This is a genomic window from Ruegeria sp. CDSC021 (genome assembly GCF_059610845.1).
In genome coordinates this window covers 54,642-110,423 of record NZ_JBXWOK010000010.1, presented here as the reverse complement: position 1 = coordinate 110,423, position 55,782 = coordinate 54,642, and the positions used below count along the sequence as shown (strand labels likewise).

The 55,782-nt window shown below is 57.7% G+C and carries 54 protein-coding genes and 1 pseudogene (1 of these 55 cut by a window edge); 35 read left to right on the top strand and 20 right to left on the bottom strand.

Annotation, left to right across the window (positions count from 1 at the left end):
• The 5 genes from AC2FGB_RS15520 to AC2FGB_RS15500 all read left to right on the top strand — a co-directional run.
• Window positions 1–166, top strand: the final stretch of a protein-coding gene (locus AC2FGB_RS15520; RefSeq protein WP_142638024.1) for a GNAT family N-acetyltransferase. 329 nt of this gene lie to the left of the window's left edge; the window shows 166 of its 495 coding nt (coding positions 330–495); the start codon falls outside the window, past its left edge; the stop codon is at window positions 164–166.
• A 53-nt stretch (window positions 167–219) separates the two neighbouring features.
• On the top strand, window positions 220–978 hold the full coding sequence (locus AC2FGB_RS15515; RefSeq protein WP_496694265.1) for an EcsC family protein: 759 nt from the start codon (window positions 220–222) through the stop codon (window positions 976–978).
• A gap of 96 nt (window positions 979–1,074) precedes the next feature.
• Window positions 1,075–1,533, top strand: coding sequence for an NUDIX hydrolase (locus AC2FGB_RS15510; RefSeq protein WP_496694264.1), 459 nt, complete (start codon window positions 1,075–1,077; stop codon window positions 1,531–1,533).
• A 70-nt stretch (window positions 1,534–1,603) separates the two neighbouring features.
• On the top strand, window positions 1,604–2,059 hold the full coding sequence (locus tag AC2FGB_RS15505) for a DUF1178 family protein (protein WP_271950473.1): 456 nt from the start codon (window positions 1,604–1,606) through the stop codon (window positions 2,057–2,059).
• Between the two features lie 3 nt (window positions 2,060–2,062).
• A complete protein-coding gene (locus tag AC2FGB_RS15500) occupies window positions 2,063–2,701 on the top strand; it encodes an SDR family NAD(P)-dependent oxidoreductase (RefSeq protein ID WP_271950472.1) in 639 nt (212 codons plus the stop codon).
• Here the strand turns inward: AC2FGB_RS15500 and AC2FGB_RS15495 are convergent.
• The gene (locus tag AC2FGB_RS15495) at window positions 2,695–3,051 is read right to left on the bottom strand and encodes a hypothetical protein (protein WP_496694263.1); all 357 of its coding nucleotides are present in this window, start codon (window positions 3,049–3,051) and stop codon (window positions 2,695–2,697) included. The two genes, AC2FGB_RS15500 and AC2FGB_RS15495, sit on opposite strands and share 7 nt — an antisense overlap.
• A gap of 164 nt (window positions 3,052–3,215) precedes the next feature.
• Here AC2FGB_RS15495 and AC2FGB_RS15490 point away from each other — a divergent pair, with 164 nt between their 5' ends.
• The 6 genes from AC2FGB_RS15490 (at window position 3,216) to AC2FGB_RS15465 (ending at window position 12,015) form a co-directional block, all read left to right on the top strand.
• The gene (locus AC2FGB_RS15490; protein ID WP_142638035.1) at window positions 3,216–4,454 is read left to right on the top strand and encodes an aspartate kinase; all 1,239 of its coding nucleotides are present in this window, start codon (window positions 3,216–3,218) and stop codon (window positions 4,452–4,454) included.
• A 46-nt stretch (window positions 4,455–4,500) separates the two neighbouring features.
• Window positions 4,501–6,744 (top strand): phosphoenolpyruvate--protein phosphotransferase, encoded by a 2,244-nt coding sequence (ptsP, locus tag AC2FGB_RS15485; protein ID WP_496694262.1) that lies wholly within the window; start codon window positions 4,501–4,503, stop codon window positions 6,742–6,744.
• A 138-nt stretch (window positions 6,745–6,882) separates the two neighbouring features.
• Window positions 6,883–8,328 carry a glucose-6-phosphate dehydrogenase gene (gene zwf / locus AC2FGB_RS15480; protein ID WP_281973264.1) on the top strand — a complete coding sequence of 482 codons (1,446 nt, stop codon included), beginning with the start codon at window positions 6,883–6,885 and terminating at the stop codon, window positions 8,326–8,328.
• 2 nt (window positions 8,329–8,330) lie between these two features.
• Window positions 8,331–10,136, top strand: a complete 1,806-nt coding sequence (edd, locus tag AC2FGB_RS15475; protein WP_496694261.1) for a phosphogluconate dehydratase — start codon at window positions 8,331–8,333, stop codon at window positions 10,134–10,136.
• 5 nt (window positions 10,137–10,141) lie between these two features.
• Window positions 10,142–10,774 carry a bifunctional 4-hydroxy-2-oxoglutarate aldolase/2-dehydro-3-deoxy-phosphogluconate aldolase gene (locus tag AC2FGB_RS15470; protein ID WP_496694260.1) on the top strand — a complete coding sequence of 211 codons (633 nt, stop codon included), beginning with the start codon at window positions 10,142–10,144 and terminating at the stop codon, window positions 10,772–10,774.
• A 50-nt stretch (window positions 10,775–10,824) separates the two neighbouring features.
• On the top strand, window positions 10,825–12,015 hold the full coding sequence (locus AC2FGB_RS15465; RefSeq protein ID WP_496694259.1) for a pyridoxal-phosphate-dependent aminotransferase family protein: 1,191 nt from the start codon (window positions 10,825–10,827) through the stop codon (window positions 12,013–12,015).
• 126 nt (window positions 12,016–12,141) lie between these two features.
• Here AC2FGB_RS15465 and AC2FGB_RS15460 read toward each other — a convergent pair whose 3' ends face one another.
• Window positions 12,142–13,257, bottom strand: a complete 1,116-nt coding sequence (locus AC2FGB_RS15460) for a pyridoxal phosphate-dependent aminotransferase (protein WP_282022135.1) — start codon at window positions 13,255–13,257, stop codon at window positions 12,142–12,144.
• A 93-nt stretch (window positions 13,258–13,350) separates the two neighbouring features.
• Between AC2FGB_RS15460 and AC2FGB_RS15455 the strand changes: the two genes are divergently transcribed.
• Both AC2FGB_RS15455 and AC2FGB_RS15450 read left to right on the top strand, forming a co-directional pair.
• Window positions 13,351–14,421: an SMP-30/gluconolactonase/LRE family protein gene (locus tag AC2FGB_RS15455; protein WP_496694257.1), complete on the top strand. Its 1,071-nt coding sequence runs from the start codon at window positions 13,351–13,353 to the stop codon at window positions 14,419–14,421.
• Window positions 14,422–14,487: 66 nt separating this feature from the next.
• Window positions 14,488–15,270, top strand: coding sequence for a crotonase/enoyl-CoA hydratase family protein (locus AC2FGB_RS15450; protein ID WP_496694256.1), 783 nt, complete (start codon window positions 14,488–14,490; stop codon window positions 15,268–15,270).
• Window positions 15,271–15,475: 205 nt separating this feature from the next.
• Here AC2FGB_RS15450 and AC2FGB_RS15445 read toward each other — a convergent pair whose 3' ends face one another.
• Together AC2FGB_RS15445 and AC2FGB_RS15440 are read right to left on the bottom strand one after the other, a co-directional pair.
• Window positions 15,476–16,639, bottom strand: coding sequence for a benzoate/H(+) symporter BenE family transporter (locus tag AC2FGB_RS15445; RefSeq protein WP_496694255.1), 1,164 nt, complete (start codon window positions 16,637–16,639; stop codon window positions 15,476–15,478).
• Window positions 16,640–16,782: 143 nt separating this feature from the next.
• A complete protein-coding gene (locus AC2FGB_RS15440) occupies window positions 16,783–19,935 on the bottom strand; it encodes a valine--tRNA ligase (RefSeq protein WP_496694254.1) in 3,153 nt (1,050 codons plus the stop codon).
• A 142-nt stretch (window positions 19,936–20,077) separates the two neighbouring features.
• Between AC2FGB_RS15440 and AC2FGB_RS15435 the strand changes: the two genes are divergently transcribed.
• The 3 genes from AC2FGB_RS15435 to AC2FGB_RS15425 all read left to right on the top strand — a co-directional run bounded on the left by AC2FGB_RS15435 (window position 20,078) and on the right by AC2FGB_RS15425 (window position 24,636).
• Entirely contained in the window at window positions 20,078–22,369 is a 2,292-nt protein-coding gene (locus tag AC2FGB_RS15435) for a xanthine dehydrogenase family protein molybdopterin-binding subunit (protein ID WP_496694253.1), read from the top strand.
• Window positions 22,347–23,423 carry a T6SS phospholipase effector Tle1-like catalytic domain-containing protein gene (locus AC2FGB_RS15430; protein WP_142638056.1) on the top strand — a complete coding sequence of 359 codons (1,077 nt, stop codon included), beginning with the start codon at window positions 22,347–22,349 and terminating at the stop codon, window positions 23,421–23,423. The genes AC2FGB_RS15435 and AC2FGB_RS15430 overlap by 23 nt, the downstream gene beginning before the upstream one ends.
• A 124-nt stretch (window positions 23,424–23,547) precedes the next feature.
• Window positions 23,548–24,636 (top strand): Hint domain-containing protein, encoded by a 1,089-nt coding sequence (locus AC2FGB_RS15425; RefSeq protein WP_496694252.1) that lies wholly within the window; start codon window positions 23,548–23,550, stop codon window positions 24,634–24,636.
• 101 nt (window positions 24,637–24,737) lie between these two features.
• Here AC2FGB_RS15425 and AC2FGB_RS15420 read toward each other — a convergent pair whose 3' ends face one another.
• Window positions 24,738–25,313: a GcrA family cell cycle regulator gene (locus tag AC2FGB_RS15420; RefSeq protein ID WP_142638060.1), complete on the bottom strand. Its 576-nt coding sequence runs from the start codon at window positions 25,311–25,313 to the stop codon at window positions 24,738–24,740.
• A 126-nt stretch (window positions 25,314–25,439) separates the two neighbouring features.
• Here AC2FGB_RS15420 and AC2FGB_RS15415 point away from each other — a divergent pair, with 126 nt between their 5' ends.
• Window positions 25,440–26,243 (top strand): ABC transporter permease, encoded by an 804-nt coding sequence (locus tag AC2FGB_RS15415; RefSeq protein WP_142638062.1) that lies wholly within the window; start codon window positions 25,440–25,442, stop codon window positions 26,241–26,243.
• Here the strand turns inward: AC2FGB_RS15415 and AC2FGB_RS15410 are convergent.
• Both AC2FGB_RS15410 and AC2FGB_RS15405 read right to left on the bottom strand, forming a co-directional pair.
• The gene (locus AC2FGB_RS15410; protein WP_496694251.1) at window positions 26,225–27,118 is read right to left on the bottom strand and encodes a DMT family transporter; all 894 of its coding nucleotides are present in this window, start codon (window positions 27,116–27,118) and stop codon (window positions 26,225–26,227) included. The genes AC2FGB_RS15415 and AC2FGB_RS15410 overlap by 19 nt on opposite strands.
• Before the next feature lie 47 nt (window positions 27,119–27,165).
• On the bottom strand, window positions 27,166–27,543 hold the full coding sequence (locus AC2FGB_RS15405; RefSeq protein WP_246097248.1) for a MerR family transcriptional regulator: 378 nt from the start codon (window positions 27,541–27,543) through the stop codon (window positions 27,166–27,168).
• 58 nt (window positions 27,544–27,601) lie between these two features.
• Between AC2FGB_RS15405 and AC2FGB_RS15400 the strand changes: the two genes are divergently transcribed.
• From AC2FGB_RS15400 to AC2FGB_RS15375, 6 genes are all read left to right on the top strand, one after another.
• The gene (locus AC2FGB_RS15400; RefSeq protein ID WP_496694250.1) at window positions 27,602–27,985 is read left to right on the top strand and encodes a zinc ribbon domain-containing protein; all 384 of its coding nucleotides are present in this window, start codon (window positions 27,602–27,604) and stop codon (window positions 27,983–27,985) included.
• A gap of 117 nt (window positions 27,986–28,102) precedes the next feature.
• Window positions 28,103–29,290 carry an aspartate aminotransferase family protein gene (locus AC2FGB_RS15395; protein WP_496694249.1) on the top strand — a complete coding sequence of 396 codons (1,188 nt, stop codon included), beginning with the start codon at window positions 28,103–28,105 and terminating at the stop codon, window positions 29,288–29,290.
• Window positions 29,291–29,318: 28 nt separating this feature from the next.
• Window positions 29,319–30,245: an ornithine carbamoyltransferase gene (argF, locus tag AC2FGB_RS15390; protein ID WP_271950442.1), complete on the top strand. Its 927-nt coding sequence runs from the start codon at window positions 29,319–29,321 to the stop codon at window positions 30,243–30,245.
• A 57-nt stretch (window positions 30,246–30,302) separates the two neighbouring features.
• Entirely contained in the window at window positions 30,303–30,644 is a 342-nt protein-coding gene (locus AC2FGB_RS15385) for a 5-carboxymethyl-2-hydroxymuconate Delta-isomerase (protein ID WP_496692861.1), read from the top strand.
• Window positions 30,645–30,953: 309 nt separating this feature from the next.
• A complete protein-coding gene (locus AC2FGB_RS15380; RefSeq protein ID WP_496692860.1) occupies window positions 30,954–31,916 on the top strand; it encodes a pirin family protein in 963 nt (320 codons plus the stop codon).
• Between the two features lie 67 nt (window positions 31,917–31,983).
• On the top strand, window positions 31,984–32,949 hold the full coding sequence (locus tag AC2FGB_RS15375; protein WP_496694238.1) for a 2-dehydropantoate 2-reductase: 966 nt from the start codon (window positions 31,984–31,986) through the stop codon (window positions 32,947–32,949).
• Window positions 32,950–32,953: 4 nt separating this feature from the next.
• On the opposite strand, the gene AC2FGB_RS15370 is transcribed toward AC2FGB_RS15375, so the two are convergent.
• The 3 genes from AC2FGB_RS15370 to hrpB form a co-directional block, all read right to left on the bottom strand.
• Window positions 32,954–34,432, bottom strand: a complete 1,479-nt coding sequence (locus tag AC2FGB_RS15370; protein WP_496694237.1) for an inorganic phosphate transporter — start codon at window positions 34,430–34,432, stop codon at window positions 32,954–32,956.
• 93 nt (window positions 34,433–34,525) lie between these two features.
• On the bottom strand, window positions 34,526–34,984 hold the full coding sequence (locus tag AC2FGB_RS15365; RefSeq protein WP_142638080.1) for an NUDIX hydrolase: 459 nt from the start codon (window positions 34,982–34,984) through the stop codon (window positions 34,526–34,528).
• 139 nt (window positions 34,985–35,123) lie between these two features.
• Entirely contained in the window at window positions 35,124–37,556 is a 2,433-nt protein-coding gene (gene hrpB / locus AC2FGB_RS15360) for an ATP-dependent helicase HrpB (RefSeq protein ID WP_496694236.1), read from the bottom strand.
• A gap of 153 nt (window positions 37,557–37,709) precedes the next feature.
• Here hrpB and meaB point away from each other — a divergent pair, with 153 nt between their 5' ends.
• The 5 genes from meaB (at window position 37,710) to AC2FGB_RS15335 (ending at window position 41,699) form a co-directional block, all read left to right on the top strand.
• On the top strand, window positions 37,710–38,687 hold the full coding sequence (gene meaB / locus AC2FGB_RS15355) for a methylmalonyl Co-A mutase-associated GTPase MeaB (protein WP_142638208.1): 978 nt from the start codon (window positions 37,710–37,712) through the stop codon (window positions 38,685–38,687).
• Window positions 38,688–38,836: 149 nt separating this feature from the next.
• Entirely contained in the window at window positions 38,837–39,976 is a 1,140-nt protein-coding gene (locus AC2FGB_RS15350; protein ID WP_496694235.1) for a Hint domain-containing protein, read from the top strand.
• 169 nt (window positions 39,977–40,145) lie between these two features.
• Complete coding sequence (rpmB, locus tag AC2FGB_RS15345; RefSeq protein WP_142638086.1) at window positions 40,146–40,433, top strand: 50S ribosomal protein L28; 288 nt, start codon at window positions 40,146–40,148, stop codon at window positions 40,431–40,433.
• Window positions 40,434–40,841: 408 nt separating this feature from the next.
• Window positions 40,842–41,192, top strand: coding sequence for a hypothetical protein (locus tag AC2FGB_RS15340; protein ID WP_142638088.1), 351 nt, complete (start codon window positions 40,842–40,844; stop codon window positions 41,190–41,192).
• Between the two features lie 42 nt (window positions 41,193–41,234).
• Window positions 41,235–41,699: a copper chaperone PCu(A)C gene (locus AC2FGB_RS15335; protein WP_281995789.1), complete on the top strand. Its 465-nt coding sequence runs from the start codon at window positions 41,235–41,237 to the stop codon at window positions 41,697–41,699.
• An 81-nt stretch (window positions 41,700–41,780) separates the two neighbouring features.
• On the opposite strand, the gene AC2FGB_RS15330 is transcribed toward AC2FGB_RS15335, so the two are convergent.
• Complete coding sequence (locus AC2FGB_RS15330; protein ID WP_282027764.1) at window positions 41,781–42,389, bottom strand: HdeD family acid-resistance protein; 609 nt, start codon at window positions 42,387–42,389, stop codon at window positions 41,781–41,783.
• 54 nt (window positions 42,390–42,443) lie between these two features.
• Complete coding sequence (locus tag AC2FGB_RS15325) at window positions 42,444–43,139, bottom strand: NAD-dependent deacylase (RefSeq protein ID WP_281995791.1); 696 nt, start codon at window positions 43,137–43,139, stop codon at window positions 42,444–42,446.
• Between the two features lie 28 nt (window positions 43,140–43,167).
• Here AC2FGB_RS15325 and AC2FGB_RS15320 point away from each other — a divergent pair, with 28 nt between their 5' ends.
• Complete coding sequence (locus AC2FGB_RS15320; RefSeq protein ID WP_142638096.1) at window positions 43,168–43,611, top strand: low molecular weight protein-tyrosine-phosphatase; 444 nt, start codon at window positions 43,168–43,170, stop codon at window positions 43,609–43,611.
• A gap of 67 nt (window positions 43,612–43,678) precedes the next feature.
• On the opposite strand, the gene AC2FGB_RS15315 is transcribed toward AC2FGB_RS15320, so the two are convergent.
• The 3 genes from AC2FGB_RS15315 to AC2FGB_RS15305 all read right to left on the bottom strand — a co-directional run bounded on the left by AC2FGB_RS15315 (window position 43,679) and on the right by AC2FGB_RS15305 (window position 46,084).
• Window positions 43,679–44,605 (bottom strand): DMT family transporter, encoded by a 927-nt coding sequence (locus tag AC2FGB_RS15315; RefSeq protein WP_281995792.1) that lies wholly within the window; start codon window positions 44,603–44,605, stop codon window positions 43,679–43,681.
• A gap of 159 nt (window positions 44,606–44,764) precedes the next feature.
• Complete coding sequence (locus tag AC2FGB_RS15310; RefSeq protein WP_496690181.1) at window positions 44,765–45,706, bottom strand: LysR family transcriptional regulator; 942 nt, start codon at window positions 45,704–45,706, stop codon at window positions 44,765–44,767.
• A 66-nt stretch (window positions 45,707–45,772) separates the two neighbouring features.
• Window positions 45,773–46,084, bottom strand: a complete 312-nt coding sequence (locus AC2FGB_RS15305; protein ID WP_142638101.1) for a hypothetical protein — start codon at window positions 46,082–46,084, stop codon at window positions 45,773–45,775.
• Between the two features lie 175 nt (window positions 46,085–46,259).
• Here AC2FGB_RS15305 and AC2FGB_RS15300 point away from each other — a divergent pair.
• The 5 genes and pseudogenes from AC2FGB_RS15300 (at window position 46,260) to AC2FGB_RS15280 (ending at window position 50,512) form a co-directional block, all read left to right on the top strand.
• Window positions 46,260–46,883 (top strand): annotated as a pseudogene (locus AC2FGB_RS15300) (RNA ligase family protein).
• A gap of 86 nt (window positions 46,884–46,969) precedes the next feature.
• A complete protein-coding gene (gene lepA / locus AC2FGB_RS15295) occupies window positions 46,970–48,769 on the top strand; it encodes a translation elongation factor 4 (protein WP_281973236.1) in 1,800 nt (599 codons plus the stop codon).
• Window positions 48,770–48,860: 91 nt separating this feature from the next.
• Window positions 48,861–49,568 carry a DUF4145 domain-containing protein gene (locus AC2FGB_RS15290; RefSeq protein ID WP_496694234.1) on the top strand — a complete coding sequence of 236 codons (708 nt, stop codon included), beginning with the start codon at window positions 48,861–48,863 and terminating at the stop codon, window positions 49,566–49,568.
• A gap of 353 nt (window positions 49,569–49,921) precedes the next feature.
• Complete coding sequence (locus AC2FGB_RS15285) at window positions 49,922–50,101, top strand: CTP synthetase (protein WP_142638109.1); 180 nt, start codon at window positions 49,922–49,924, stop codon at window positions 50,099–50,101.
• Window positions 50,102–50,191: 90 nt separating this feature from the next.
• Window positions 50,192–50,512, top strand: coding sequence for a hypothetical protein (locus AC2FGB_RS15280; protein WP_142638110.1), 321 nt, complete (start codon window positions 50,192–50,194; stop codon window positions 50,510–50,512).
• Between the two features lie 1,294 nt (window positions 50,513–51,806).
• On the opposite strand, the gene AC2FGB_RS15275 is transcribed toward AC2FGB_RS15280, so the two are convergent.
• The 4 genes from AC2FGB_RS15275 to AC2FGB_RS15260 form a co-directional block, all read right to left on the bottom strand.
• Entirely contained in the window at window positions 51,807–51,944 is a 138-nt protein-coding gene (locus AC2FGB_RS15275; RefSeq protein WP_142638111.1) for an entericidin A/B family lipoprotein, read from the bottom strand.
• A gap of 76 nt (window positions 51,945–52,020) precedes the next feature.
• Window positions 52,021–52,815: a metal ABC transporter permease gene (locus AC2FGB_RS15270; RefSeq protein WP_496694233.1), complete on the bottom strand. Its 795-nt coding sequence runs from the start codon at window positions 52,813–52,815 to the stop codon at window positions 52,021–52,023.
• Complete coding sequence (locus AC2FGB_RS15265) at window positions 52,815–53,564, bottom strand: metal ABC transporter ATP-binding protein (RefSeq protein WP_496690139.1); 750 nt, start codon at window positions 53,562–53,564, stop codon at window positions 52,815–52,817. Before AC2FGB_RS15265 ends, AC2FGB_RS15270 begins: the two co-directional genes overlap by 1 nt.
• The gene (locus tag AC2FGB_RS15260; protein WP_142638114.1) at window positions 53,561–54,040 is read right to left on the bottom strand and encodes a Fur family transcriptional regulator; all 480 of its coding nucleotides are present in this window, start codon (window positions 54,038–54,040) and stop codon (window positions 53,561–53,563) included. The genes AC2FGB_RS15265 and AC2FGB_RS15260 overlap by 4 nt, the downstream gene beginning before the upstream one ends.
• A gap of 93 nt (window positions 54,041–54,133) precedes the next feature.
• On the opposite strand from AC2FGB_RS15260, the gene AC2FGB_RS15255 reads away from it, so the two are divergent.
• A complete protein-coding gene (locus AC2FGB_RS15255) occupies window positions 54,134–55,144 on the top strand; it encodes a zinc ABC transporter substrate-binding protein (protein WP_496694232.1) in 1,011 nt (336 codons plus the stop codon).
• A 23-nt stretch (window positions 55,145–55,167) separates the two neighbouring features.
• On the opposite strand, the gene AC2FGB_RS15250 is transcribed toward AC2FGB_RS15255, so the two are convergent.
• Window positions 55,168–55,503, bottom strand: coding sequence for an ArsR/SmtB family transcription factor (locus AC2FGB_RS15250; protein WP_142638116.1), 336 nt, complete (start codon window positions 55,501–55,503; stop codon window positions 55,168–55,170).
• Between the last annotated feature and the right edge of the window lie 279 nt (window positions 55,504–55,782).

Sequence of the window (55,782 nt, the reverse complement as noted above, 5' to 3'; positions counted from 1 at the left end):
GGTCATGTTGGTCGGGGATGCACCCTATTATGCTCGGTTTGGATTCACCCGTCTGACCGGGGTCGAGATGCCCCCGCCAACCAACCCGGATCGGGTTCTGGGCGTGGACCTGATACCCGGCGGATGGGACGGAATAACTGGTCCGGTAACCCGCTGGAGCCGCTGAGCTATTGAAACCGTTGCGGTAAGTGCCGATGTTCTAGGGGCAGGAGGGTACTTATGCAGGACATGGTTCTTGTCGGAAAACTCAATGCCGAAGCGGAACTGGACCGTTTGGCCGGATTTTACCAATCCGCCGGAGGGCCGGGCGTTAAGCTGTTGAACAGTGTCGGTGGCTCGGCAGAGTCGTTGCTTGAACAGCTGCCGCCATCTGTGCGCGAAGCCCTAACTGGGGCGACAGAAAAGGCGCTTTGGATTGCGATGAACGCGGCTGAAGGGTCGCGTAGGGCGGTGCCCGATCAGTTGCCATGGGTCAATACGGCCCTGACGACAGCCATGGGAGCTGCAGGCGGTATCGGTGGCGTTCCGACCGCATTGATGGAGTTACCGGCAACCACGACCATGCTGCTGCGTTCAATTCAGGGCGCTGCGGCGCGCGAAGGGTTTGACCCTTCTGAGGATGGTGTCAAATTCGACTGTGTCCGGGTATTGTCAGCCGCTGGTCCGATGTCTTTCGATGACGGCGCGGATCTGGGTTTCTTTTCGGCGCGCCTGACCCTGACAGGCCCAGCTTTGCAAAAGCTGATATCTGCCGTTGCCCCGAAACTGGCCGTTGTTCTGGGACAAAAGCTGGCTGCGCAATCCGTGCCTGTGTTGGGCGCCATTGCCGGTGGCGGGACGAATTACGTCTATACCCGCTATTACCAACAGATCGCCCGCGTCCATTTTGGCCTGAGGCGGCTGTCAGTAGATGCCGATATTCCGCATGAGGTTCTGATCCGCAAACTTGAGGCGCGGATGCAAGGGATTGAAAAATAACGCTTCATATGGCATTCTTCAGGCGCAGGTCCGATAAATAAGCGCAAAAGCGCACCGGGCAGGCGGATAAAACGTTCCCTGGAGAGGCAGCAGGACGTGATCGAGCAAGGGCAACTCAACCTGCATCAAGCGGGCACTGTACGAGTCGTACGGCAATCGGCAGCTCTGTGCTATCGTGTCCAACGCGGCACGCCTCAGGTGTTGCTCATTACAACGCGTGGTTCCGGTCGTTGGATAATACCCAAGGGGAATTTGATCGAAGGCCTCTCACCCTCCGGTACAGCCAGTCAAGAAGCCTGGGAAGAGGCGGGTGTGACCGGTACTTGCACTCCAAATGCCTTTGGGCAGTTCCTGCATTACAAGCGGAGGTACAAGAAAGGATCAGCGGTTTATCTGGTCGATGTCTATCCGCTGGTGGTCAAATCCCTGGCCGCGCGATACCCTGAATGGCAAGAGCGCAAGCGCAGGTGGTTTTCGCTGGGACATGCCGCCTCTCGGGTTAATTCGCCCGATCTTGCATCATTGTTACGCAATGTAGAGCATTTGTATCACTGATGTCCCCCTCAGGGGCTTGCCATTGCAATAGTGGTTGGTATCTATTTGGCATCCGACATCTGGACAGAACATGATTCAATATGCGTTGAAATGTAATAGCGGTCACAGCTTTGACAGTTGGTTTCAATCAGCCGCCGCTTACGACAAACTTGCCGCCGCGGGCATGGTGACATGCGCTGTGTGCGGTGATCCGCAAGTTGAAAAAGCAATCATGACCCCGCGTGTCCGCCCCGGACGTACGGTCGAATCTCGTACCACGGTTCCGGCATCTCGGGATGAGGTCGTCAACATGGCAACGCCAAGCGTTGATGTCGAGAAAGCCCTTTCTGAGCTGCGGCGCAAAGTCGAGGACAACTCGGATTATGTTGGCAAGGATTTTGCCAAAGAGGCCCGTAAGATACATTTGGGCGACGCGCCGGAACGTGCGATCTATGGCGAGGCCAAGCCAGAAGAAGCCAGGGCATTGATCGATGACGGCGTTCCTGTTGCGCCGCTGCCTTTCGTACCTTCGCGCAAGACGAACTAGCCCATGCATGTTGTTATCACCGGTGCTGGGCGGGGGATCGGAAAGGTTCTGGCGGACAGGTATCGGGCGCAAGAATGCGACGTAACGGGCACGGCTCGGGATGGCAGCGCGGAGGTGGCGCTGGATGTAACAGACCCAAAACAACATAAAGCGATGGCGGAAAAACTGGCAATGCGCCCTGTTGATCTGCTGGTCTGCAATGCCGGTGTATATCTGGATAAATCCCAAACCATCGATGGCTACCCCGCCGAAATGTGGGCGCAGAGTTTCGCTGCCAATGTGACGGGGGTCTTTCTGACAGTTCAGGCCTTGTTGCCCAATCTGCGCGCGGCACAGGGAAAGATTGCGATTTTATCCTCGCAGATGGCCTCGCACACGCGGGCGCCTGGTGGCAGCTATATCTACCGCTCGTCCAAGGCGGCGGTTCTGAACCTGGGGCGCAATCTTGCTGTGGACCTGCGCGGCGACGGCATTTCAGTAGGCATTTACCATCCCGGCTGGGTTCAGACGGATATGGGTGGGACCGGGGCTGATATCACGGTTGATAAGGCTGTTCAGGGCCTGATCAACCGTTTCGATACTCTGTCACTTGAAAGTACTGGGTGCTTTGAAACCTATGAAGGCCAGTCGCACCCTTACTGACGGGCAAGAGCGACTTTAGGGATCTCATATACCTCACCGGGATCAACGAAAATCACCATAACATCGCCTCGGTTTTCATAGGTGATCTTAGCTGCCGAATTTGTCGAATCCGGGATGCCATCGGTGAAATAGATGTTGCGGACTTCGCCATTTCCTATCGCAACCGCAAGCGTAGAGCTGCCGTCGTCACGGCGCCGCATTTCGGCGTTGCAAGTGCGCATCGCCTCGCCTGGGCTGGTCGCACAGGGCACTTTCCCCAAGGCGTTTTGACCGTCGGTGCCGGTCAGCGAGGCGACTTGCGCCGCCGCAGGTGTGGAAAATAGGGCAAGGACAAGGGCAAGACGGTGCATTGAATACCTCGTAGTGAATTTGATGCGTCAGGCTTACACCGTCATACGCGGTTGTAAAGCGATGCTAGGCCCCGACTGATGCGGTATTGCACTCTTGCTCTTGCGGCCCCCCTCGCATAAGACGCACGGGATCTGAATTCCAAGGCGCGGAGACATCAGCCCCCATGCCCGTACTCGTGATGAAATTCGGCGGCACATCCGTCGCAAATCTGGACCGTATCCGCCGTGCTGCAAAGCGCATTGGCGTTGAGGTGGCCAAGGGTTATGACGTGATCGTCATCGTCTCGGCCATGTCGGGCAAGACCAACGAGCTGGTGGGCTGGGTCAACGAAACCTCGCCACTGTTTGATGCGCGCGAATATGACGCCGTGGTGTCTTCGGGGGAAAACGTCACCGCCGGCCTTATGGCGCTGACATTGCAAGAGATGGACGTACCAGCCCGCAGTTGGCAGGGCTGGCAGGTGCCGTTGCTGACCACCAGCGCCCACAGCCAGGCCCGGATCGAGGATATTCCGACCGACAACCTGAACCAGAAATTCGGCGAGGGCATGAAAGTGGCCGTTGTCGCGGGTTTCCAGGGTCTCAGCCCTGAAGGCCGTATCACGACACTTGGCCGTGGCGGGTCGGATACCACTGCGGTGGCCTTTGCTGCCGCATTCGGGGCCGAGCGCTGCGACATCTATACCGATGTAGATGGCGTTTACACGACCGACCCGCGCATCTGCCAAAAAGCGCGTAAGCTGGATCGGATCTCATTCGAAGAAATGCTGGAACTAGCCTCGCTTGGGGCTAAGGTGCTGCAAACCCGCTCGGTTGAGCTGGCGATGCGATATAAAGTGAAATTGCGCGTTCTCTCAAGTTTTGAAGAACAATCCGACGAGGCTGGTACGCTGGTCTGCGACGAGGAGGATATCATGGAATCCAATGTTGTGGCCGGTGTGGCCTATTCTCGTGACGAGGCCAAGATGACCGTCGTTTCCGTGGCGGACCGCCCCGGTATCGCCTCGATCATCTTCACGGCGCTTAGCGACGCGGGCGTGAATGTGGATATGATCGTTCAGAACATCTCGGACGAAGGGCGCACGGATATGACCTTTTCCTGCCCCACGGATCAGGTGACGCGCGCCGAAAAGGCGCTGTTGGCTGTGAAAGACCGAGGAGAGCTGAACTATGCCGACCTGGTCGCAGATAATGATGTCTGCAAGGTTTCTGTGGTCGGGATTGGAATGCGTTCGCAATCGGGTGTTGCGGCCAAAATGTTCAAGATACTCTCGGATGAGGGTATCAACATCAAGGTCATTACAACCTCTGAGATAAAAATTTCCGTCTTGGTAGACAGGAAATACATGGAACTTGCGGTTCAGGCACTGCATGATGCCTTTGAATTGGACAAGGCGGCCTGAGCAATTCAGCCAAGGGTCACGCCTGAAACCTTAGACTGGTTGGGCTATGGCAGACGGCACTGAAACAGAATCCCGTAAGCTGCTGGGGCGGCTGCGTGAAGAGATGGCGAGCGAAGCTGCCGGTCAGGAACGTCTTGACCGGATCACTCACCTGATCGCAGACAGTATCCGGGCCGAGGTCTGCTCGATCTATCTGTTCCGCGACGAAGAAACCCTGGAACTTTGTGCGACCGAAGGCCTGTCGCCCGAGGCCGTCCATAAGACCCGTATGCGCATGGGCGAAGGACTGGTGGGGCGCGTCGCGAAATCCGGCAAAATCGTGAATACCCCTGATGCACCGTCCGCCAAGGGCTTTCGCTATATGCCTGAAACGGGCGAAGAGCGTTTCTCGTCTTTTCTGGGCGTGCCCATTCAGCGGCTGGGTGAAAAGCTGGGCGTTCTGGTCGTTCAGTCCCGCAATGCGCGCGAGTTTTCGGCGGATGAAGTTTACGCGCTGGAAGTGGTTGCAATGGTTCTGGCAGAAATGGCTGAACTCGGTGCCTTCGTGGGCGAGGGCGCGGCCCTGTCGCCACGCCACCAGCAACCAGTTCAGTTTACCGGCGGTCCTGCACAAGAGGGCTCGGCCGAAGGCCATGTCTGGCTGCATGAGCCGCGCGTTGTTGTTACCAACCCGATTGCCGATGACCCGCACCGCGAACAAGAACGTCTGACCGAGGCGGTCGAAGAATTGCGCGTCGGTGTCGACAAGATGCTCGAGATATCCAAGAACGGCGACAAGGAACAGCTGCAGGTTCTGGAAGCCTATCGCATGTTCGCCAACTCCAAAGGCTGGATGCGCCGGATGGAGGAGGACATTGCACTTGGGCTTAGCGCCGAAGCTGCGGTGGAAAAGGAACAATCCCAGGCGCGCGCGCGCATGAGCCAAGTCTCCGACCCCTATCTGCGCGAGCGATTGGCGGATCTGGACGATCTCAGCAACCGTCTGCTGCGCATTTTGACCGGGCAAGGGCAGACAAACAGTGCCGACCTGCCACCGGACCCAATCCTGGTTGCCCGGAATATCGGTCCAGGTGACCTGCTGGAATATGGCCGGTCCTTGAAAGGCATCGTGCTCGAAGAGGGCTCGGTCGGAAGCCATGCCACCATTGTTGCCCGTGCTTTGGCCATACCACTGGTGGTCCATGTCGGGCGCATTACGACCGAGGCCCTGAACGGAGACCATATCCTGGTTGATGGCGATCAGGGCACTGTGCAGCTGAGACCAGAAGATACCGTGGTCAGCGCGTTCCGTGATAAGGTCGCGATGCAGGCCAAGGCGCAGGAACGCTATGCCTCAATCCGCGAAACGCCAACGGTGACTCGGGATGGAGAGCGGATCAATCTGGTGATGAACGCGGGTCTGATGGCGGACCTGCCTTCGCTGAACAATTCCGGTGCCGAAGGCGTGGGCCTGTTTCGTACTGAGCTGCAGTTCCTGATCCGCAATAAGATGCCCAAGCGTTCGGAGCTTGTGACGCAATATCAGCGGGTTCTGGATGCGGCCGATAAAAAGCGTGTGGTATTTCGCACGCTGGATATCGGGTCCGACAAAGTTCTGCCCTACATGAAACACATCGAGGAGCCGAACCCGGCCTTAGGCTGGCGCGCAATTCGGGTTGGCCTGGATAAACGCGGCGTGATGAGGATGCAGCTGCAGGCTCTGCTCCGGGCCGCCAATGGTCGTCCGTTGACGGTCATGTTCCCATTCGTGGCACAAGCGGAAGAGTATTATGAAGCGCGATGGGAAGTGAATAAGACCATCGACCGCGAGAAACGTCTGGGCCATGCCCTGCCTGAAAGTATTGAAGTCGGAGCGATGTTGGAAACACCCTCACTCGCTTTTGCACCGCAGAAGTTTTTTGACGAAGTCGATTTCATTTCGATTGGTGGCAATGATCTGAAACAGTTCTTCTTTGCTGCCGACCGTGAAAACGAGTTGGTCCGCCGCCGCTATGACTCGCTGAATGTCAGTTTCCTGACTTTTATCGAACGGATCGTAGAACGCTGCAACATCTCGGATACGCCGCTCAGCTTCTGCGGTGAAGACGCAGGACGACCGGTCGAGGCACTCTGTCTGGCCGCGATGGGAATCCGGACGTTGTCGATGCGCCCGGCGTCGATTGGGCCGGTCAAAAGCGTATTGTTGCGGGCAGATCTGCAAGCAGTGCGCAAGATCATATCGGACGCTCGTCATCGCGGAGAGCAATCCGTGCGGCCGGCTGTGATGGAATGGTTACGCAGCCAGGGGTAGTGCGTCAAATCCACCCTTGCTTTCTTTTCTCGCTTTGCCTAAGGAAATGGTGAATGTTAGCGATAACATTTTCTATTCACCGGCGCTGTTAGCTTTAAGTGCTATTGTGGTTCAGCAGAGGATTGAAGGAGCCCGACGATGGTTTCACGCGTAATTCCCGTTAACCCGTTCGATCTGGTGCTGTTTGGCGCGACCGGTGATCTGGCGCAGCGAAAAATCCTGCCGGGTTTGTGTCATCGTTTCGAAGTCGGCCAGATGCCAGACGAAGCCCGGATTATCGGGTCTGCCCGATCCGCCATTGATAGCGACGCGTTTCGGGATCAGATACGCGCCTCGATGAAAGAGTTCGCGCCGGAATTCAAAAAAGACGTTCTGGACCGCTTTCTGTCACGCGTGGAATATGTACAGGTTGATGCCTTGGGTGATGCGGGCTGGGACAATCTGGCCAAGTCATTGCGCCCAGACGTTGTGCGAGCGTTTTACCTTTCTGTCGGCCCAAGCTTGTTCTCGGGCATTGCGAAACGGCTGAACGATCACGATCTTGCAACGCCTGACAGTCGTATCGTTGTGGAAAAGCCGTTTGGTCATGATCTGGCCTCGTCCAAGGCGCTGAACGAAGGGCTGCGCGCCTGTTTCGAAGAACATCAGATCTATAGGATCGACCACTATTTGGGCAAAGAGACCGTGCAGAACCTGATGGCCCTGCGCTTTGCCAATTCCCTGTTCGAGCCGTTGTGGAACGCAACACATGTCGACCACGTCCAGATCACCGTGGCTGAAACCGTCGGCGTCGAGGGGCGCGGGGCCTATTACGATCAGTCGGGTGCAATGCGGGATATGATCCAGAACCACTTGGTACAGCTGCTGTGCCTGACAGCGATGGAGCCGCCGTCCAAGTTCTCTCCCAACGCGGTTCGCGATGAAAAGGTCAAAGTGATCGAGGCGCTTGAGCCGGTGATGCCTGCGGATATCGCCCGCGGTCAATACCGCACGGGCGAGGGCGGTGACGGGTATCTGGACCATGTCGGCAACCCTGCAAGCCGGACAGAAAGCTATATTGCGCTAAAGGTTCATTTGGGTAACTGGCGTTGGGCTGGGGTGCCTTTTTATCTGCGCACCGGAAAACGTTTGCGTGCGCGCGAGTCGGAAATCGCCGTCTACTTCAAGGATCCTCCACACACTATCTTCCCCAATGTAGGGCCATTGCATGGAAATGTGCTGGTGATCCGTCTGCAACCGGACGAAGGGATCACCCTGCGCACCACCATCAAAGATCCCGGTCCGGGCGGGTTCCGCCTGTCGGATGTGTCGCTGGATATGAGCTTTGCCGAGGCGTTGGGCGCAGATGCGCGGGCTCAGGACGCTTATGAACGGCTGGTGATGGATGTGATCCGCGGTGACCAGACCCTGTTCATGCGTGGCGACGAGGCCGAAGCCGCCTGGGCTTGGGTTGACCCTATTATTCAGGGTTGGGAAAACCGGGGTGACCGGCCATCGAAATATGATCAAGGCAGTTCCGGGCCTGAAGAAGCTCTGATGCTGATGCATCGCGACGGGCGCCGCTGGCGTCAGATCGGAGGTTAGACATGGTTAATGCAGTTATCACCGACGTCACGCAACGGATTATAGCGCGCAGCGCCGATTTGCGTGGTCCGCATCTTGAGCGGATGGAACAGGCCCGGTCCAAAGGCCCGGCGCGGGCGCATCTGTCCTGCAGCGGTCAGGCCCACGCCTATGCCGGCGCAGGCGATGACCAACAATCGATGGCCACTGGCACGGCGGGCAATTTGGGCATTGTTACTGCCTATAACGACATGCTGTCGGCCCATCAGCCGTTCGAGCGCTATCCCGGCCTGATCCGCGATGCGATCCGCGCCGCAGGTGGAACCGCACAGGTGGCAGGTGGCGTACCGGCAATGTGTGACGGCGTCACGCAGGGCGAGGCGGGGATGGAACTGTCGCTGTTCTCACGTGACGTGATCGCGCTGGCCACAGGGGTGGCGCTGAGCCACAACACTTATGACGCTGCCGTGTTTCTGGGGGTCTGCGACAAGATCGTGCCCGGCCTTGTGATCGGCGCGCAGGCGTTCGGCCATCTGCCAGCTGTATTTCTGCCCGCAGGCCCGATGACCAGCGGTTTGCCAAATGACGAAAAGGCCAAGATCCGCCAGAAATTCGCCACCGGAGAGATCAACCGCGCCGAGCTCATGGCCGCCGAGATGGCCGCCTATCATGGCCCCGGCACCTGCACCTTTTATGGCACCGCCAATACCAACCAGATGCTGATGGAGTTCATGGGCCTGCACCTTCCGGGATCCAGCTTTGTCAATCCAAACACACCGCTGCGCGATGCGCTGACAGAAGAAGGTGCGCGCCGTGCTCTGTCGCTCAGTGCGCTGGGCAACAACTATGCGCCGGTCTGCCAGATACTTGACGAACGTGCCTTTGTGAACGGCATCGTTGGTCTGATGGCCACTGGCGGGTCGACAAACCTGCTGATCCACCTGATCGCGATGGCGCGCGCGGGCGGTATCGTGCTGGATTGGCAGGATTTTTCCGAAATCTCCGCCGTGGTGCCTCTGGTCGCGCGAGTCTATCCCAACGGACTGGCCGATGTGAACCATTTCCACGCCGCGGGCGGGCTGGGCTATTGCATTGGCACGCTGCTCGAAGACGGGTTGCTGCACCCCGACACGCTGACCGTCGCGGGGCAGGGGCTGCACAATTATACCAAAGAACCCAAGCTGAAAGACGGCGACCTGACCTGGGAGGACGGCGCAGGCCAAAGCCTGAATGACAAGATATTGCGCCCCGCCAAAGACCCGTTCCAACCTACAGGAGGTCTCTCGCGGCTCAGCGGCAATCTGGGTACCGGAGTGATGAAGGTTTCGGCGGTTGCCCCCGAGCATCAAGTGGTCGAGGCCCCGGTGCGGGTGTTCCAAACTCAGGATGCGGTCAAGGCGGCGTTCAAAGCCGGAGAGTTCACGGATGACGTCATCGTCGTTGTGCGCTTTCAGGGACCCAAAGCGAATGGCATGCCCGAATTGCATTCATTGACGCCGATGCTGTCGATCCTTCAGGGCCGGGGGCAAAAGGTGGCGCTGGTGACCGATGGCCGTATGTCCGGCGCCTCCGGCAAGGTTCCCGCTGCCATTCATATTTGCCCCGAGGCTCTGGATGGCGGTGCGATCGCCTATTTGCAGGATGGCGACATTCTGCGCGTGGATGCCATAAACGGCGCGCTCGAAATCCTCACCCCAGGTGTGCTAGATCGCACTCCGGCCACGGCTGACCTTTCTGCCAACCAACATGGTGTCGGGCGCGATCTGTTCGGCGCGTTTCGCAACGCTGTCGGCACCGCGGATACCGGCGCCAGCATCTTCGGAGTGTAAGACCTATGTCCAAAACACAACGCACCCGTGAAATCTGTGCCCTTGCCCCGATTGTCCCGGTTCTTGTAATTGACGACGCCGCCAGCGCACGACCTTTGGCCGAAGCTCTGGTCGCGGGCGGTCTTCCTGCGCTCGAAGTCACCTTGCGCACACCGGCAGCGCTCGATGCGATCCGGGCGATAGCGCAGGTTCCCGGTGGCGTCGTCGGGGCGGGTACATTGATCACGCCTGATGACGTGCGCGCCGCGAAAGAGGCTGGCGCGCAGTTTGGCGTCTCGCCCGGTGCCACTGACGCCTTGATTGCCGCATGCGAAGCCCAAGACCTGCCCCTGCTGCCCGGCGCCGCAACCGCCACCGAGGCGATGGCCCTGCTGGAAAAAGGCTATGACATGCTGAAATTCTTCCCGGCTGAGGCCTCGGGCGGGGCGCCTGCGCTCAAGGCTATCGGCGGGCCATTGCCGCAAATCACCTTCTGCCCAACGGGCGGTGTATCGCCTTCAAATGCCCGAGATTACCTGTCTCTGTCCAACGTGATCTGTGCGGGCGGCAGCTGGGTAGCACCCAAACAGATGGTCGCAGAAGGCAACTGGTCCGGGATCGAAACGCTTGCCCGGGATGCCGCCAAGCTGATGGATTGACGCCGAAATTGGCCACGTTAGGGTAGGGCCAATTCAAACAGGTTGATCCCATGACACATCCAATCTCCCTCGCGCATGGGCGCGAGTATCTGGCTATTCCAGGCCCCTCGGTCATGCCTGACGCAGTGCTGCAGGCGATGCACCGACCGTCACCTAATATCTACGACGGCGAATTGATCGAGATGATGCCCGATCTGATCCGCGATCTGCGTCGCGTTGCCCGCACGGCCCATAACGTGGCCATCTACATTGCCAACGGCCATGGCACGTGGGAGGCGGCACTGTCGAACACCATCGCGCCAGGTGAGACAGTGCTTGCACCCGCATCGGGACGGTTTACCCATGGATGGGCCGAAATGGCCGAAGGGATCGGCGCCAAGGTGGATGTGATTGATTTCGGAACCAGCACGGTCTGGGATTTCGATCGCATTGCCGAGGTGCTACGTGCTGATTCATCGCATGATATCAAGGCTATACTTGCAGTTCACGTGGATACCTCGAGCTCAATTCGCAACAACCTCCCGGCGCTGCGCGCGTTGTTGGATGATTTGGGTCACCCGGCGCTGGTGATGGCGGACTGCATCGCCTCGCTGGGATGTGAGCAATTCGAGATGGATGCCTGGGGTGTCGACGTGACTGTTACCGCCTGTCAAAAAGGGCTGATGACCCCACCGGGCGTGGGGTTTGTATTCTTCAACGACAAGGCGCAGGCAAAACGGGCAGCAATGCCGCGTGTTTCCCGGTATTGGGACTGGCAGCCACGAGCCAATCCCGAGCTATTCTACCAATACTTCGATGGTACCGCACCGACTCATCATCTCTATGGGCTGCGGGCCGCGCTCGACCTGATCCACGCGGAAGGGATCGAAAATGTCTGGGCGCGCCATCAACGCCTCGCTCAGGCAATCTGGACCGCCTGCGAAATCTGGGCACAGGGCGGTGCGCTGTCGTTGAATGTAGCCGACCGCGCCGACCGAAGTCATGCGGTCACCGCGCTGCGCCTGAGTGGAGGGCTCGGAACCCCATTGCGGTCCTATACCGAACAATCGCTGGGCCTGACTTTGGGAATAGGCCTCGGGATGGAAGATTGGGACGGCTGTTTTCGCCTGGGCCATATGGGTCACATCAATGCACAGATGGTCATGGCGATGCTTGGCGGCGTGGAAACTGCCATGGCCGCCCTTGATATTCCGCGCGGCACGGGTGCGTTAGAAGCCGCCGCCACCGCGCTTGTGACCTGAGACCAGCCCCCGATCTCAGTGCTAATCTGTATCTTCATCTGACTCAAAATACTTTCGGGGGGAATCGCGCAAACGGCGCGATGGGGGCAGACAGCCCCCCCGTCCCGGTGGCCATAAGCGAAAGCTTCAGACGTTCAGCGCCCGGGCGTCAGCAAGCGCTTTTGGCAAAGAGGCGGCAAAAGCCCCTAGATTGGAGGCATCGCCGCAGCTCACTCGAATGCACCTGTTCTGAGGCGCGGCAAAGGGCATCCGAACGAAAACCCCCTGCGCCACTAGCGACTCCAGAACAGCCTTGGCAAACACCCCATCCTGACCGCAATCAATGGCCACGAAATTGGTGGCTGAGGGTAAAGGGTGCAGCCCGTTCTCCAACGCTATCGCGTTGATCCTCTCGCGCGCATCTGAGATGCGGGCACGGATTTGTAACAGCCAAACCTCATCCTGCAGCGCAGCCAACGCGCCTGCTTGTGCAGCCTTGTTCATACCGAAATGGTTGCGCACCTTGTTGAACGCCGAGATCAGGTCTGACGCCCCAATGGCATAGCCGACACGCGCGCCGGCCATTCCGTATACTTTGGAAAACGTGCGCATCCGGATCACACGCGGGTCATCTGCGGCAACTGGCGCTGCAGTCCCGTCGGGGGCGCATTCCACATATGCCTCGTCCAGAACCAGCAGACAGCCATCGGGCAGCGCATCCAATACAGCCACGATATCAGTGCCCGAATGCCAGCTGCCCATAGGGTTGTCAGGATTGGCCAGATAGACCAGCTTAGCCTCGACCTCAGCGGCCTTGGTAAAGAGTGCTTGAGGGTCTTCGTGATCGTCGCGATAGGGAACCGTGTGTATCACCCCGCCAAACCCGGCGACGTGATAGTTGAAGGTCGGGTAGGCCCCGTCCGAGGTCACAACCGTATCTCCTTGCCCAACCAGCAAGCGCACCAGATAGCCCAGCAACCCATCAATGCCTTCGCCAACCACGATATTTTCGGGTGAGACGGAGTGGTACTCAGCCAGGGCGTGGCGCAGGTTGTGGTTTTCCGGATCGCCATACATCCAGATATCGCCAGTTGCCCCCCGCATGGCCTCGATAGCGCGTGGCGAAGGGCCAAAGACATTCTCATTCGCACCCAGCCGGGCCACAAATGGTGCACCGCGCTGTCGTTCCTGTGTTTCAGGGCCGACAAAAGGCACAGAAGCAGGAAGAGATTGGGCAAGCGGGGTATAGCGTGGATTGGTCATGCAACCAGATAAACGCAAGGTCATCCGACAGGCAACCTTGCTTTGCCTGCACAGTGCCCACAGTCTGGCACCAACAAAAACAAAGGAGTGTCCATGCGCATCGCGATTGGTTTGGCTTTAGTGGGGCTTGCCTATTTGATATTTTGGCCTGTTGACGTGGACCCAGTGGCCTGGGAGCCGCCCGAAGCTCCGGGCTTTACCGGCGTGTTTGCCGAGAACAACGCTTTGGACAGCCTCGAACTAGTCTCTTTGCCGGATGGCGAGGAAGGCCCGGAAGACATCGCGATCATGCCGGATGGCACGATCTACACGACATCCATGTCCGGCGCGCTTTATCGGATCGACGGCGACAGCCCGGTCAAGATCGACGACCTGGGTGGGCGCCCTTTGGGTCTGCAAGCTGGGCCGGACGGCGCGCTATATATCGCAGATAGCTTCCGGGGGCTGATGCGCTGGACCGGGCCTGGCACGCTGGTATCCCTTGTGTCCGAGATTGGCGGGTCTCCGGTGGTCTATGCCAATCAGTTGGACGTGGCTCCGGACGGTACGGTCTATTTCTCGAACTCGTCTGATCGGTTTGATCCCGAAACCATGGGCGGCACCAAAGCCACCTCGGTCCTGACCATCTGGGAGCAGTCGGATACGGGATACGTGGCCCGCTATTCCCCTGATGGCACAACAAAAAAGGTGGCCGAGGGCTTTGTCTATACCAATGGTGTAGCGCTTTCCCCGCAGACGGATTTTCTGCTGATCGCCGAAACTGGCCGTGCGCGGGTGCACAAGCTCTGGCTAACTGGGCCGAGTGCTGGGCGGCGCGAGGTGTTGATGGAAAACCTGCCGGGATACCCCGATAACCTCACGGCGCAGGGCGACGGCACTTATTGGATGGCCTTCGCCAGCCCGCGGGTGCCGAGTGAAGCTTTGATGCCCTATCCCTTTTTGCGCAAGGTGATCTGGCGGCTGGGTCCTTTGGTGCGACCGGCGCCGATTCATCGCGGCATGATCGTCCAATTCGACGGGGATGGCACAATCCTGCAAACCTTGCAGGACCCCGGCGGGCGGCTGGGCATCACCACGGCGGGTCAGGTCGTTGGTGACCTGTTCTATGTCATGACGCTGGATTCGCCGTGGTATGGCCGGATGCCCGTCGCTGATTTGCCCTGACGTCGTGGTGGCACTGTCCTCGTCTTGCTGGCATGGTTGACGCAACACTGATTTCCGGAGGGACCAATGTCTCGCGTTTCCATCGAATACAAAGACCATATCGCCCATGTCACGCTAACCCGTGGCGACAAGATGAACGCGCTGGACGAAGCCATGATCAAGGCGATCCTGTCCGCCGGGCAAGAGGTGGCGGTCTCCGACGCCCGCGCCGTGGTGCTGTCGGGTGAGGGTAAAAGCTTCTGCGCCGGTCTCGACATGGCCAGCTTCGCCAGCATGGCCCACAAGGACCCAACCGAATGGCTGATGAAGCGCAGCCATGACGACGCCAACGAAATGCAGGAGCTTGCCTTGATCTGGCGCCGTGTCCCCGTTCCAGTCATCTGTGCCATTCAGGGTGTGGCCTATGGTGGCGGACTGCAAATCGCACTGGGCGCGGATATCCGCATTGCCCAGCCCGAGGCGAAATTGGCGGTGATGGAGATGAAATGGGGTATCATTCCCGACATGGGCGGCATGGTTCTGCTGCCCGAGCTTGTGCGCTCGGACGTGCTGCGCTTGCTGACGTATACTGCACGTCCAATAGGCGCGCCGCAGGCGGCTGATTGGGGGCTGGTCACGAAACTCTCGGACGATCCTCTGACCGAGGCGCTGGCTCTGGCTGAAGACATCGCAGGCCAAAGCCCTTCAGCCATCCGTGCCGCCAAGCGCCTGATCGACGTGGCCGAAACCCGTTCGCGAGCCGACGTTCTGCTGGCCGAATCTGCCGAACAGGTGGAGCTGATCGGCAAACCCGATCAGATGGAGGTTGTCATGGCGCAGATGCAGGGCCGTAAGCCCAAGTTCAAGTAGTCACCACATGAATCCCGATGCGCATCGCGGACCTGCACGTCAGGCAGTGGGGTGTAGGCTTTGCGCATCTGATCCAGCGTTACTTGAAATGAATTCTCTGGGTTGGACCTAGGTCTGTGCTTTCTTGATCCGGCGTACCACCAGAGTTCCCAATGATCCAAATTTTGGCCGGTTTTACTTTGGCTGTGGCCTCAAGGCAAAGCGGCTATCGCAGCCAGTTAGTCACCAGATAGGCAATGCCACCAGCCAGCAAACCCCAGACCGCGGCCCCCAGCCCGAAGACTGTGATACCGGACGCAGTGATAGCAAAAGTCAGGATCGCCGCCTCACGCTCGGCCACAACCTCCAGCGCAGCGTGGATCGCATTTGCCAGCACACCGATCAGTGCGACCCCGGCCAGCGTCCCCATCAGCAACGGATCGGCATGGGTGGCAAATCCGGTGATGGCCACGGCAAAAACACCAAACAGGCAATAGAATACGCCACCCATGATGGCCGACCAATAGCGCAGCGCAGGATCGGGATGACTGTCCTGATTTGAGCACATCGCGGCGGTGATGGCGGCAAGGCAGGTGGCGGGGGCTCCGAACGGGGCGGACAGCAGGCTGGCCCCTCCGACGGCCGAGAACAATTTGCCCGGCACGGGCGAAAAGCCAAAGCTGCGCATCACCGCGATGCCGGGGATGTTCTGTGTCGCCATGGTGACGATGAACAGCGGCACTCCGATCCCTATGGCCGAGGCCAGCGAGAATGTAGGTATGGCCCAGATCGGTGCTGCAATCAGACGCTCGGGCATGATCGTTGTATTCCCGGCGTTCAGGATGACTATAATGGCTGCTGCGATCACTGCCGCGGGAACAGCAAACAGCCGGTTGAACCGCCCCGCGATGAACCATGTCAGGATTACGGGTAGCGCCTGCCACGGAATCTCGACGGCCGCTTTGAACGGGAGGATACATAGCGGCATCAGAACCCCGGCAAGCATTGCCTGCGCTAACGTGGTCGGGATTGCAGCTGCCAACCTTCCCAGCGGCTTCCACAACCCAGCCACAACCGTCAAAGCGCCAGCGAACAGGAACGCACCGATAGCTCCTGAGAATCCCTCGACAGGTGTGGCGGATACAGCCAACAGCGCGACACCCGGCGTGGACCAGGCGACACTGATCGGCAACTTGTAGCGCAAGCTCAGCGCGATGGCGGCCAGCCCCATGGCGATGGCGGCGGTCATCAGGCCCGATGCGGCCTCCTCCGGTGACGCACCCATCGCATCCAGCCCCTGCAATACAATGGGGAATGAGCTGAAAAAGCCGACGATGGCCACAACCAATCCGGTTGAGATGGTCTGCATTGGTGGAAATGCGCGTGTCATCCTGCCCTCAGCGTTATCAACCTGCACTTGCTAGCAATCGTAAGCGGAGGTGAACAGGGCGAAATCCGGACCGGGGAACGAAAACCCCGCCAACGCGGGCGTGGCGGGGTCTGGTATCTTGAACGGTTTGGAGCAGACGAAGATCAGGCGATTTCGGCCAGACGTGCCAGCGCCTCGTTCAGTTTCACCTCTTCCTCTTCACGGGCGGCGAGGTTGGCTTTGGCTTCGGCGACAACCTCTTCCGGGGCCGAGGCCACAAATTTCGGATTGTTCAGACGACCGCGCAAACCACCCAATTCCTTGGCAAGTTTGCCCTTGGCCTTTTCCAGTCGTTCCTTTTCGGCGCCGATATCGATGATATCTGCCAGCGGCAAACCGAACGTCGCACCCGGCGCGGCAATCGAGATCGTTCCCTTGGGAAATGCATCCACTTTGGTCAGGCTGTCGATCCGCGCGAGCCGCTTGATCAGCGCCTCGTTACGGTCCCATGCAGCTTGGCCATGCGCGTCAATCTCTGTCACCAGCATCGGTACATAAAGGCCCGCCGGAACCCGCATCTGCGCACGAGCTGAGCGCGTGTTCTCGATCACCGAAATCACCCAGTTCATTTCGCGATCAGCCTCTGGGTCGACCAGTTCGGTGCCGTAAGTCGGCCAGTCGGCGTGTACGACCATCTTGGCGCGCGTGCCTGTCAGGCCCCACAGTTCCTCGGTAACGAAGGGCATGATTGGGTGCAGCAAGACCATGGACTGGTCCAGAACCCAGCGCATGGTAGCGCGGGTCTCGGCCTGTGCTTCGGCATCGTCACCCTGCAGCAGCGGTTTGGAGAGTTCAACGTACCAGTCGCAGACCTTACCCCAGACAAAGGCGTAAAGCCCGTTGGCCGCATCGTTGAAACGATAGCTTTCCAGTGCGGCGTCGACCTCGGCCCGTACGCGGGCAGTTTCGCCTATGATCCAACGGTTTACGGCGGCCTTGGGTTTCAGATCGGCGACGTCTAGTTGCGGTACGGCGTCGGTGAAGACCTCGTTCATCTCGGCAAAGCGAACAGCGTTCCAAAGTTTTGTACCAAAGTTGCGATAGCCGGTGATGCGTTCGCGAGACAGTTTCAACACGCCGCCAATCGCCGCCATCGAGGCATTGGTAAAGCGCAGCGCGTCGGCGCCGAATTCGTCCACGATCTCCAGCGGGTCGATGACATTGCCGGTGGTCTTGGACATCTTCTTGCCCTTCTCGTCGCGGACGAGCTGGTGCAGGTAGACGGTGTGGAACGGGATCTGATCGACCACCGCCAGTTGCATCATCATCATCCGGGCGACCCAGAAGAACAGGATGTCAAAGCCGGTGATCAGAACGTCCGTGGGGAAGTAGCGTTCCAGCTCCTCGGTCTGCTCGGGCCAGCCCAGCGTGCCGATGGGCCAGAGGCCGGAGGAGAACCAGGTGTCGAGAACGTCGGGGTCACGCCAAACCGGATAAACCAGCTTCGTCGGGTCTTGTTCAACTGCATACTGAGCAAGACTTTCGGCGAATTGATGGATCGCTTCTTGCTTATCGGCAACTTCGATTACAGTTGCGTGGCTTAGCGGGCTGGGAATGTTTGCATTATCGTCCAGGAATTTTTCAGTCACTGCCTCCAGACTCGACGCGCATTCCATGACATTGCCACGGTGCAACATACCGCCTTCGTTCAGCAAACGACCCAATTCGACCAGATCAAGGTTGCCGTCGTTCTCGTCATCTTTGAAGTTTTCGGCCGACAGGTCGAGGCCATACCAAACCGGAATCTGATGCCCCCACCACAACTGGCGCGAGATACACCAGGGCTCGATGTTTTCCAGCCAGTGGTAATAGGTCTTCTCGCCCGACTCGGGGATGATCTTGACCGTGCCGTCCTTGACCGCGTCCAGCGCGGGGCCGACGACTTTTTCGGCATCCACGAACCACTGGTCGGTGAACATCGGTTCGATCACGACCTTCGAGCGGTCGCCAAAGGGTTGCATGATCGGTTTGCTCTCGACCAGCGGGACGAGTGCAGCCGGGTCGTCGTCCTCACCCAGCTTTGTGCCCAGAACCGGGTTGTCGGCACGGGTCATGACGGCCAGACCGTCGTTGGTGATCTCTTCGACCACCTTGGCGCGCGCCTCGAACCGGTCAAGCCCGCGCAGGTGATCGGGGATCAGGTTGATTGCGTCGATCTCATTCTCGGTGAACTCCTTGCCGCGCGCGTATTCCTGCGCCTTGCCGGCCTCTTCGGCATAGGGCGCGCCATCGGCTCGCAATGCGCCACGCGTGTCCATCAGACGGTACATCGGAATACCGCCACGCTTGGCGACCATGTTGTCGTTGAAATCATGCGCGCCGGTGATCTTCACCGCGCCCGAGCCGAAATCGGGATCGGGATAGTCATCAGTAATGATCGGAATCTGCCGACGATGCTCTTTCGGTCCAACAGGAATTTCACATAGTTTTCCTATGATTGGCGCGTAGCGCTCATCTGACGGATGAACCGCAACCGCGCCGTCGCCCAGCATTGTTTCGGGCCGTGTCGTGGCGATTGAGATATAGTCGCGCTGTTCCTCAAGCACGATATTCCCGTCCTCATCCTTTTCGACATACGTATAGGTCTCACCACCCGCCAGCGGGTACTTGAAGTGCCACATATGGCCCGCGACCTCGATATTCTCGACCTCAAGATCCGAGATTGCGGTCTCAAAATGCGGGTCCCAGTTGACCAGACGCTTGCCGCGATAGATCAGGCCCTTTTCGTACATTTCTACGAAGACCTTGATGACGGCATCGTGGAAATTTGCAGAATTCTCATGCCCTGTGCGCGGGTCACCCGGTGCACCTGCCATGGTAAACGCGTTGCGCGACCAATCGCAGCTGGCGCCAAGACGCTTGAGCTGTTCAATGATCGTGCCGCCGTATTCACCCTTCCATTCCCAGACTTTCTCAAGGAACTTCTCGCGCCCGAGTTCACGCCGCCCTTCGTTGCCCTGCGCCGCCAGCATCTTTTCAACCTGCATCTGCGTGGCGATGCCCGCGTGGTCCTGACCGGGTTGCCAAAGCGTGTCGAAGCCGCGCATCCGGTGCCAGCGGGTCAGGATATCCTGCAGCGTGTTATTGAACGCGTGTCCCACATGCAGCGCCCCCGTCACGTTGGGCGGCGGGATCATGATGGTAAAGCTTTCATCGCGCGATCTGTTCGCGCCTGCCTTGAAGGCTCCGGCCTGTTCCCAGGCCTCGTAAATGCGGGCCTCGGCCTCGGCCGCGTTGAATGTCTTTTCCATCGCCATTGGATGCGTCCTGCGTCAACAAATTCGGGTTAGCGCTTGCAATATCGAAAGGATAGCAAAAGGGAAAGGGCCAAGCGCCGGGGCTATGGACAATGATGCATCGCAGCCTAATGTCGCCTAGAGGCAGAGACAGGAGCGCGCGGTGGAAAAGTTTGGCAAAAGCCAGCCCGTCAAACGGACCGAGGACCAGCGGTTTCTGACCGGGCAGGGGCGATATATGGATGATGTCCTGCCGCACGGGGCTTTGCATGCGGTATTCGTGCGATCCCAGGTGGCGCATGGGGTGATTGGGGCGCTGGATCTGGATGACGCGCGCGCGGCCGAAGGGGTGCGGCTGATCATGACGCTGGACGACCTGAAGGCCGCCGGGATCGACACGTGTATGAATGCGGCCATCCTGAATAACCGAGACGGTTCGAAAGCAGCTGCGCCGGACCGGCATATGCTGGCCGCGGATCGCATACGGTTTGTCGGAGAACCCGTCGCTGTAGTCATTGCCGACACCGCCTTACAGGCCCGCGATGCGGCCGAGCTGATCTGGGTCGAAACCTCTGACTTGCCCGTAAAACTGGACGTGTGTGCGGGCGGAGAAACGCTGCACGCGGAAACTCCGGATAATCGGGCATTTGATTGGGCGCTGGGCGATGAGGCGGCAACTATTGCTGCGTTTCAGCAGGCGGCCCATACCGTTGCACTGAATGTGGACGACAATCGAGTGATCATCACGTCGATTGAACCGCGGGGCTGTCAGGCGCATTGGGTTGATGGGCGGTTGCACTTTTCCTATGGCGGGCAGGGGGTTTGGGCCATGCGTGGTCAGCTGGCGCAAAAGCTAAAGCTCAACCCCGAGGATATCCGCGTCACGACCCCGGATGTCGGCGGCGGGTTTGGCATGAAGGTCATGCCCTATCCCGAATATTTCTGCGTGGCCGTTGCTGCGATGAAGTTGGGCCAGCCTGTTCACTGGATGTCTGACCGGTCCGAGGCGATGTTGTCCGATCACCATGGCCGCGATCTGTCGTCGCTGGCCGAGCTGGCCTTTGACAGCGATCACCGGATCATCGCCTATCGGGTGCACAGCAAGGTGAATCTCGGCGCCTATAACAGCCATTTCGGGCAGGCGATACAGACCAACCTTTTCAGCAAAGTGCTGATGGGCGCCTATGATGTGCAAACCACCTATCTGCGGGTCGAAGGGTTCTTTACCAATACCACGCAGGTTGACGCCTATCGCGGGGCAGGACGGCCCGAGGCGATATATGTCCTGGAACGCGCCATCGACCGCGCGGCCCGAGAGCTGGGCGTCGATCCCTGGGATCTGAGGCGCAAGAACTTCATCCGGCCCGAGGCCTTTCCTTACAAGACCGCGACCGGCGAAACATATGATGTCGGTGATTTCGACATGGTTCTGTCCCAAGGCCAAAGGCAATCCGGCGGCTTTGCTGCCCGCAAGATCGCCGATGCCGAACGCGGTTTGTTCAGGGGGCAGGGGATTTGTTACTATATCGAAAGTATTTTGGGCGACCCTTCCGAGAACGCAAAGATCGAGTTCGATGAGGATGGCAGCGTGAAACTATTTGTCGGAACCCAATCCAACGGGCAGGGGCACGAAACGGTCTATGCTCAGTTCCTCTCTGACCAAACCGGGGTTCCCCTGGATTGTATCATCGTAGTTCAAGGTGACAGTGACCAGCTTCCGAATGGTGGGGGAACCGGGGGATCGCGATCAGTTACGGTGCAAAGTACAGCGACGCTTGCCACGATCGACGTCATGGTTGCCGCATTCACGCCCTATCTCGCAGATAAGATGGGGGTGGAAGAAAGCGACGTGCGCTTTGATTTTGAAACCTTCCGCGCGCCGGGATCAAACCTGACACCCACTTTGACCGAGGCCGCGGATATGGCCCGTGCCGACGGGCGCGTTGATTTGTTGCAGCATCAGGCAAGCATCTCGCTGGACGACCGTAGCTATCCCAACGGGGCACATGTTGTCGAAATCGTGATTGACCCTTGTACCGGCGAAACATGGGTAGACCGCTATACTGTGGTCGATGATTTCGGTAATCTTATCAATCCGATGCTGGCCGAGGGGCAAGTTCATGGTGGTGTCGCACAAGGCATCGGTCAGGCGCTGTCCGAACATGTTGTCCATGATGCGCAGGGGCAACTGCTCACGGCATCGTTGATGGATTACGCCTTGCCCCGCGCAGCCGAGATACCCATGATTAAGTTTACCTCGGCGCCGGTACCGTCAACCTCTAACCCGTTGGGAATGAAAGGATGCGGAGAGGCCGGCACCGTGGGCGCGCTGGCTGCAGTGGCAAATGCGGTTCAAGATGCGCTCTGGGATCACGGGGTGCGGCAGGCCGATATGCCTTTTACGCCGCACAAAGTATGGGAACTGCTGAACGATGCAACTGTCGCGGCTGAGTAGAAAGGTACTGGGGTGGCTTGGACGGCCGCTGCGATCCGAGCATTCGGCCGAAACGCGCCATCGTGAACCTGTCAGCCATGTCATCATTCTAGACGGCACCATGTCGACGCTTGAGCCCGGATATGAAACTCATGCGGGGCAGGCGCTGCGGCTGTGCTGCGAGATGGGAAGCAAGGTATCCGTCTTCTATGAGGCCGGCGTGCAATGGGAAAGCTGGAAGTCCTCGTTGGATGTGATGATGGGGCGGGGGATCAATCGCCAGATACGCCGGGCCTATGGCTATCTGGCCTCGCGGTATAAGCCCGGCGACCGTATCTATTTCATCGGCTACTCACGTGGGGCCTACGGTGTGCGCAGCCTTGCGGGTGTGATCGATATGATTGGCCTGCTCAAGGCCGAGCATGCGACCGTAAGGAATATCAAACAGGCCTACCGCCACTATGAATGCAATGCCAATGGTAGCGCCGCCGCTGCGTTTCGCCGGCAGTTCTGCCATGAAGATGTTGCAATCGAAATGATCGGCGTGTGGGATACAGTAAAAGCGCTGGGCTTGCGTCTACCGCTGCTTTGGCGGTGGGCCGAGGATCGCCACGCCTTCCACAACCATCAGCTTGGTCCCGCTACGCGCCACGGCTACCACGCGATGGCGCTGGATGAAACGCGCGAGGTATTCGAGCCGGTCCTGTGGAAATGTACCCCCGATTTTAAAGGCCATATCGAGCAAGTCTGGTTCCGAGGCACCCATGGCGATGTGGGTGGCCAGTTGAACGGGTTTGAAGAAGCCCGCCCCCTTAGCAACATCTCGCTGGTTTGGATGCTGGACAAGGCAGAGCTGCACGGCCTGCCATTGCCGGAGGGATGGAGAGACCGCTTTGTGATCGACCCTCATGCGCGTTCGGTCGGCACATGGCGCGGTTGGGGTAAGATTTTCCTACTGCGCAAGCACCGCAAAGTAGGCCGCGACCGATCCGAGCGGCTGCATGTCTCGGTTTCGCCAAACGAACTGCCCGGTTGGGTGCCGATGCTGGATTTGCCATCGCATCCAGCGCAGTAATTCGGTTCCAGCTGCGAACAAAAATCACTGGGAACATTTACTGGTTAGTGAGACCCTAATACTCATATATTGAAACAAGTATCGGATCATCATACTCACGCCGAACACAAAGGCGAATTGACATATGGCAGACCCATATTTTTCCGAACTCAAGTACCTAGGAGGCCCACCACAGGACTTTATCGAGGTCGCTGTTGACGCGGGTGCGGATGTTTCTGGGCTTGTTGTTACGATCTACAACTCTGACGGATCTATCCGCAGCACTAACACGCTTGATGGGATCACCCCGACGACCGTCGCAGGCCGGGACGTCTATGTAATTGATTCAGCCAGTTCCGCCACCTTTACCGGGCTCGGTAAAACCAATGGTATCTCTTTATCCGACGGGGCAACGGTTTATCAGTTCAGCTCTTTCAGCGATCCCCCCAGCCCCGGTCCTGTAACGGCGACAACAGGCCCTGCCAATGGGATGAGCTCGACGGTTATCGGCGAGGCCGGGGCGGGAGATTCACTTATTTCCACCGACGATGGTGGAACCTATACGGTGAACACCACTCCGACACCGGGCACCATACCGTGCCTTACGGCAGGAACGTTGATTGCGACCGATCAGGGCCCTGTCCTGATCGAGAGTTTGAAGCAAGGTGATCGTGTCTTGACGGATCATGGTTGCACGCAGCCTTTGTCACAAATCATTCGGCGACATGTCAGTGTGCGGGATTTGCGCCGCAATCCCAAGCTTTACCCAGTACGCATTTGCGCTGGCGCGCTAGGGCAGGGCCTGCCCAGACGCGACCTGCTCGTGTCCCGTCAGCACCGGATGCTGATATCCTCGGCGATCGTTAAGCGCATGTTTGAGTGCCCCGAGGTTCTGGTCTCAGCTATAAAGTTGGTCCAGCTTCCGGGGATATACGTCGACGACAGAATTACAGAAGTTACTTATTTCCACCTGGTGTTTTCTGAACATGAGGTAATTTATGCAGATGGCGCCCCGACCGAGAGCCTTTTGCTTGGCGATGAAGCACTGAAATCTCTACCGGCAGCAGCCATGGAAGAGCTTGTAACGCTGTTCCCCGATCTTGTCGAAACCCCGATGCAAAAGACCAACTACAAAATCCCAGAGGGGGGGCGGCAAAAGCGATTGATCGCTCGGCATGCACGGAACCGGCGGCCGCTTTTGGCAGATTACGACTCTTCTTCGATTCCAGTGTGATCGCTCTTAGATGACGCAGAGCCAAAACAGGTGTATTGCCTACATTCCGGCCTGCTGCGGGCACCGCGTTCTGTTGCTAGGTGCCTGCCGTCGTCAAAGCCTTACCGCCGCCGGTCGCGACGTGAGCTCATAGGCTGGAACGCCACACCCACATGCGCTTCGCAATAAGGTTTGCCTGCCTCAACGGGCAGACCGCAAAACCAGAAATCCTCGGTCGCGGGGTCGCCGACGGGCCATTTGCAGGTCTTCTCGGTCAGTTCCATCAGCGTCAGCTTTTTGGCTTTCTTCTCAACCTCGTTGACCTTGGCCAGCGCCTCGGGGCTGATCTCGTTCGCTGAAGGTTGCGGCGGCAGCGGTTGACCGGCCGGGATGATCTGACGGCGGGCCGGAACAGCGGGCTTGGCCTCGGCTGCCGGCGCTGCGGCTGGACGTGCCGGTTCCGTCTTGGGCGTGGGTTTGGGCTTGGCCTCGGCCTTGGGCGCGGGTGCTGGTTTTTCCTTTGGCTCAGCCTTGGCGGGGGTCGCGCCGGTTGCGCGATTCGACAGGCCCAGCCGGTGGACTTTGCCGATAACCGCATTGCGGGTCACACCGCCCAGTTCCTTGGCGATCTGGCTGGCCGACTGGCCCTCGCCCCACATCTTTTTAAGCAGCTCTACACGCTCGTCAGTCCAGGACATCATTTGCCTTTCAAAAGCGGAAAGCGGCCCCGGATTCGGGCCGCCTTGGGAATTCGTCTCAGCCCCCTATTTTAAACACTGCGGTCCGAGTTACAAGCGGTCTTCGAATCAGGTAGAGGGCAGATCATGCAGAATCTCATGGATCAGGAGGCACGCCGCTTTGGTGCGGTGAACTGGATGGGTCTCTATACGCTGGCCCGGCGGGAAACTTTGCGGTTTATGGCGGTGTGGACGCAGACACTTTTGGCACCGCTGGTGACTGCGGGGCTGTTTCTGCTGATCTTCAACATCGCTATCGGGCCCAGCCGGTCTGATGTGATGGGCGTGCCATTTTTGACCTTTCTGGCGCCGGGCATCATGATGATGACGGTGATCCAGAATGCGTTTGCCAATACTTCGTCCTCGATGGTGATCTCGAAAGTACAGGGCAACATCGTCGATACCCTTATGCCGCCGCTTTCGCCGTTAGAGATTCTGCTGGGATACCTTGCGGGCGGCATTGCCCGTGGCTTTCTGATCGCTGTTGTCGTTGCAACCGCGCTGGCGCTGGTGCTGGGTATTGTCCCGCAGAACCCACTGATCGCCATGATCTTTGTAGTGCTGGGAGGGGCCTTTATGGGCGCGCTGGGCCTTTTTGCCGGGATATTCGCCAATAAGTTCGACCAGATGGCTGCGATTACCAACTTCATCGTCACGCCTTTGGCGTTTCTTTCTGGCACCTTTTACTCGGTCGAGGCATTGCCGCCGGTTTTGTACCGGCTAAGCCACGCCAACCCGGTTTTCTATCTGATCGACGGGCTGCGCTACGGTATGATTGGGGTTTCGGACAGCTCGCCCTACCTTGGGATGTTGATCTGCACGGCTGCAACACTGGTGGTCGGTGCACTGACCTGGCAGATGCTGCGAACGGGCTATCGGCTCAAGGCCTGACGGTGCCGCGCCTCGCGCCACACAAGAATCAGCCCTCCGGCCAAGATGATGGCAGATCCAATCAGGCTGACCGCGTCGGGGACCACATCGAATATCGCAAAATCATATAGCGCAGCGAACAGCAGTGTCGCATAGCTTATCGGCGCTACGAAAGACGCATCTGCCCGCGCCATGCCGTTAACGAAACAGGCCTGTGCGCAAGCCATCAATGCGCCGATCCCCGCAAGGGCCGCCCATTGCGCCGGGCTGGGCATCTGAAACACGAAACTCACCGCGACCGACGCGATAGTCAGGCCCATAGCGTTGTTCACCAATAGAATTTGGATCGGGCTCTCTCGCCCTGACAGCTTTTTGATAAAGATCAGCTCCATCCCGATGACGACCGCCGCCGCCAGCGCCAGTAACGCCGCAGGTTGGAAGGTCGCAGGTGTCGGGCGCAGCAGAACCATAGCCCCGATCAGGGCCACCGCCGCCGCCAGCCAGCGCCAGGGGCCGACGCCTTCTTTCAGCAAGGGAATGGCCAGAACCATCGCAAAGACCGGGTTCAAGAACGAAATCGCCGTCGCATCCGCCATCGGTATGAACGCGACCGATGCAAACATCAGCGTGATTCCCAGCCAGCCAAAGCTTGTCCTACCGATATGCAGCCCCCAATGGGGCCGCCGCAGGGTAGGGCGCATGATGCCCACTGCCGAAACGATGACCAGGAAGGCGAATAGAAACCGCCCGTGGCTGATCTGCATTGGGTGCAAAGGAGCACCTAGCGTATCTGTCCCCAAAGCTTTGGCCAGCAGGGTGGTTGCCGCAAGGAATGCACTGGCGACAAAAATCAACAGTGCCGCAAGGGGCGGGTTATGCGCTTTGGGAACGAACATGCGTAAGCGGTGATGTACGGGTGGACGAAAGGCAAGGGGTAAAACGGTCAGGGCTGTCCCGACGGTGTTGCAAGAGCCTGTTTGGCCTGTCGCAAGCTGTCCAGAAAACGATTTGCGCGCCCGATCCGCGCCTCAACCTCTTCGATCCGTTCCTGAAGAAATGCTACGCCGTCAAAGGTTTCGGGATCAGCCGCACCAAGTTGCCCCAGCAGAGTTGCAAGTTGGGCGATACTGATCCCCGCCGCCTGTGCATCGCCGATCTGTTCCAGCGTGATCAGCGTGTCATCCGGGTAGTCGCGATAGCTGTTTGTCGCTTCTGGCCCGGGGCGCGAGGCAATCAATCCGTGCCGTTCGTAAAACCGCAATGTGTCGCGGGGCAGCCCGCTTCGGCGGGACAGTTCTCCGATACGCATCTGTAAAACCATTGACTATACTCTATGGTTTTGATCTTATGGCCCGTGGTCAAAGCCTGCAAGGGGAAAGATGATGGGATCCAAATGTCAAAGCTGCGGCATGCCTCTTAGCAAGGATACCGAAGGGGGAGGCAGCGAAGCGGACGGAACCCGCAGCACACGGTATTGTTCACTCTGTTACGCTGACGGTGCGTTTCGACATCCCGATGCCTCGTTCGAGGATATTTCAGTCCCATTGTCTGGATGCGCTGGTGAACAAGGGCATGCCCCGCATTCTGGCCTGGGCTTTTACGCGCGGTATGGGTCGATTAAACCGCTGGAGCGAAGGCTGATACGGGGGTTGCAGCGTTGCAGCAACAAAGCCCTTTTCATCGCAAATCTTCGGCGCTATACGGCATCCATGATCAAACACGCTGATATCCTGCGACTTCGACGCCGACGCTTTGCCGCGTAACCGGCCCGTTTGATCCTTTTGCGCTGCCCAAATCGGCGCATCTCCCACCAAATCAGTTGACGAACATGGCCCTCGTGTATCACTCACGGGGCTCAACATATCGAAAAGGATGATCCGATGATCCCGTCCGTTCTGCCGACCTATAATCGTGCGCCCCTGACCTTTGTGAAGGGCGAAGGCGCTTGGCTGACCGAGGCGGATGGCCGACGTTTTCTGGATATGGGCGCGGGGATTGCTGTGAATGCACTGGGCCATGCGCATCCGGCGCTGGTGAACGCGCTGACGGAACAGGCCCACGCGCTGTGGCATGTGTCGAACCTTTATAACATCCCTCAGCAGCAGGCGCTGGCTGATAAGCTGGTTGAACATACCTTTGCCGACACGGTGTTCTTTACCAATTCAGGCACGGAAGCCTGCGAGCTGGCTGTGAAAATGGCACGCAAATATTTCTACGATAAAGATCAGCCCGAACGGGTCGACATCATCACCTTTGACGGTTCGTTTCACGGTCGGTCTTCGGCAGGTATCGCCGCTGCGGGGTCAGAGAAGATGACCAAAGGCTTTGGCCCGCTGCTGCCCGGCTTTGTACACCTGACATTTGGTGATCTTGACGGTGTCACCAATGCGATCTCGGACAAGACCGCGGCGATCTTGATCGAACCCATTCAGGGCGAGGGCGGTATTCGCCCCGTCCCTGATGCCGAGCTCAAAGCGCTGCGTCAGATCTGCAACGACAATGGCCTGTTGCTGATCCTCGACGAGGTCCAATGCGGCGTTGGGCGTACCGGTAAACTTTTTGCCCATGAATGGGCGGGCATCACGCCTGACATCATGATGGTCGCCAAGGGCATCGGTGGAGGGTTCCCTCTGGGTGCGGTGCTGGCCACCGAAGACGCGGCCAGCGGCATGACGGCAGGTACGCACGGGTCGACCTATGGCGGAAACCCTCTCGGTTGCGCGGTGGGCTGCGCGGTGATCGACCAGGTTGCAACCCCCGCCTTTCTGGACGGGGTCAATCGCAAGGCGGGCATGTTGCGCCAGAAGCTCGAAGGATTGATTGCAAATCATCCGGACGTGTTCGAAGAGGTGCGCGGCGCAGGGCTCATGCTGGGTCTGAAATGCAAGGCGACCAACCTGGACGTGGTGAATGCGGGATATGATAACGGCCTCATCACCGTTCCCGCCGCTGACAATGTGATCCGCCTATTGCCGCCTTTGACCCTCACAGAGGACGACATTGCACAGGCGGTTATTCGTCTGGAGAAAACGGCCGCGCAGGTTGAAAGCAATCTGGCGTCTGCCTGAGCCCACCCGATTAGAAAAGCGAAACGACATGAAGCACTTCCTCGACATTCACAAAACCAATGCCGCCGCTTTGCGGGGCATGATCGACCAGGCTGCTGCCATGAAGCAGGCGCGTCTGGGGCAGCCAAAGGCGGCACCGGATGACGAATTGGCACTCAAAGACCGCATGGTCGCCCTGATCTTTGAAAAACCGTCAACCCGGACGCGCGTGTCCTTTGATGTGGGCGTGCGCCAGATGGGAGGTCAGACGATGGTCCTTTCGGGCAAGGACATGCAGTTGGGCCACGGCGAAACCATCGCTGACACCGCCCGCGTGCTGTCGCGCTATGTCGATATGATCATGATCCGGACATTTGACGAAACCATCCTAACCGAAATGGCGGAATACTCGGACGTGCCGGTGATCAACGGCCTGACCGATCGCACCCATCCTTGCCAAATCATGGCCGATGTTCTGACGTTCGAAGAGCACCGTGGCCCGATCGCTGGGAAGAAAGTCGTTTGGACTGGCGATGGTAACAATGTGTGTGCCTCGTTCCTTCACGCGGCGGGCCAGTTCGGGTTTGATCTGACTTTTACGGGCCCGGCGCAATTCGACCCCGAAGAGGATTTCATGGGTTTTGCCCGTCAAAAAGGGTCCAAGATTGTTGTGGAACGGGACCCCTACAAGGCTGTAGATGGGGCCGATCTTGTTGTCGCCGATACCTGGGTTTCGATGCACGACTCTCAATCCGCGAAAGAACGGCGCCACAACCTGCTGCGTCCTTATCAGGTAAACGCTGAATTGATGGCCCATGCCAAACCCGATGCGCTGTTCATGCATTGCCTTCCTGCGCACCGCGAAGAAGAAGCGACATCCGATGTCATGGATGGTCCGAACTCGGTCATTTTTGACGAGGCCGAAAACCGACTGCACGCCCAGAAGGCCGTTATGCGTTGGTGTCTGGGTGTCTGAACACATGAAAATGGCAAGAGAGAGCCGCGTGCTCTCTCATGATTTCCGGAGTGCACAATGCCCCATATAGTCCTCGAATTCTCTCAGGGCCTTGAAGAGAAACATGATTTCCATGCGGTCTGCGAGAAGTTGTTTGCGGTGCTTTCTGAACATGCTGAGTTTGATGCACCGGCCCTTAAGATCCGTGCCAATCCGGTCACCTATTTTCGGATCGGGACCGAACCGCAGACCTTTGTCCATGCGACGCTTTTATTGATGCAGGGCCGGGATGAGGCCACGCGAGCTGAACTGAACGCTACCGTTTTGGATGTTCTGACTGTTGCCATGCCCGAGGTTGGCAGCATCACGGTGCAAGAGGTCGAACTGAACCGTGCGTCTTATGCCAAACGCCTGGCGTGATTGTGTTTGGCAATTTGTCTATCTGAAGCACGGCGACTGACACCTTCTTTGGCCGCAAGCAACATTCCTTTGCAGGGCAGCAAAAATGCCCTGCATTCCCCGTCAAACAGGTGATCGGATAGCGAGCTGTCTGGATGGTTCTTTTCTCAGGTGGAATTTCTGTTAGAATTGTTATGTAATAACATTAATAATATGTCATAACGGACAAAAATCCACCGGAGTTGTGCAATTATTGAGGTTTCTTTCAGGTGCAGCGGCCTGCATCTTGCAGGGGCGAACCGTTGCCTGCCGAAAAAGGGAGAAACTGGAATGAGCTGGAACCCGTCTCACAACCCCGATCGTTTGACTGAGAACCCGTCTTTAGAGGCACTGATCATTCCTCGTGCACGTGATCTGGGTGGGTTCGAGGTGCGCCGCGCGCTACCCTCGGTCAAACGACAGCTCGTTGGCCCGTTCATTTTCTTTGACCAGGTCGGCCCTGCAGAATTCATCACAGAAGGCGGTATAGACGTTCGGCCACACCCTCATATCGGGTTGGGCACGGTCACCTACCTGTATAAAGGGGAATTTGAGCATCGTGATAGCTTGGGCACCCATCAGATGATCTATCCCGGTGAGGTCAACTGGATGATTGCAGGACGTGGCGTAACCCATTCTGAACGCACCAGCAAGGAAACGCGCAGCAAAAGACACAGTCTTTTTGGCATTCAGACCTGGATCGCGCTGCCAGAGGAACAGGAAGATATTGCACCGGATTTCGAACATCATAAACAATCTGCGCTGCCCCATATTCAGGATGCTGGGGTCAGCGCTCGTCTCATCCTTGGCTCGGCTTATGGTGAAAGCAGCCCGGTCACGACACTGTCTGAAACCTTCTATCTGGACGTGCAGCTTGCCCCCGGGGCCTCTTTTCCTTTGCCTGATGATCAAGAAGACCGCGGTGTTTATGTGACGGAAGGAACGGTTGAGATCGCCGGCGATCAGTTCACCCAAGGTCGTATGATGGTGTTTCGGCCAAGGGATCGCCTTTCCGTTCAGGCAGGGCCGCAGGGTGCGCGGCTAATGTTGCTTGGAGGTGCGACGTTGAATGAGGATCGTTATATCTGGTGGAACTTCGTGTCGTCCTCAAAGGAAAAGATAGAAGCAGCCACCCGCGAATGGAAAACGGCGGACTGGGCCAAAGGGGCTTTTCAACTGCCTCCGGGGGACGATCAAGACTTCATCCCGATTTCAGAAGACCTTGAACGCACCCGTCCGAGGCGCGCGCGCTGACCTCGCGTCAGTTGGCCTTGTCTGACAGGCGGATCGCGGCAATCTTTGACCGAAGGGGAGGGGCGTCATGAGGATCGCAATCGCGGGGGCGGGCAGCATTGGATGTTACTGCGGGGCTTTGCTGGCCCGATCCGGTCACGATGTCACCCTGTTGGGGCGGGCACGAATTCTCGACCCGATCCGGGATAAGGGGCTGATGGTCACAGATTTTTCAGGCCTGCGGTGTCATGTGACCAACCTGTCCCTGACCGAAGATCCGGCGGAACTGAGTGATGCTGAAATAGTCATTGTCACGGTAAAGACCGGCGCGACGGAAGAGATGGCGAAGCAAATCGGAAAATATGCACCAAAGGCTGTGATCCTTTCCTGGCAGAACGGGTTGGAAAATGCAGGCACCTTACATACGATGCTTCCGCACCACGATGTCCGCGCCGGTATGGTGCCGTTCAACGTCGTACCAACAGATACTGGCGGATTTCATCGCGCGACTTCTGGTGAAATCGTTATCCAATCCGGCCTCGGCGATTTGGGCGCAAAGCTGACTGGCCCCGACCTACCGGTGTCAGAGAGTGACCAGATCGAAGCCGTCCAATGGGGCAAGCTGGTGATCAATCTCAATAACGCGCTGAATGCGCTGTCCGGGTTGACGTTGAAACAGCAGTTGCTGGACCGCAACTGGCGCCAACTGATGGCAGATCAGATGTCCGAGGCTCTGACCGTGCTGCACTCCGCCGGCCAACCGATTGTGTCAATGACGCCGCTGCCCGCATGGATGACACCGTATATCCTGCGCCTGCCGACGCCCTTGTTTTCGCGGGTTGCCTCCCGGATGCTGACCATTGACTCCTCGGCGCGCACCTCTATGGCCTATGACTTGATGGCAGGGCGCCCAACGGAAATCGACAGTCTGCAAGGCGAGATCATCCGTTTGGGCGAGCGGCACGGCATTGCGACCCCAATCTGCGCGCAGGTTCGCGAAAAGATTGCACAGAACCCAAAATCCCCGCTTACTCCCGAGCAAATCCGAATCTGATGGGCTAGAGAAAAGCCGTCAGTGTCCAGAAGATAGCGGCTGATAACACTGCGGTAGCGGGGACCGTTATGATCCAGGCAGCCACGATCGTCATGAAATGCGAGCGACGGACGAGTTTCCGGCGTTTTTTCTCTTCCTGTGCCTGGCGCCGTTCGGGCAGGCGTTGGTGGTTCGCGTTCTTTCTGCGCCGCTCGGCATGCCATTCGCGATAGAAGCCCACTCCGAAGACCGCTCCCACTGCGATATGGGTGGAACTGACGGGCAGGCCCAGCCAACTGGCCAGGATCACAGTGATCGCCGCAGAAAGGGCGACACAGAATGCGCGCATTGGGTTGAGCTTGGTGATCTGACTGCCGACCATCCTGATCAATTTTGGGCCAAACAGGAACAGCCCAAAGGAAATTCCCAGCGCTCCGATCACCATCACCCAGGTTGGAATTGCGACTTGTGCAGCGAAATCCCCGAACTGCGCCGTATGCACGATTGCCGCCAACGGACCAACCGCATTTGCCACGTCATTGGCGCCGTGGGCAAAGCTAAGAAATGTTGCTGAAATAATAAGTGGTAGCCCAAACAGCGTTTTCAGAGACTTCGTTCTGTTTTCTAGTCGTTCTGATCTGCGATGCACCCAAGGGACTGTCACCAGCCATGTCAGAAATCCGGTGGCCAGACCGAACAGCAAAGCGACTTCAAGCTCAACTTTGACCAGCTTGTTCAGGCCTTTGACGGCCAAATAGGTGGTAAAGGCACCAGCCATGACAGCAACGAGTATCGGCACCCAACGGCGGGCAGCGGCGATCTTGTCTTCCTGATACTGAATTTTGGCATTGATCAAAGCCAGAAAGCCAGCGGCAATAGTTCCACCTAACACAGGAGAGATGATCCAACTGGCGGCAATGGCGCTCATCGTGGTCCAACTGACCGCGCTTAGGCCAGCTGCTGCGACGCCCGCACCCATGACGCCCCCCACGACAGAGTGTGTGGTCGACACCGGCGCGCCGACCCAGGTGGCCAAGTTGACCCACATGGCCGAAGAAATCAGGGCCGCCATCATCGCCCAGATAAAGACGGTGCTATCGTGAACCGATGCCGGGTCTATAATCCCTTTCGAAATCGTCGACACGACATCCCCACCTGCCAGCAAGGCCCCCGCGCTTTCTGCGATGGCGGCGATGACGATTGCGCCGGTCATGGTCAGCGCGTTGGCCCCGACAGCGGGGCCCATGTTATTGGCAACGTCATTTGCGCCGATATTGATGGCCATATAGGCCCCAAAACCCGCTGCCGCGACAACGATCAACCCGCCATCAGCCCGCCCAAAAACCACTGCGGCCGTCAGCCCGGCCAGCGCAATAAAGGCGAAGGCGATACCCGGCGCCAGCATGGGGCGTGCCACATGGGCATTGGCATACTCAACGCGCGAGATGCGCGCCAGATCGCTGTCCAGCGATTGCCAACGGGGTTTGGAGCTTGGGTTCGACATCAGGCTATTGCGGGCGGCTTCCAAAAGAACACCCGCGGCTATACGGTTTCGCTCAGACGGGCAACCGTGGCGTCATCACTTTTTGTGGAGGTGTCACAGCTGCAGCAGCAAAGCGCGCAGTTCGGGTTCCTGAACACGTTTGGCCGCTATCACGGGCGAAACCCACTCGCGGGTCCTTTCCTCGGCCTCGGGGTAGATATCGGCCAGTTCCTGCACTTCGATCCGATAGACATTGGTCACCACAGTCTGGCTGGCCCCGTCTTTCAGGATCTTGTCATAAGTATATTGCCCAACAGGGTCTTTGGATAGGGATTGGGCGCGCACGCCGGCTTCTTCCCAGGCCTCTTGCCGGGCAGCCTCGGCGCCATCCAGGCCATCAATCGGCCAACCTTTGGGGATGATCCAGCGTCCGGTGTCCCGGCTGGTGATCAAAAGAACCTGCAACCCGTCCTGTGTTTCGCGGGTGCACAAGGCGCCAAACTGCACCCGATGGGGGCGCAGGAACAGAGGCCGGGCGACCTCTTCCCAAATATTTCGCAGCCATTTTGTCATGTTTGTCGTTCGCGAACCCGGGTTTTACCTGAGCAGCCCACATAGCAATGAAACAGATAATCTTCAATGAACGCCCGGAATCTCCGTGCTTTCCGCATCTTCATGCCAAGAATTTTCGACGAAAATTCCCGACGGCTGCCTAATTTCGACGTTTTGCGCGCAAGGTGGGGTCGGCCTTGGTCGGATCTTCGGGCCAAGGGTGTCTGGGATATTGCGCGCGCATGTCTTTGCGCACATCCGCGTATGACCCAGCCCAGAAACCGGGCAAGTCGCGCGTGATCTGGATGGGTCGTTGGGCCGGTGAAAGAAGCGTGATCTTGAGGGCCTCACCGCCAATGACCGGATGGCGCGTGACGCCAAACAGTTCCTGCAGCCGCACCGAGATTTCCGGTACTGCACCGCCATAATCTATCGGCACCTTTCGCCCCAGAGGAGTTTCAAACGACCCTGGAGCGCGCCGGTCCAGTTCCTGCGTCTGGGCCCAGTCCAGTCGGGCGCGCAACGCTGGCAACAGGTCGAACCGTTTCCAGTCTTCAGCATTGCGGACGCCGGAAAGCATCGGCAACAGCCAGTCTTGCAGCGTGTCGGTCAACCCCTCGATCGAGAAATCAGGCAGCTCTGCGCCTTCGGTCCGGACCAGTTCCACCCGTGCCGCCAATCGCGCAGCGGCCCCGTTCAATCGCAGGCCAAGATCACGGACGCCATCCAGCATCGCCAATGCAACTGCTTCGTCCGGAACCTCTTTCCAAACACGATCACTCAACGTGATTGCGCCGAGCCGTTCTTGTTTGCGCGCAACGACACGGCGGTCACGTTTTGACCAGTCGCAGACCTCGATCCAGGTGATCTGATCCTCGAACAAGTCACGAATTTCCTTTTCCGAGATCTGTGCGGCCATGCGCACCTTTGCTTCGCGGGGGTTGCCATCGGTATCGGTCACAACCAGGTAAGGCGCGGCAGCCAGCGTATCGCTGCCATCCAGCACAACACCCTTCCCTCCTGACAACACATAACGCGGCTCATCCCCTTTGCGCCGTTGTCCAATGCGATCGGGATAGGCGAGTGCGGCTGTTGCCGCTGGGCTGAAGTCGGATGGGGTGCCTTTGGATCGCAGTCGCTTGGCCTCGGTCTTTATCCGTTCCAACGCACCAATGTTGACCTGCCAGACACGGTTACACTGAAAGGCGCGCACATCCCGTATGGCTTCGAGCCGGAGCAGCATATCCACCGGCGCACCGCGCAGAGGGTCGCGTTCGGCCATCAGGGCGGCCAAGGGCGCAGCGCCGGGGCCTGCCTGTTCCAGCATATGCCCCAGTCGCGGGTGCAGAGGTAACGCAGCCAGTGACCGCCCGTGGTCGGTGATCCGCCCCTTTCCATCCAGCGCGCCCAGCATTGTCAGCAACGTGCGGGCCTCTGCCATCGTGCCCTCGGGTGGAGGGGTCAGGAAAGACAGTTCTTCGGGGTCCGCCCCCCAAAGTGCCAGTTCCAGCGCCAGGCCGGTCAGGTCGGTTGCCTCGATCTCGGCCGGGGGATAGGCGGCCAGCGCGCCTTCTTCGCCCTTCGACCATAAGCGATAGCACTTGCCTTCGGCGACACGACCAGCGCGGCCAGCGCGCTGCGTTGCCTCGGCGCGCGTCACCCGCTCGGTCACTAGTCTGGACATACCCGAACCCGGATCGAAACGCGCCCGCCGAGCCTGTCCCATGTCCAAGACCACGCGAATGTCTGGAATGGTCAACGAGGTTTCGGCAATGGACGTAGCCAAAACCACTTTGCGACCGGTTTCGACCGGTGCAATCGCTTGGCGCTGGGCAGCAAAAGGCATCGCGCCGAATAGTGGTCGCACCGTAGCTTTGCTGGATAACCGGCCAGCCAAGGCGGCCTCTGCCCGGCGGATTTCGCCTTCTCCGGGCAGGAACACCAACATCCCACCTTCTGTTTCGCGCTCGGCCTGAACCACAAGATCGACCAATGCGTCCAGCTTTCGCGCCTGATGTCCTAGCGGTCGGTCCAGCCAACGTGTTTCGACCGGGTAGCTGCGCCCTTGGGACGTAACAACGGGGGCCTCCATCAACCGTCCCACAGGCTCAGCGTCTAGCGTTGCCGACATTGCCAGCAGGATCAGATCGTCCCGCAATGCCCCGGCGACCTCAAGGCACAAGGCCAGGCCGAGATCCGCGTTCAGGGAACGTTCATGGAATTCATCGAAAATCACCGCACTAATGCCGGGCAGATCGGGTTTGACTTGCAGCATCCGGGTCAGGATACCTTCGGTGACGACCTCGATCCGGGTCGATTTCGATACCTTCGCCTCGCCTCGCACGCGATAACCAACTGTGTCGCCCACGCGCTGTCCCAGCGTATCGGCCATGCGCTCAGCAGCAGCCCGGGCCGCCAAGCGGCGGGGTTCCAGCATCACGATCTTGCCATCGCATAGCCCCGCCTCGAGTATCGCCAGCGGCACTCGTGTTGTTTTCCCCGCGCCCGGAGGCGCCTGCAGCACTGCGCGGCCCGAAGCCTTTAGGGCGGCAAGAAGGTCAGGAATGGCGTCGTCGATGGGCAGGCGTATCATGCGGGCTTTATCCGCCAACGGTACGACAAGGTCCAGTTCCGTCTCTTATACCCGGAGAGCGCATATCCCAGAGGTAAATTCTTGTACCCTCTGGTCTGGACAAACCCCTCATTGGGACGGCAACTAGAACTGCCGCAACTGATTGGGGGCGAAATGGAACTGGACAGCCTGAGTGACAGGATTTTGAACGGAGACCGGCGCGCGCTGGCCCGTGGTATCACGCTGGTGGAAAGCGGTCGCGCCGATCATCGTGCGCAGGCGACGGAACTGCTGACCAGATTGACCAAAGAAGGCCGCCAGGCCCTGCGGATCGGATTGTCAGGGACGCCCGGCGTCGGCAAGTCCACGTTCATCGAAAGCTTTGGCATGATGCTGACAGGGCAGGGGCTGCGCGTTGCGGTTCTTGCAGTTGATCCCAGTTCGACTCGGTCGGGCGGGTCCATTCTGGGGGACAAGACCCGGATGGAACGCCTGAGCCGCGAGAAAAACGCCTTTATCCGTCCATCACCCAGCCAGTCGCATCTGGGCGGCGTTGCCCGCCGCACACGTGAGGCCATCGCTTTATGTGAGGCCGCTGGGTTCGATGTTGTTTTGATCGAAACGGTTGGTGTCGGGCAATCGGAGACGGTTGTCTCCGAGTTGTCGGATCTGTTTATGCTGTTGCTTGCCCCGGCGGGCGGTGACGAACTGCAAGGCGTCAAGCGCGGTATCATGGAAATGGCCGACATGATCTTGGTCAACAAGGCGGATGGTGACCTGAAATCTGCCGCCACTCGCACCTGCGCCGACTATTCCGGGGCGCTGCGTCTGTTGCGTAAACGACCCCAGGACCCGGAAGGGTTTCCCAAGGCGATGACTGTCTCAGCGGTCGAGGAACATGGGCTGGCTCAAGCCTGGGAGGAGATGCAGTCCCTCAGCAAATGGCGCCGTGAAAATGGCCACTGGGAGGTCAACCGCGCCACGCAAGCACAATATTGGTTCGAACAAGAGGTTCGGTCTGCCCTTCTGGCGCGTCTGGCGACTCCACAAGCGCGCTCGGAAATGGAGCGTCTGGGCTCGCAGGTCAGCACTGGTCAGCTCAGTCCGTCGGTTGCGGCGGAACATATGTTGTCTGCTTTAGTCGCTGGCTAAGTCCTTATTCAAGCCTTTGATCTCATTCTCTTTCTGATTTCGGATCGGTGGGTTATCGCCCATAGGTTGCAAGTTGACCCAAACTTGATGCAAACTCAGGTTAAGGCCGCGCATCTGTCGCCAGGCCGGATATGCGGGAACCGTCAGCTATGCCCGATATTACTGGGACCAACGGCAACGACGATATCGACGTTAACAATGACACGGGGACCCTAAACGGTTCACCGGCTGGAACTCCGATTGATAATATCCGCGGCCGGGGTGGCGACGATGACGTCGACATCAATAACAGCACGATTACCGGGAATGTCATCGGCAATGCCGGCTCCGACACGATCACCGTCACCAGCAGCACCATTGGTGGCAGGATTGCCAGCGGGTCGGATGACGACACTGTCGATATCAGTGGCTCGAGTGTTGGAAACATCCGGCTGGGGAGCGGCAACGATACCCTGAATTTCACCAGCACCAGCGTTAGTGGCGATTTGCGGGGTGGTGGCGGGACCGACACGTTGAACTTGCCTGTGGGTACCGTCATCACCGATACCAATTTTGGCGTCATTAACGTCGTAGATGGCGTAGGCTATACCCTGTCCAGCGGGACATTCACTCTACCATCCGGTATCACGGTCACATATTCTGCCTTTGAGAACGGAAGTGGCGTTCCTTGTTTTACCCGTGACACGCACATCCTGACGCAGGACGGCATGAAAGCAATCCAAGCGCTGCGGATCGGGGACATGGTCCCGACCATGGGGTGCGACCCTCAGCCTATACGCTGGATCGGTCGTCGACAGTTTGACCGCGCCGCCTTGCTGGTAAATCCCAGGCTCTTGCCGGTACGAATCCTTGCAGGTGCGCTGGGCGAGGGTTTGCCGCATCGCGATCTTCTGGTCTCACGCCAGCACAGGATGCTGGTGCAGTCCAGAATCGCGGAACGCATGTTCGGCACCACCGAAGTTCTGATTCCGGCGATCAAACTGACCGCACTGCCGGGAATCTATATCGATGAGGCCGTGCAATCGGTTGAGTATTTTCACCTGCTATTTGATCGCCATCATGTCATCTTTGCCGAAGATGCCCCAACCGAAAGCCTGTTCACCGGAGTCGAGGCCCTGAAATCCCTCGGATCGGAGGCGCGGCAAGAAATTTTCGAAATCTTTCCGGAACTGATCGAAAATCATGGTGAAAACCCGGCCCGGTTCATACCATGTGGACGCCAACAGTCCCACCTGATCCAGCGGCATTTGAAGAACAACAAACCCTTGCTTCAACGCAATGGCGCCTAGGTCTTATAGAGTTTAAGATGGGTGCAAAGATTTCGCACGGCCCGTCTTGACCCTTCCTGTGATTCCCACTAAACGCATCCAACCAGTTTTCGGGCGCGACTTCGGGTTGCGCCCCTTGTGATTTGGCCACGGGTCCTGTACCCAGCCCGCAGATACAAAGGAAGAAACCATGTCGCGCCGTTGCGAACTGACCGGAAAAGGCCCGATGACTGGCAACAATGTCAGCCACGCCAAAAACAGAACTCGTCGTCGTTTTCTGCCCAACCTGAACGACGTAACCCTGCAGTCGGAAACCCTGGGTCGTGGCGTCAAGCTGCGTATCTCAGCCGCTGCCCTGCGTTCAGTTGACCACCGTGGTGGTCTGGATGCGTTCCTGGCCAAAGCCAAGGATGACGAGCTGTCCACCAACGCACTGAAAGTGAAAAAAGAAATCGCCAAGGCTCAAGCTGCGGTCTAAGCGTTCTTTTTCACCAAAGATTTCGACCCTGTACCCGAACGGTGCAGGGTCTTTTCTTTTGCCTGATTGAGTTTAGACGATTTCGCCGTCAGAGCGTGATCTTGTTCACATACAGTGTTCTGATGTTTGAATATGTTTGTTCATATTCTATTGGCGGAGTTCGATCTCATGTCTTTCAAATCCTTTGATTCCCTCTCCCTGTTGGCGGCCTTTTTTGGCAAGACGTTTGGGACATGTGTGCGGATGCAGCGTCAGGTGAACAGGTTGCATACCAGCCTGACAAAAGGGTCTGTCAAACGTCCCGGAATGGACAACTGACCTCGTACTGACCAAAAATGACCCGAGGGCTTCTGGCGCATTCGATTGTGCTTGAAGCCCTTTTTGTCTCGGGCGTATACCGAAGGCAGGATGAAACACTTTCGGAACAGATTTCTATCATTTGCCCTGTCGCTGCTGGTCATTCTGACTGGTCAGGGGGTGGCTGCGTCGCGTGGCGTTGATACTGCAGTCGGGCAGATGGTGCTGTGTACTGGTGTTGGTCCTGTTGTGATCTATATGGATGCGGAGGGGCAACCGGCGAAGCCCCCGCATTTCTGCCCCGACTATGCGCTGACGTTGCTGGGTGCTATCGCTGTCGTTTCACATGTGCTGCCCGATGCACCAAGTTATGCCGGGCCATTTTTAGAGCGCGGCGACAGGAGCCTAATAGCAGCGCCCGTTCCGTTTCAGCCCGCCCGCGCGCCACCTGCAAGAGCCTGATTAAATTTAACTTTTTCAGGCACTTGACATAGGAGAGGCGCAATGTCCCTCACTTCCAAACTTTTGGCAACCCTGGCTGCGGCCGCATTTGCCACCACTGCAATGGCGCAGGAAACCATCACACTAGAAGATGCCTATGCGCGCTCCGCCGGCAAAACGGCGAAAGCGGGCGCGGCCTTTATGGTGATTCAGAACACGGGCGAGGCGGATGACCGTCTTGTTCGTGCGGAATCGGAGGCGGCTGCACGGATTGAGCTGCACACGCATCTGATCGATGCCAATGGCGTGGCGCAGATGACCCATGTCGAAGAGGGGTTCGTCATCCCTGCCGGTGGTGCGCATGCGCTCAAGCGCGGGGGCGATCACGTGATGTTCATGGGATTGGTTGCCCCGTTTGAACATGGTGCAACTGTGCCTGTGACGCTGGTTTTTGAAAAGGCCGGTGAAGTTGAGATCGACGTGCCGGTTGATCTGGAACGAAAAGACATGGGCGCCCACTCGAACTAAGGTCACGTCAACCTTCAAGCCGCTATGCGGCCGTCATCCAAGCGTCAGGCCGGGCTTTGCCCGGCCTGTTTGCCTATCGCTTCAACGGTTAACAACCCGCATCGAAACGCGGTCATGCGCCCGTTTGAAGCGCATTGCCAGAAAGAACATCACGGCGGCGAAAGCCAGAGCGGAAAAGGCAATGGCCCACCCCAGTGCGACCATGCCACTGCCGGGCCAGAACAACAGCACCAACCCAATGATCAGCGCAATGATCCCCGAGTTTCGCACCATCACGGCATCCGGGTTGTTGCTGGGTATCTGCCGCCATGCCAGCAACGAACCGATGCCGACGATCAGCGCCCAAGCACCCAGCAGGAAAAATGTCAGCCGCGCAACACCCTCGGGCCAGATCAGCAGGACAAGACCGATCAACAGTGCCCCGATGCCGACGCCGCCGATCAATCCGCGCCGTCCAAAGCCCAGTAGGGTCAGGCCGCCATCTAGAACCAAAAGCAGGCCGACCAGTCGCAACAGCAAAGAGATACTGCCCGTTGGCCAAAACAGCGCGGCGATCCCCAATGCTCCGGCCAGACATCCGCGCAACAGGAAGGTCCACCACAGATTTGCCAGTTGGTCGCCAAATGTATCGCGGCCCTCCATACTGGAATCGTCCATGATTTCTTCGCGCGTGTGGTGGGGGTCGGTCATGGGAGCCTCTTATTTCGATTGTCGTATCAATAATTTTGGTGCCGGTCTGGCGGGCTAAGATTCGCGCAGCAGCTTTTGAACCCAGCGTGGCACGGTTTCGGATGCAGGGCCAAGTATCACCTGATCGAAACTCGAGGCGCCGGATGACGGATCTAGGTTCAACTCGACGGTTCGTGCGCCTGACATTGTCGCCTCGTGCACAAATGCTGCGGCGGGGTAGACCTGACCCGAGGTGCCGATTGAAGCGAAGATTGCAGCATTGGCCAGGTGATCGTAGATCAGGTCCATAAAATAGGGCATCTCACCGAACCATACAACATCGGGTCGGGCGGTTGGGCCACCGCAGGCGGGGCAGGGTTCACCCACCGACATCTCGGGCGGGGCGACCCAGCGGTGATCGCAGGCGGTGCATAAGGCCCCAGCGAGGGTGCCGTGCATATGGATCACATTCTCGGATCCTGCAGCTTCGTGGAGGCCGTCGACATTCTGTGTCACGATGATAACCTCGCCGGGCCAGTTGCGTTGCAGATGGGTCAGCGCGGTATGGGCCGGATTGGGTTGCGCCTGTGCAGCCTGCACACGGCGCGCGTTGTAGAACTTGTGCACCACCGCCGGATTGCGGGCAAAGCCTTCGGGCGTGGCGACATCCTCGATCCTGTGCTGCGCCCACAGACCTCCTTCGTCGCGGAATGTGCCCAGCCCGCTTTCGGCGGAAATCCCGGCACCGGTCAGAATGACGATCTTTTCCATTTCCGCCTCACGCGTTACACCCGGTTGTATGACACACCGTATCCTTTTCGTCTGTTTGGGCAATATCTGCCGGTCTCCGGCCGCCGAAGGTGCCTTTCGCGCCCGTGCGCCGCATCATGCCACCGACAGCGCCGGAACCTCTGGCTGGCACATCGGAGACCCGCCTTATGGCCCAATGCAGCAGGCTGCTCATGCCCGTAGTATCGACATCAGCGATCTGCGCGCGCGCAAATTCGTGGCCGAAGATTTTGACCGCTTTGACCTGATCATCGGAATGGATGCAGAGAACCTTACCAATATCGAAAACTTGCGTCCCCGTGGCAACAAAACTCCGGTTCGCTTGCTGACTGATTTCGCTACTGAGACAGGCGCGGATCATGTGCCCGATCCGTATTATACCCGTGATTTCGAGGGCACGCTGGATTTGATCGAAAAGGCCGTCGCAGGTCTTGACGCACATCTGAGGGCTTAGTTGTAGATGCTTTGATGTCTTCGACATTCAGGTGTAAAATCAATCGACGCCTGCATCGGGGCTAAGCTCACCTGTTTGGTTCTTTCGCAATCACAGTGGATAAGGTGCGTGTCGTCCGGCTTCTGGTGATTGCAATCGCACCCAAAACCAAAGCGCAGGCTACGGCCTGTGGTGTTGTGATTGCTTCGCCAAAGGCAAGAAAGCCCACAGCAAACATCGTCGGCAATTCAATGCTGCCGACGACCGCAGTTTGAGAAGCGCCGATCAACGGCGAGCAGATCGTATAAATGAGCTGTGGCACAAGCGCTGTGACCAGGCCAATTCCGACGATCAAAATCCAGTCGGATTGCCCCTGCGGGAGCAACTTGGCAACATCGGCGTTCAACATCAGCGGCAACAGCCCGAGAACCGATCCCAAGGAAACCGAAGCAATGCGCGCAAGCGGTGCGATGCGGGACAACCTGTGAACCAAAACACATATTCCGAAGCCGAACCCGATTGGGGCTGCTAGCGACATCAGAAGCGTTGGTATGTGCTGAATAGGAACGGATGCGGGCGATCCTGCAATGAGTGCCGCCAACGTAATGAGGCCCGAGGCGAACAATGCGCGCCTTGTGGGTGTATCGGCGAACAAAGTCCAGGCAATGATCAGCGTGAAAACCGGATAGGTCATATAGAGAACGCCCACAGTCGATGCGGGTAATGTCTCCAGCGCCGTCACATATCCAATCCATCCAAGGCCCATTACCGCGCCTGCCGAAAGCCCCCAAGCAATCTCGCGCCAAGCGTTTCGGTGTATTATAAGAACAGGCAGCAGCAGAATTGCCGTAACGATGTAGCGATAGAACGCGACGGCATAAGGCGCGACGCCTTGCTCGGTCAGCCCTCGGCTAAAATAAGGAACCAGCCCGAAACAAATTGAGGCGAAAAGAACGCCGGCAACCGCAATCGGATAGGGAATAGTTGGTCTGGTCTGTGTTGATATCGTTGCCATTCCAATTTGCTATCACAGGTTTGCGACTGCTGTAGCAGAGATTCGTCGAGCGGTTGCTTCGGTTCGCAAAGCTAACCCTAGTTCAGTTCTGTATGAAGATGGTGGCAGAAACACACGGCGCGTTGGTAAATATGCTTCCAATATCTGCGGTACCCTACACTAACTCATCACCTTCAACTGCCCGCCCAGCCACGGCACCTGCGCGACTGCCGGATCAACAATCTGGCTCCGCATCAGCCGTCGGATCATGTCTGCAACCTCTTTGGGTACTTGGTCCGACCAGTCAGAGCGGGTGAACAGCGAAATTGTGCGGGCGAAGTCACCGAACGGGACCGGATGCGCCTCCATCCCGTCATGAAACCGCGTCGCACGCATATATCCCAGTGGTGTTGTGATCGCCCAGCCAAGCCCCTGTGCGACCATTGCCATCAGCGCCAGGTGCGAGCCGATTTCAAACCGTTCCTCGAACTCCATTTGCTGGCGCGCCAGATGCGCCTCGATCTGGCGACTGATCAGCTGATCTCGGGCGTATCGCAGAAAGGGCAGGTCCTGTATTGAATTCCCCTTACCCTTTGGGGTCACCAGAATGAAAGGGTCCTGAACCAGAGGGTATTCAATCACACCCTTCAGGACCTCTCCGGAATGCGCGGATACAGCCATATGCAGCCTCTGCGCCTCCAGCTCGGCGAACAGGTTTAGGCTGGGCAACGTGATCAGTTTGAATTTCGACCGGGTTAGGCTGTCGGCGAGCAAAGTCGCCAGCCGCGGGGTCAGATCGTTGTCGAAATCGTCAATCAAACCGATGGAGAGGGTGGTCAGATGCCCCAGATCCATCACGGTCAGTTCGCTTTGGGCCATTTGCAGTTCGGCCAGCACGACCTCGGCCCGCGCCAGAAAGCTGCGGCCGGCTTGCGTTAAACGCATTGGTCGTCGCCCGTGATCGACCAGATCAGTGCCCAATGCCTTTTCCAGATTGCGCAACTGCTGAGAAACCGAAGGCTGGCTGAGCCCCGTGATCTCGGCGGCCAGTGCCACCGATCCTGTCCGCGCCAAAGCCTCGAACACCTCAAGGCCCCGCAGGGTCAGCCCTTTCATTACCATCTGATACACCTTTCGCTGCGCCATATCTGAGGTGCAGTGCGCATCAGGTCAAGCAGCGTGACCGGCTTAGTTGCAGATTGCCTGCGCCATCTGGCCAAAGTTCTTATACCGATCCCACAGCGCATCATCGCGCGAAGTCTGCGACATCTTCAACTCCTGCGCCTGATGGGGGTCGGTGAACCACTTGGCGACGGTCTTCTGATCACCACGCGTCAACGCCTGATCCGCGACGCGCTGAATGCAGCTGCACCGCGCCCGCGTTGCCGCCGACCGGTCCGACGCCAGACACGCCCGTTTGATCTGCGCAGCCTCGCTCGGTGCCGGAGCCATCGCCGTCAGCGATGCCGCACAAAATGCGATTAAGAGGAACTGTTTCATGCTCTTGCCTCGTTTTTGCCTGCCCGGACGGGTCTGATGCCCCTCTCGGTCTGTGGCGGAGTATGAATCAAAGTGGATTTCGGATCAATCATGTGCTGCGAAAAAGTGATTGCGCACATAATTGATGTCGCGTTTTCTGGCCTGACTTCGCTTAGAACTATATCGTGAGACCAAAATGCTAAAGAAATACGGGCGTACATTCCACTTGCCGCAATCTCCCGGTGCTACAAGCGATGACAAGATCATGTCGAGTGTTGATGAGTTGGCATCAGCGGACAAAGTCGTCTTTACCGAAAAGATGGACGGCGAGAATACGACAATTCACAGCCAAGGCTGCCACCCTCGCAGCATCGACGCAAGATATCACCCGTCGCGAGACTGGGTGAAGGCTTTCGCAGCTGGTATCGCACCGCAACTTACTTAGGATGAGCGCATTGTTGGCGAATATCTATTCGCACGTCATTCCATCGCGTATTTGGAATTGCCGACTTATTTTTTGGGATTCGCGTGGATCAAAGCTGGCGTCGTTCAGCCATGGGATGCGACGCTGTCACGCTTTACAAAACTTGGAATCAGCCCTGTTTCCGAACTGTATCGGGGACGGCTCTCAGCTCAGGTCGTCGCTGATGTAATTGCAGCCCTAGATCTAGACACACAAGAGGGGTTTGTCGTTCGCACAACAGCAGCATTCGAGGAAGAAAACATGCCCACTCATCTCGCGAAGTACGTACGTGAAGGTCATGTGCAAAGTGAGACGCATTGGATGAATGCTGAACTGGTTAGAAATGGGCTGGTCTGATCGGATCGAAGCCTAGCAACTAAAGGGTTTCGTCGGGTCTCGTCCTACCTTGACCGCAGCCCATTTCCGACGCATATCCCCAACCCATGACAGACCTCGCTCACATCCGCAATTTCTCCATCGTCGCGCATATCGACCATGGCAAATCCACCCTTGCTGACCGGCTCATCCAAGAGACCGGGACAGTCAAGGATCGTGACATGAAGGAACAGCTGCTCGACAGCATGGATATCGAGCGCGAGCGCGGCATCACCATCAAGGCCAACACGGTCCGCATCGACTATACCGCCGACAATGGCGAGAAATACGTGCTGAATCTGATCGACACTCCCGGCCACGTGGATTTCGCCTATGAGGTCAGCCGCTCGATGCGTGCCGTCGAAGGCTCTCTGCTGGTTGTGGACTCGACCCAAGGGGTCGAGGCGCAGACGCTGGCCAACGTGTATCAAGCCATCGACGCCGATCATGACATCGTGCCGGTGCTCAACAAGATCGATCTGCCCGCGTCCGATTGCGACCGCGTGGCCGAACAGATCGAGGATGTGATCGGCATCGACGCGTCCGAGGCGATTCAGGTCAGCGCCAAGACCGGGCAGGGCATCCATGAGACGTTGGAGGCCATCGTCACCCATCTGCCGGCCCCCAAGGGTAATCTGGATGCACCGCTCAAGGCGATGCTGGTCGATAGCTGGTACGACGCCTATCTCGGCGTCATCGTTCTGGTCCGCATCATGGACGGCACCCTGAAAAAGGGCATGCGCGTCAAGTTCATGTCGAACAACACCCTGCACCATGTCGACCGCGTCGGCGTTTTCCGGCCTGAGATGGAGATGGTCGACAGCCTTGGCCCCGGTGAGATCGGTTTTTTGACCGCCTCGATCAAACAGGTCCGCGACACCCGCGTCGGTGACACGATCACCAATGACCGCAATGGCGCAGAAATCGCGCTGGACGGCTTTAAACCCGCGCAACCGGTGGTGTTCTGTGGCCTCTTCCCCGTCGACAGTTCCGAATTCGAAGACCTGCGCGACGCGATCGACAAACTGGCGCTGAACGACGCCAGCTTCAGCTTTGAAATGGAAACCTCGGCCGCTTTGGGCTTTGGCTTCCGCTGCGGCTTCCTTGGCCTGTTGCACCTTGAGGTCATCCGCGACCGGATTGAGCGCGAATATGATATCGAGCTGATCACCACTGCGCCCTCGGTGATCTATCACGTCTTCATGAAAGACGGCGAGATGATCGAACTGCACAACCCCGCAGACATGCCAGACCCCTCAAAGGTCGACCATATCGAGGAACCGCGCATCAAGGCGACCATCCTTGTGCCGGATGAATTCCTGGGCGACGTACTGAAACTGTGCCAGGACCGCCGTGGCATCCAGATGGACCTGACCTATGCGGGCTCGCGCGCCATGGTCGTCTATGACCTGCCGCTGAACGAGGTCGTCTTTGACTTCTACGACCGCCTGAAATCGGTGACCAAGGGCTATGCCTCGTTTGACTATCAGATGACCGGCTATACCGAGGACGCGCTGGTCAAGATGTCGGTGCTGGTGAATGATGAACCGGTCGATGCGCTATCGACCATGGTTCACCGCGACCGGGCCGAGATGCGGGGCCGGGCGATGTGCGAAAAGCTCAAGGACCTGATCCCGCGCCACATGTTCAAAATCCCGATCCAGGCCGCCATCGGAGGCAAGGTCATCGCGCGCGAGACCCTCTCGGCCCTGCGCAAGGACGTGACCGCCAAATGCTACGGAGGCGACGCCACGCGGAAACGCAAACTGCTGGACAAGCAGAAGGCGGGGAAAAAGAAGATGCGCCAGTTCGGGAAGGTTGATATCCCGCAGGAGGCGTTTATTTCAGCGTTGAAGATGGACTCTTGACTATATTGACAGCCACTAATTGCGATCCACAGTAGTCCTGATTAGAACTCTCCCTAATGATCAGAACTTGAAGATATTTGAGGCACTCTAAATGGCTGAATTTGTTGTGGATTGCCCGCGCTGTGGTGCCATCCGCTCGACGCACGACGTGTTTTCGAGCGTTGTAGTAGGCATGCAGTACGGTTGGAAGCAATTCGTTGAGGTCCCGGGTATCTGTCGAACTTGCGGACAAATGAGTGTCAAAATTGTATCGCGGCTCAATTCAAGTAAGCAGTTGAATAACTGGTTTGGTGCCGTAGGGTCTATCAATGCCCTTAGCAGTTACAATGGATCGCTAAACGACTTAGTCGAGTTCCATCGCAATGTCACACTGCGCGACAAGAGCCAGGCTGCTCCTCCCGAACATGTTCCGGAAGAGATTGAAAATGTAATCCGTGAAGCAAACGCTTGTTTGGCTAGCGAATGTTGGAATGCCGCAGCTGCGATGTATCGCTTAGCGCTTGATATGGCGACGAAGTCATTGCTACCGAACGAAGGTGAGCCTGCTGCTAAAGTGAGGCGAAGTTTGGGCCTTAGAATCCAGTGGCTTTTCGATGAGCAAAAATTACCCTTGGATTTGAAGGGCCTTGCAGAGTGCCTCCAGCAAGATGGAAACGATGGGGCGCACGACGGAACACTAGTAAAAGAAGACGCAGACGATCTACATGACTTCTGTTTTGAATTGATGCGTAGGCTTTACACAGAGCCAAAAAGGGTTGAGCTCGCTGAAGCTCGTCGAGTTGCAAGGCGCCAAGGGTGAAATCCAGCGGTCGACGCTGTCGGTATCGTTAATGTAATTCGGTCACTAAACACACTTGTCCGGCACGGCGGGGCCGCGCCGACGCGCCCCTTCAAACCGAAGGTTTGCCTCCGGCAAAACGGGCGGCCCGTTTGCGCCCCGGGGTTCCGCCCGTTCGACCCTGAAACGGTCCATTGGATCGTTTCCCAGACGGGCCTTACCCCCTTCGGGCCGGCGCTGCCCTCCGTTCTGCTAATCGACCGTTGGAAGCGCGTTTGCGTCCCAAGACACCGCTCACTCTGACCCAGATCAAAGACCGCGCGCGCGCTCAATCCTAGGATCCGCGAAAGTTGAATCCCTGATATGAGGCCCCCATGCTTCCCCTGATGTTGATCGTACATATCTTCCTTGGCTCCACCTTTGCCGGGTCCGCTGTCATTGCGGTTCTGTCGATGGGGTATACGACGCTATACCCTATCCTGATCGCTGCCGGAGCTGGCTTTATTGCGGCGTTTCCGGTTTCGTATCTGGTGACCCGAAAGATCGCGGGATAAGGCCTGTTCGGCCCATTGTGACCAACCTCACAGCCGCATCCCGGCTGGCCTGCTAGAGTTTACCTTGCGGAACCCTAGCAGGAGGCGCAGATGTCCACATCCATGATCCCCTTCATTGCCCTCGGGTCAGCGGGTCTCTATTCCGTTGCCATGGTCGCGATGAAGTTCTGGTGGAAAATCCCCGGCCTGGGGCTTGGCCTGCTGATCGTCGCGACCCTGCTGGCCGGGGCGACGCTCGAACTCGCCGCGCTGCGCGACGAACGGTTGGGCATAATCTATACTGGCATTCTGGGGGCCGAGGTCGTTCTGATCGCCATCGCCTCATTCTTTCTGTTTGGCGAAAACTTCTCGCATCGCGAAGTGTTTGGCATTTCCCTGGTCGTGATCGGCACCGCGCTGGCCTGGGCCTAAGCGCGACAAACTGGTTAGGCTTTTTTAAAGCCTTCATGAAGCTTCCTTCAGGTAAGTTGCAACCGGCCCTCAGCCACCCAATCTGTGTAAAAGGCCAACGAAAGGCCCAGTGCAGGAGGTGAGCCAGTGACAGCAAATTCAACTATCGAAGCGGTAAATGCCCCTTCATTTAGGTTGGCTGCGTGGGCTGGCGCAAGATCCTTGGGCTGTATGTAATTTTGAATTTGCGTAGCCTGCGCGATCGAACGAGTTCCGGGCTCGTCTCTGGTCTCCAGGTGAACTGAAGCGTCTCTGGTCCGGTTGGAATTTAGGGGGTACTGGCTGCGAATTGCCGCAGCGCTTAGTAGGTAACCCAACCGGGTCGGAGCGCTTCTCAAATTCAGAACAGGCTTTCAGCGCAAAATGCGGGCAGGTGGCCCTGATTGGTCAGAAAATGCCTCGGTCCTCGGAGGCCGTGGCCAAAGAGCGACCCGTTCACGGCGGGTTTGATTCGAAATATCAGGGATCGGATCGGCGCAATCGCTCACCAAAACCCCCAGAAGGGTCGTGCAGCCCGTTTGCGCCTGCAGAAAGAGTCCAAAATCCCGGGCCAAGCACGCAATTTCACTTGTCCAATCGCAACTCTGCGCAGGAACGTAAAATCTAGAGTTATCCACATTACTCTCCAGCGAGATATCAACAGTTTATCCCCGACTATTTTTTATGCTGCAGTGCTATTTTCTTGCCCGTTTATGACCGCGATGTAACAGTCAGGTTACCGCAGAGGTTCTTAGGATCCTGGGTGGGACGCAAAGGCCAAGGGGGTCGCTGCGGTGAAGGGAAATCTTAGGATTTTGTTCTACTGCAAAGACTTACCGGTGCGTGATCCGCTGATTTGGGCGTCAAGTTTGAAACAGGTGATCAAGCTCTCAGAAGGTTAATGCGTGCTGTGCGGGGCCCTCGGGCTCTGTTCAGCGGCTGTGGCCCCTTAGGGGGACAAAGCAACTGGATCGGGGCGTCCCTCGGGCGTGTCGAACCGGTAAGGCGTCAGGGGTGCCCTATGGGCACATGCAAAGACCGCGTCTGCGCACCTGACGCCTTTTCCTTTTTCCGGGCCCCGGATTCATACAGGCAGCGATTTAATTCCCCCTAAAACGGGAACGGGGTTCTTGCGTTTAAGCAAGAACCCCGTGATCGTGTCAGAAATGCAATGCCGCGTCTATGCACCTGTGTCCGCAAGGATAGCGGGTCCGGGTGCAGAGAGCAACTATATCTTGTATGTCGCCCGATCTTGATCGCTACATTCCGAATGGAATCAGATGTTTTCCTGAACCTCGGTGGCTGCGCCCTGAATTGCGTCACCTGCTTTTTCAATATCTTTACCGGCGCCTTTAGCGGTTTCACATGCGGCGAGTGTGCAAAGGGCCAGTCCAATAAGTGCGGCTCGGATCATAGGTCTCTCCTTTTGTATTAGTCCCGATTTTCGTAGCAGTTTTGCTAATGGTGAACCAGAGTTTTGAACCGGCATTCTATTCTTTACGAAAAAGTGGCCCGATGGCTGCTGTCACCAGAAAGATCACAGCTGCGGCGCAGACGATGCTGGGCCCGGCCGGAGTGTCGGCAAGATACGCACCGCACAGCCCGACAAGGGCGGCAGCTGATCCGATGATTGCGGCCCCGAATGCCATATTTTCAGGTGTTTTCACCAAAGATCGTGCACCGGCTGCCGGGATGACGAGCAGGGCGGCAATCAACAGAACCCCTACCACTTTGATTGCCACGGCAACGGCCAGCGCCATGGTCAGCGTCAACCACACCTCCTCGCGCTTAGGGTCAATGCCGGATGCATAGGCCATGTCCGGGTTCAGCGTGGCGACAAGTAGGGCTGACCAGCGCCAGATCATGACTGCCAGGATCAACGCGCCGCCGCCCCAAATGGTTGCCAAATCGCCTTTGGTGACAGCCAGGATATCACCAAACAGAAAGGCATTTAAATCCAGCCGGACGTCGGACAGCAAGGCGACGGTGACTAGTCCTGCGGCCAGGGCTGTATGCGCTATTACGCCTAGTAATGTGTCCATCGCCAACCCCTTGCCACGCAAAAGCGTGACGGTAAGCCCCATGGCAAGCGCTGACGCCACAATCGACGGCAGCATCGGAAGCGAAAACGCCAGAGACAGTGCCACACCCAGAACAGCCGCGTGCGCTGTGGCCTCGCCCAGATAGGCCATCCGGCGCCATACCACAAAGCACCCCAAAGGGGCCGCCGCGAGTGCAACGCCAATACCCGCCAGCGCCGCACGAACCATAAAATCTTCTAACATCAGTTGGTTGTTTCCTGGTCGTGGTGGTGGTCATGGTCGTGCGAATGGCTGTGTTGATGTTGGTAAAGGGCCATCATGCCCTTGGTTCCGCTGCCAAATAGGGCCCGGTATTCGGGTGCGTCCGCGACGGTATGAGGCGACCCCTCGCAGCATATATGTCCGTTCAGACATAGCACACGGTCTGAGGCCGCCATGACAACGTGCAGATCGTGACTGACCATCACGATTGCACAACCAAGGTCGCGTCTGACCTGCTCAATGCGTTGATAAAAGGCAGCTGCACCCGGTTGATCTAGGCCTTGCGTCGCTTCATCCAAAAGCAAGACCTGAGGATCATCAAGGAGTGCGCGCGCCAGCAGAACTCGTTGAAATTGACCGCCCGAAAGCTGGGTCATTTGCCGGTTGCGCAGATCCGGGACGCCCGCTCGTTCTAGTGCATCCAGCGCTTTGCGGGCCGAGATCCGTTTGGGTAAGCCCAGGAAACGTTGCACGGTCATCGGTAAAGCGGCGTCCAAAGCCAGTTTTTGCGGGACATAACCGATGCGCAGGCCGGGCGCGCGGCTTACCTGGCCTTCTGATGGGGTAATGGCCCCAATGATCGCCCGTAAAAGAGTCGACTTACCAGATCCGTTGGGCCCCACAATGGTCACGATCTCTGCTTCGGAAACTGCCGCATTCACATGTTCAAGGATCGTGCGGCCGTCGATCCGAATGGACATGTTTTTCAATGAAATAAGAGGGGTATTCATGCCGCCGACCCTACACATTCGGGACATAGGCCCTCGGCCTCGACCACTACTCGTTCGATTTGAAACCCCGAGGTGTTCGCCGCAGCGCCCAATCGACCCTGTGTCAGCTCGGTTTCCGTTTCAGCCACTGCTTTGCAGGACCTGCAGATCAGAAACGCGGGGACATGGTCATGGGTCGGGTGGGCGCAGGCTGTATAGGCATTCAGTTGCTCGATACGATGCACGAACCCGTTTTGCACAAGGAAATCCAGTGCACGATACGCGACCGGAGGTTGCGACCCGAGCCCTTCTGCAGCTAGCACAGCCAGAATGTCATATGCGCCCATTGCCCGGTGCTTTTCCAACAGGATCTCAAGAACACGGCGTCGGACAGTGGTGAATTGCAGGCGCTTTGTTCTGCACTTGTTTTCGGCCTGAGACAGCGCAGTGTGAACGCAGTGGGCGTGATCGTGTTGTCTGAATCCAACAGTGCTCATGGCGGGACTCCAATGATTTTCAACTTGATATGTAATAACGTCCGGATTAACAAGCGTACAACGAATGTAATAACATATCATTTCGGAGGGAATATGTTCCGACCCACACTGTATTTGTTCTCAATCGCGTTTGCAGGCCAAGCTATTGCTGAAGCGCCAAGCGTGGCCGTCGATATTGCGCCTGTTCATTCGCTGGTCGCCCGTGTGATGGATGGCGTGGGTGAGCCCAGTCTGATCATTCCGCCCGGGGCGTCACCTCATGATCACGCTATGCGGCCTTCTGAGGCGCGGTCTTTACAGTCCGCCGAGATCGTATTCTGGACTGGAGAAGAGCTGACCCCTTGGCTGGCTAAACCCTTGGGTGCGCTGTCGCCGGATGCACTGCACGTCTCTTTGTTGGATGCCGATGGAACAATTCTCTATGAATTCCGGGATGCGACCGATCATGATGACCATGATGACCATGATGACCATGCGGATCATGATGGCCACGACGATCACGCGGATTACGACGATCATGCGGGTCATGACGATCACGACGACCATGCGGGCCATGCAGACGACCATGGCCATGATCACGAAGGGGTTGACCCCCACGCCTGGCTGGATCCCGAAAATGCACGTATCTGGGTTCAGGTAATTGCCGCAACGCTCTCAGAGGCGGACCCTGAAAACGCCGATGTTTATCAGCAGAACGCGGCGACCGCAGATCGGGAACTGGTTGAACTGAAAGAAAAAATTATGACAGATCTGACAGATATGCAGACGCTGTCATTCATAACGTTTCATGATGCCTATCAGTATTTCGAAAAGCGATTTGGGCTGGAGTCAACCGGCGCAGTCAGTCTTGGCGATGCGTCCTCTCCCGGGCCGGCGCGATTGGCGGCTTTGCGTGAAAAGGTTGAGCATGAAGGAATTGTTTGTGCCTTTTCCGAGCCGCAATTTGACACAAGGCTGGTGCGGACAGCGATCGAAGGAACCGGGGCCACGATCTTTGAATTGGATCCCGTAGGCGTTAGTTTTGACACGGGAATTTCGCACTATGATAGTTTGCTAATGGCCATGTCCGCCGGCTATCAAGACTGTTCCAAAAGTAAGTCGTAAGTAGCTGGGATAGCGGATTGCTCTTATTCTTCGTTGCAAAAGAGTTCGTAGACAACCTCTAACATCCGGCGTGGCCGTTCATCGGCCAGTCTATAAAAGATCGCCTTGCCTTCGCGGCGAGGCGTCACCAACCCTTCAAGTCGCAACCGCGACAGTTGTTGCGAAACAGCGGCTTGCCGCGCCGAAAGCAGCTCTTCCAGTTCTGTTACTGACTTTTCTCCCGATACCAGGTGGCACAGGATCATGAGACGCCCTTCGTGGCTGATGGCCTTGAGAAAATTTGCAGCATGCGTTGCGTTCTCAACCATTTTGTCGAAATTTTCCGGAGATGTTTCCTGTGAAAGTTGTGGAAGGGCCATCCTCTGTTTCCTTACCAGCCCACACTTTGGGCGCCTGTTTGTGTTGCTGTCTGGAGAAGGTCGCAAGTCAGCTAGTTATGAACATTTACTCTCATATGCATGAACCAAAATGAGGTGAGGGGAAAAGGGGAACTTGTGAGAGTTCGACGCAGATTTCGACTTTGAAGAGCGTATCGCTTTAGTCACCGCTGAATATCAATTTGCATTTGCAGGGCATGAAGTTTCCTGCACCCCTTGCAGCCCCACTGTGGCGATACTAAGACTCAGGTAACAGATTTT

Bases quoted from the DNA above. Each gene is read 5' to 3' on its own strand.
- AC2FGB_RS15410 (WP_496694251.1), bottom strand. From the start codon at position 27,118: ATGTTCGTTCCCAAAGCGCATAACCCGCCCCTTGCGGCACTGTTGATT.
- AC2FGB_RS15365 (WP_142638080.1), bottom strand. From the start codon at position 34,984: ATGACAAAATGGCTGCGAAATATTTGGGAAGAGGTCGCCCGGCCTCTG.
- AC2FGB_RS15270 (WP_496694233.1), bottom strand. From the start codon at position 52,815: ATGTTAGAAGATTTTATGGTTCGTGCGGCGCTGGCGGGTATTGGCGTT.
- AC2FGB_RS15280 (WP_142638110.1), top strand. From the start codon at position 50,192: ATGTCCACATCCATGATCCCCTTCATTGCCCTCGGGTCAGCGGGTCTC.
- AC2FGB_RS15465 (WP_496694259.1), top strand. From the start codon at position 10,825: ATGACACATCCAATCTCCCTCGCGCATGGGCGCGAGTATCTGGCTATT.
- AC2FGB_RS15290 (WP_496694234.1), top strand. From the start codon at position 48,861: ATGGCTGAATTTGTTGTGGATTGCCCGCGCTGTGGTGCCATCCGCTCG.
- AC2FGB_RS15440 (WP_496694254.1), bottom strand. From the start codon at position 19,935: ATGGCGATGGAAAAGACATTCAACGCGGCCGAGGCCGAGGCCCGCATT.
- AC2FGB_RS15265 (WP_496690139.1), bottom strand. From the start codon at position 53,564: ATGAATACCCCTCTTATTTCATTGAAAAACATGTCCATTCGGATCGAC.
- AC2FGB_RS15450 (WP_496694256.1), top strand. From the start codon at position 14,488: ATGTCTCGCGTTTCCATCGAATACAAAGACCATATCGCCCATGTCACG.
- AC2FGB_RS15425 (WP_496694252.1), top strand. From the start codon at position 23,548: ATGGCAGACCCATATTTTTCCGAACTCAAGTACCTAGGAGGCCCACCA.
- edd (WP_496694261.1), top strand. From the start codon at position 8,331: ATGGTTAATGCAGTTATCACCGACGTCACGCAACGGATTATAGCGCGC.
- AC2FGB_RS15330 (WP_282027764.1), bottom strand. From the start codon at position 42,389: ATGACCGACCCCCACCACACGCGCGAAGAAATCATGGACGATTCCAGT.
- AC2FGB_RS15335 (WP_281995789.1), top strand. From the start codon at position 41,235: ATGTCCCTCACTTCCAAACTTTTGGCAACCCTGGCTGCGGCCGCATTT.
- AC2FGB_RS15275 (WP_142638111.1), bottom strand. From the start codon at position 51,944: ATGATCCGAGCCGCACTTATTGGACTGGCCCTTTGCACACTCGCCGCA.
- AC2FGB_RS15340 (WP_142638088.1), top strand. From the start codon at position 40,842: ATGAAACACTTTCGGAACAGATTTCTATCATTTGCCCTGTCGCTGCTG.
- AC2FGB_RS15255 (WP_496694232.1), top strand. From the start codon at position 54,134: ATGTTCCGACCCACACTGTATTTGTTCTCAATCGCGTTTGCAGGCCAA.
- AC2FGB_RS15370 (WP_496694237.1), bottom strand. From the start codon at position 34,432: ATGTCGAACCCAAGCTCCAAACCCCGTTGGCAATCGCTGGACAGCGAT.
- AC2FGB_RS15285 (WP_142638109.1), top strand. From the start codon at position 49,922: ATGCTTCCCCTGATGTTGATCGTACATATCTTCCTTGGCTCCACCTTT.
- AC2FGB_RS15470 (WP_496694260.1), top strand. From the start codon at position 10,142: ATGTCCAAAACACAACGCACCCGTGAAATCTGTGCCCTTGCCCCGATT.
- AC2FGB_RS15315 (WP_281995792.1), bottom strand. From the start codon at position 44,605: ATGGCAACGATATCAACACAGACCAGACCAACTATTCCCTATCCGATT.
- meaB (WP_142638208.1), top strand. From the start codon at position 37,710: ATGGAACTGGACAGCCTGAGTGACAGGATTTTGAACGGAGACCGGCGC.
- AC2FGB_RS15325 (WP_281995791.1), bottom strand. From the start codon at position 43,139: ATGGAAAAGATCGTCATTCTGACCGGTGCCGGGATTTCCGCCGAAAGC.
- AC2FGB_RS15395 (WP_496694249.1), top strand. From the start codon at position 28,103: ATGATCCCGTCCGTTCTGCCGACCTATAATCGTGCGCCCCTGACCTTT.
- ptsP (WP_496694262.1), top strand. From the start codon at position 4,501: ATGGCAGACGGCACTGAAACAGAATCCCGTAAGCTGCTGGGGCGGCTG.
- rpmB (WP_142638086.1), top strand. From the start codon at position 40,146: ATGTCGCGCCGTTGCGAACTGACCGGAAAAGGCCCGATGACTGGCAAC.
- AC2FGB_RS15455 (WP_496694257.1), top strand. From the start codon at position 13,351: ATGCGCATCGCGATTGGTTTGGCTTTAGTGGGGCTTGCCTATTTGATA.
- AC2FGB_RS15495 (WP_496694263.1), bottom strand. From the start codon at position 3,051: ATGCACCGTCTTGCCCTTGTCCTTGCCCTATTTTCCACACCTGCGGCG.
- zwf (WP_281973264.1), top strand. From the start codon at position 6,883: ATGGTTTCACGCGTAATTCCCGTTAACCCGTTCGATCTGGTGCTGTTT.
- AC2FGB_RS15405 (WP_246097248.1), bottom strand. From the start codon at position 27,543: ATGGTTTTACAGATGCGTATCGGAGAACTGTCCCGCCGAAGCGGGCTG.
- hrpB (WP_496694236.1), bottom strand. From the start codon at position 37,556: ATGATACGCCTGCCCATCGACGACGCCATTCCTGACCTTCTTGCCGCC.
- AC2FGB_RS15490 (WP_142638035.1), top strand. From the start codon at position 3,216: ATGCCCGTACTCGTGATGAAATTCGGCGGCACATCCGTCGCAAATCTG.
- AC2FGB_RS15460 (WP_282022135.1), bottom strand. From the start codon at position 13,257: ATGACCAATCCACGCTATACCCCGCTTGCCCAATCTCTTCCTGCTTCT.
- AC2FGB_RS15430 (WP_142638056.1), top strand. From the start codon at position 22,347: ATGCAACTGTCGCGGCTGAGTAGAAAGGTACTGGGGTGGCTTGGACGG.
- AC2FGB_RS15320 (WP_142638096.1), top strand. From the start codon at position 43,168: ATGACACACCGTATCCTTTTCGTCTGTTTGGGCAATATCTGCCGGTCT.
- AC2FGB_RS15260 (WP_142638114.1), bottom strand. From the start codon at position 54,040: ATGAGCACTGTTGGATTCAGACAACACGATCACGCCCACTGCGTTCAC.
- AC2FGB_RS15415 (WP_142638062.1), top strand. From the start codon at position 25,440: ATGCAGAATCTCATGGATCAGGAGGCACGCCGCTTTGGTGCGGTGAAC.
- AC2FGB_RS15385 (WP_496692861.1), top strand. From the start codon at position 30,303: ATGCCCCATATAGTCCTCGAATTCTCTCAGGGCCTTGAAGAGAAACAT.
- AC2FGB_RS15310 (WP_496690181.1), bottom strand. From the start codon at position 45,706: ATGGTAATGAAAGGGCTGACCCTGCGGGGCCTTGAGGTGTTCGAGGCT.
- AC2FGB_RS15515 (WP_496694265.1), top strand. From the start codon at position 220: ATGCAGGACATGGTTCTTGTCGGAAAACTCAATGCCGAAGCGGAACTG.
- lepA (WP_281973236.1), top strand. From the start codon at position 46,970: ATGACAGACCTCGCTCACATCCGCAATTTCTCCATCGTCGCGCATATC.
- AC2FGB_RS15400 (WP_496694250.1), top strand. From the start codon at position 27,602: ATGATGGGATCCAAATGTCAAAGCTGCGGCATGCCTCTTAGCAAGGAT.
- AC2FGB_RS15420 (WP_142638060.1), bottom strand. From the start codon at position 25,313: ATGTCCTGGACTGACGAGCGTGTAGAGCTGCTTAAAAAGATGTGGGGC.
- AC2FGB_RS15380 (WP_496692860.1), top strand. From the start codon at position 30,954: ATGAGCTGGAACCCGTCTCACAACCCCGATCGTTTGACTGAGAACCCG.
- argF (WP_271950442.1), top strand. From the start codon at position 29,319: ATGAAGCACTTCCTCGACATTCACAAAACCAATGCCGCCGCTTTGCGG.
- AC2FGB_RS15350 (WP_496694235.1), top strand. From the start codon at position 38,837: ATGCCCGATATTACTGGGACCAACGGCAACGACGATATCGACGTTAAC.
- AC2FGB_RS15500 (WP_271950472.1), top strand. From the start codon at position 2,063: ATGCATGTTGTTATCACCGGTGCTGGGCGGGGGATCGGAAAGGTTCTG.
- AC2FGB_RS15305 (WP_142638101.1), bottom strand. From the start codon at position 46,084: ATGAAACAGTTCCTCTTAATCGCATTTTGTGCGGCATCGCTGACGGCG.
- AC2FGB_RS15375 (WP_496694238.1), top strand. From the start codon at position 31,984: ATGAGGATCGCAATCGCGGGGGCGGGCAGCATTGGATGTTACTGCGGG.
- AC2FGB_RS15505 (WP_271950473.1), top strand. From the start codon at position 1,604: ATGATTCAATATGCGTTGAAATGTAATAGCGGTCACAGCTTTGACAGT.
- AC2FGB_RS15445 (WP_496694255.1), bottom strand. From the start codon at position 16,639: ATGACACGCGCATTTCCACCAATGCAGACCATCTCAACCGGATTGGTT.
- AC2FGB_RS15250 (WP_142638116.1), bottom strand. From the start codon at position 55,503: ATGGCCCTTCCACAACTTTCACAGGAAACATCTCCGGAAAATTTCGAC.